The following is a 57671-nucleotide window of genomic DNA, read 5'->3' on the forward strand; positions in this document are numbered from 1 at the left end:
CTGCGCACGGATCTCACGGTGTGGGCCGCCGCCGCGGCCAACGTCACCTTCCTGCCGGGCGATCTGGCCAAGGCGGTCGTCGCCGCAGCGGTCGCCGCCCAAGTGCATCGCGCCTATCCCGCACTGGCGGCACCGCGCATCGCGCACCGCCCCGCTGCGGATCCTGCGCACTGACGCCGTCCGACCGTCGATGAGCGAGATCCGATTCCGGGAGGTGCGGCACGCCTACGGCGACCGCACCGTCCTCGACGGGGTCGACGTGGTCCTCACCGAACGACGCGTCGGCATCGTCGGAGCGAACGGCAGCGGCAAGTCGACGATGGCGCGCATGATCAACGGCCTGCTCGTCCCGTCGTCCGGCTCGGTGACCGTCGACGGCCTCGACACGGCGCGCAAGGGCCGGGAGGTCCGCAAGAAGGTCGGATTCGTCTTCACCGACCCGGACCATCAGATCGTCATGCCGACGGTCGCCGAGGACGTCGCCTTCTCGCTGCGACGCAGCGGACTCGGCAAAGAGGAACGCGAAGCCCGGGTAGGGCAGGTCCTCGCCGACTTCGGGCTCGCGGGGCATCACGACCACCCCAGCCACCTGCTGTCGGGCGGCCAGAAGCAGTTGCTCGCGCTCGCCGCGATCATGGTGACCGACCCGGCGGTGCTCGTCGCGGACGAACCGACGACCCTGCTCGACCTGCGCAATACGAAGCTCATCGCGCGCACCTTCGCGAGCCTTCCGCAGCAGGTGATCGCGGTGACCCACAATCTCAAACTCCTCGTGGACTTCGATCGTGTGCTGGTGGTCGACTCGGGGCGGGTCGTCGCCGACGACGAACCGGCGTCCGCGCTCGCGTTCTACCGGAATCTGATCGGGTGAACACGTTCGGCCTCTACCATCCCGGACGCTCCGTCCTGCACCGGCTTCCGGCGGGAGCGAAGCTGCTCGCGGTCGCAGCACTGATCCTTGCGCTGACCCTGTGGATCCGGCAACCCTGGCAGGTGCTTCCCGCCCTGGCCTTGGCCGTGCTCGCGTATGCGGCCGCGCGCATACCTCCGCGTCTGGCGGTTGTGCAGCTGCGGCCGCTGGTGTGGATGCTGGCGATCATTGCAGCGTTCCAGGTGCTCGTGGCGGGGTGGGAACGGGCGGTGGTGATCTGCGGGTCGCTGCTCGTGGCGGTCGCCCTGGCCGCCCTGGTGACCCTCACGACGCGGACCACCGACATGCTCGACGCGATCGTGCGGGCGGCCCGTCCCCTCGCGCGCGTCGGGGTCGATCCCGACCGGGTGGGACTCGTGCTGGTGATGACCGTCCGCGCGATCCCGCTGATCGGCACCGTGGTCACCCGCGTGACCGAGGCACGCAAGGCGCGCGGTCTCGGATTCTCGTTGCGGGCGCTGGTGGTTCCGGTGGTGGTGGGAGCCCTCCGCACCGCGGAGGCGATGGGCGAGGCCCTCGCCGCTCGCGGTGTCGACGACTGAGAGGTGTCGACGACCGACGTGTTCGGCTCGCGGTATCGATGATGGGGGTGTTCCACCCCTCAGGGGTGGTAACGCTGCTCGATCTGCCCCAACTCGCGCCAGGACTGCGCCCAGCTCTCGAGTTTGTCGGACGTGGCGATCAGTTCGGCGCGTCGCTGGTCGAGCATCGCCAGCGACCGGTTACCCTCGGCGGTCGCGGCGAGGCGTGCTGCGGCGGCGACGAGTTCCTCGAACTGGTCGACACCCGTCCCGAGACGCTCGCCCGCGTCGACGATGGCCGCGGACAGATGGGTCTTGGCGGCCGCACTGCCCTGCGCGGCGGATTCGAGGGCAACGACGTCCTCGACGACGGCATCGAGTGCGGATGCGGCTGCGCGGGCCGCGTCGTCGATCTCGGTGAGGTCGTCGGGGGCCACGGAGTTCGACCGCACGAGCACACCGAGCAGGCGCCGCAGGCTCTCCTCGTTCGCCGCGAGGCGTTCCATCGGGGCGCGGGCGACCGAACCGGCCGGTGGCAGCGACCGGCGGCGCGGCGGCGGTGGGGGCAGCGGCACCGCATCGAGGCGACGGAAGGTACGGACGGCGAGGACGGCAGGCACTGCGAGAGCCGCCGTCGCTCCCCCGGCCGCGACGAGCGTCCATTCAGGAGCCGACGCGACGGCCAGGGTCGCGGTGCCGATCGCCGTGGTGCCCGAGCCGGCACCGAAGAAACTGGCACGCCGACGCGCGCGACGCTTCTTACGCCGCAAGCGGGCGGCGGGATCGCGCCAGCGGCGCGCGGCCTCCATCGCGTTGCCGGTGGCATCGCGGAACGCAGAGACGACCGAACCGGGGATGTTCCCGGTCCGGTCGTCTCCGGAGACGTTCACGGCGGATCAGTTCCGAGGCGTGCGGATCAGCGGCCGGTGGTACCGGCAGCGTTCGGGGGCTCTTTGCGCGTGTCGACGGCAGGGTTGGCGGGGGTGCCCGGAAGCGCCTCGCCCTTCATCGACGCCCGGATCTGCTCGAGTCGGCTGTGACCGGCCATCTGGACGGTGGCCTGCTGAACCTCGAGCATGCGGCCCTGCACCGAGTTCTGGGCGAGCTCGGCCGAACCGAGAGCGTTGGCGTAGCGACGCTCGATCTTCTCGCGGACGGCATCGAGGCTCGGAGTGGTGCCCGGAGCTGCGAGGGTCGAATCCATCGAACGCAGCGACTCGCTCACGCGCTCCTGCATCTTGGCCTGCTCGAGCTGGCTGAGCAGCTTCGTGCGCTCTGCGACCTTCTGCTGCAGCGCCATGGCGTTCTGCTCGACAGCCTTCTTGGCCTGCGCGGCGGCCTGGAGCGACTGGTCGTGCAGCACCTTGAGGTCCTCGACGGACTGCTCGGCGGTGACGAGCTGTGCCGCGAAGGCCTCGGCCGCGTTCGTGTACTGGATCGCCTTCTCGGTGTCGCCCGCCGCCGTGGCCTGGTCGGCCATCATGACGGCCTGGCGGGCACTCGCGTTGAGCTTCTCCACCTCGTCCAGCTGACGGTTGAGCTTCATCTCGAGCTGACGCTGGTTACCGATAACGGAGGCCGCCTGCTGCGAGAGTGCCTGATGCTGACGCTGCGCGTCCTCGATCGCCTGCTGAATCTGGACCTTCGGATCGGCCTTCTCATCGATCTTCGAGTTGAAAAGCGCCATCAGGTACTTCCAGCCCTTGACGAAAGGATTAGCCATGGGTGTGATCCTGCCTCCATCTGGTACGCCGCGCCGAACGCGACCCGGTACGCGGCCCTCGCGCCCCGGTTCGAAGATCGCCGGTCCGCTGCTACCCCCGACGACCCACCTGCCCCGGCCGGGTCCGTGCACGCACCACGCCCCGGCTCGATGTCGCTTACGACCGTATCCGGCGAGACCGGCACGGTTCGTGATCCATGTTAGGCGGCTGCCAGCGCCTGTGCGGCGGGTGCAGGGATCACCATGCGCGGCTCCTGCGCGAGCAACCCGGGCTCGGCGGTGGCGCCGTCGTCGGACCGCTCGGCCGGTGCCGTGTCGGCTGCGGTGGTCTCCATGTCCGTGCGACGGTCGAGGCCGTCCGCCAGCAGACCGCTCACATCGAACAGCACGTCGGACAGCGGGACCTCCAGTGCATCGCAGATGGCCGCGAGCAGTTCGCTCGAGGCCTCCTTCCTGCCGCGCTCGATCTCCGAGAGATAGCCGAGGCTGACCCGGGCGCTGCTGGAGACTTCGCGCAGGGTGCGGCTCTGCGAAACACGGGTGCGCCGAAGGCTGTCACCGAGTGCCTCACGCAACAACAGCGCCATCCCATCCTCCTTCGTCCGTCGTGCCGACACCTCGTCAACGCACGACGACGCTGCGAGGTTCCCGCAGATCGATCGGACCTCGATACCGCGGTGTCCAGACATTACAACGCCGACGGCGGTTGCAGACGCCCGAGTAGTCCCGACACAGCGGTGTCGACCGCACCGAGCCGGATCCCGCACGTCCCGCCCCGTGGTTACCGGGCGTCCTCACCCACCGTGCGGCCGTCGCCCGGCATGTCCTGGGCAGCGGCGCCCTCCCCCGCGGCGCCCTCCCCCGCGACGTCCACCCTCGGGACGTCCTCCGCACGGGCGGTCTCGCTCTCGCTCCGGCGCACCCCGGTACGCAGCCGGATCGCCTGGACCACGTAGTCGAGTCCCGTCACCACCGTCAGGGCGACCGCCAGGATCATCAGGCCGATCGCCACCGGCGCTACCGATTCGGGCAGCGGCAGCAGGTAGACACCGATGGCGAGCGTCTGCACCAGCGTCTTGAGCTTGCCACCGCGACTCGCCGGGATCACGGCGTGCCGGAGCACGGCGAACCGCAGGGCGGTGATCCCCAGCTCCCGAGCAGCGATGATCCCGGTGACCCACCACGACAGGTCACCGAGCATCGACAGCCCGACCAGCGCGGCACCGATGAGGGCCTTGTCGGCGATAGGATCGGCGAGTTTGCCGAAATCGGTGACGAGACCGTGCTTTCGCGCGAGTTGACCGTCGATCCGGTCGGTGATGGCGGCGATCGCGAAGACTCCGGTCGCCGCGAGCCTCCACCCGATGTCGTGCCCGTCGCCGACGAAGAGCAGCACCAGGAAGACCGGTACCAACGCGATCCGACCCACCGTCAAGATGTTGGCGATGTTCCACAACGGCACCGGATCGTGCGGGCTCCCGGCGTGCGGTCCCGGTGCGGCGCCGCTCCCGCCCGACGCGGTGACATGCTGGCGGGGCGTGCTCATGTGCCCCACAATATCGGTAGCCGCACGCGCTACTGTTCACCGCATGACGACACCGCCGACGAACCACGACTCGAACGATCGAATGGTCGTACGGCGCGCCCGAACCTCCGACGTGCCCGAGATCAAGCGGCTCATCGACATCTATGCGGGCAGGATTTTGCTCGAGAAGAATCTGGTGACCCTGTACGAGGCCGTCCAGGAGTTCTGGGTGGCCGAACTCGGGGGTCGGGTCGTCGGGTGCGGGGCCCTGCACGTGCTGTGGTCGGATCTCGGCGAGGTGCGCACCGTGGCCGTCGACCCGTCCGTCAAGGGCCACGGCGCAGGTCACCTGATCGTCGAGCGCCTCATCGAGGTCGCCCGCGAGCTCGAGCTGGAACGACTGTTCGTGCTCACCTTCGAGGTGGAGTTCTTTGCGCGGCACGGTTTCACGGAGATCCAGGGGACTCCGGTGACGGCCGAGGTCTATGCGGAGATGTGCCGGTCGTACGATACGGGCGTCGCGGAGTTCCTGGACCTGAGCTACGTGAAACCGAACACGCTCGGGAACACCCGGATGCTCCTCACCCTCTGATCGAGACCCACGAAAGCGAGGCCCGCATGGCCCTGTTCGCCGTCGAGTACACCTATTCGGATGCGACCGCCTCGGCGCGCGACGAGCACCGCCCGAAGCACCGAGCATGGCTCGGCGATCTCGTCGAACAGGGCATCGTGCGGGCGACCGGCCCGTGGACCGACGGTTCGGGTGCGCTCATCCTCGTCGACGTGGCCGACGAGGCCGCGGCGCGCGAACTGATGGCCCAGGACCCGTTCGCGCAGCGCGACCTCGTCGATGCCGTGCGCATCACCGGGTGGAACCCGGTGATGGGCGTGTTCAACTCCTGACGGATTCCTTCTCACCGCGCGTCTTGAGCAGGCTGGCCACCGTCGTCACGGCCAGCACTCCGACGATCACGATCAGGGACACGCCGGTGGAGATCTCCGGGACGGCGACGTGCTCGCCGCCGTTGATCCAGCCGAGCGTGTTCTCATGCAGGGCGTGGAGCACCAGCTTCACGCCGATGAACGCGAGGATGATCGACAGTCCGTAGGACAGGTAGACCAACCGCTCGAGCAGACCGCCGATGAGGAAGAACAGCTGGCGCAGGCCCATCAGCGCGAAGGCGTTCGCAGTGAACACCAGGTACGGCTCGTTGGTCAGACCGTAGATCGCGGGGATCGAGTCGAGCGCGAAGAGGATGTCGGTGAAGCCGATCGCGACGAGCGCGAGCAGCATCGGCGTGACGAACTTCTTGCCGTCGATGCGGGTGACGAGGCGGTCGCCGTCGTACTCGTCGTGCACCGGCAGGAACTTCCGGGCCAGCTTGACCATCCGGTTCTCCGAGATGGCCTGCGGGTCCTCACCGTGGTCGCGGATGAGCTTGACCGCCGTGTAGATGAGGAAGAAGCCGAACAGGTAGAACACCCAACTGTAGGCGTTGATCGCCGCGGCACCGACCGCGATGAAGGCTCCGCGCATGACCAGCGCCAGCACGATGCCGATGGTGAGGACCTTCTGCTGGTACTCACGGGGCACCGCGAAGGTGGCCATGATGATGACGAACACGAAGAGGTTGTCGACCGACAGCGCCTTCTCGGTGATGTAGCCGGCGAAGTACTCACCGCCGTAGGTCGGTCCCCAGACCGCGAAGACGATCACGCCGAAGAGGATCGCGATGGCGACGAAGACGGCCGACCAGAAACCGGATTCGCGCAGTGTGGGCGCGTGCGGCTTGCGGACGTGGGCGAAGAAGTCGAAGATGAACAACCCGATGATGACGGCGATCGTGATCAACCAGGTAGTCAGGTTTACGTGCATGGGCACATAGGCCTTCCGGTAGGTATGTGTACCTGCCGGAGGTCTCTCCCGCCCGGACTATCGCCGGACCGACGGCCCCGGGACGGCATCGGTGCCGAACGTGTTGACGAGACCGCCGCGGATCTGGGGATACTCCCCTCCACAGCTCCCACGATTGTGCCACACATCGTCACTTCCCGCCGGAAGGCAACAGGGACGGCCGGTCGAACGGGCATGTCTCACTGCTCTGCGGCAGGCACTTCCACCGGATCCCCGCCGCCACGGATCGAGTACAGCAGGCCGTCGAGTTCCTCGGGTTTGACCAGCACCTCGCGGGCCTTGCTGCCCTCGCTCGGCCCGACCACGCCTCGGGTCTCCATCAGGTCCATCAGGCGACCGGCCTTGGCGAAGCCGACGCGGAGCTTGCGCTGCAGCATCGACGTCGAACCGAACTGGCTCGTGACGACGAGTTCGACGGCCTGCAGGAAGACGTCGAGGTCGTCGCCGATGTCGGGGTCGACGTCCTTCTTGTCGCCGGCCTTCGGGGCGGTGACGCCCTCGTTGTACTCGGGTTCGGCCTGGTTCTTGGCGAAGTCGACGACCCCTGCAATCTCCTCGTCGGTGATGAACGCACCCTGCAGGCGGATCGGCTTGCCCGCACCCATCGGCAGGAACAGTCCGTCGCCCATACCGATGAGCTTCTCGGCACCGGGCTGGTCGAGGATGACACGCGAGTCGGTGAGCGAACTCGTCGCGAACGCGAGTCGCGAGGGCACGTTCGTCTTGATGAGACCCGTGACGACGTCCACCGAGGGTCGCTGGGTGGCGAGCACGAGGTGGATGCCGGCGGCGCGGGCCTTCTGAGTGATGCGGACGATCGCGTCCTCGACGTCGCGTGGGGCCGTCATCATCAGGTCGGCGAGCTCGTCGACGATGGCGAGGATGTACGGATACGGCCGGTACACGCGCTCGCTACCGAGCGGTGCGGTGATCTCCCCCGATTTCACCTTCGTGTTGAAGTCGTCGATGTGGCGCACGCGGTTGGCCTGCATGTCCTGGTAGCGCTGCTCCATCTCCTCGACGAGCCAGGCCAGTGCCGCCGCGGCCTTCTTCGGCTGCGTGATGATCGGCGTGATCAGGTGCGGGATGCCCTCGTAGGGCGTCAGCTCGACCATCTTGGGGTCGATGAGGATCATCCGCACCTCGTCGGGCGTCGCGCGGATGAGCAGCGACACGAGCATCGAGTTGACGAAGCTCGACTTACCGGAACCGGTCGAACCGGCGACCAGCAGGTGCGGCATCTTCGCGAGGTTGGCGGAGACGAAGTCGCCCTCGATGTCCTTGCCGAGACCGATGACGAGGGGGTGATGGTCGCGGCGGGTCGACGGTGCTGCGAGCACGTCCGACAGCCGCACGAGTTCGCGGTCGGTGTTGGGGACTTCGATGCCGACGGCGGACTTACCCGGGATCGGTGCGAGCAACCGGACGTTGTCGGTCGCAACCGCATACGCGATGTTGCGGGCGAGCGCGGTGATCTTCTCGACTTTGACGCCGGGGCCGAGTTCGACCTCGTAGCGGGTGACGGTCGGGCCACGGGTGAAGCCGGTGACCGCGGCGTCGATCTTGAACTGTTCGAGGACCTCGGTGATCGCCTCGATCATCTGGTCGTTCGCGGCCGACCGCGTCTTGGGCGGGTCGCCCTTGGTGAGCAGCTCCAGTGAGGGCAGCGTGTAGTCGCCGTCGACCTCGCGGTCGCGCACGAACGTCTCGGCCGGTTCCGGCTCGGAGGTCTGGTCGACGACCTCGGGTACCGGGGCGGCCTTCGGCTTCTTGCGGGCGGGAGCCGGGGCCGGCGCTGCGGCCGGGGTCTCGGCGACCGAGGGCACCTCCAGTGTGGCCGGCGGTGAGGCGGGCGCCTCGGGTTCGGATGCGCGGTCGTCCCACAGCGGGAGCACCTCGGTCTTCGCGTCGCCGTCGAACTCGTCAGGCGGGTAGTTCTCCACCGGGGTACGCCGGCGGCGGGACCGCTTGGGGGCGGGCGGCTCGTCGATCGGGTAGCCGTCGGCGTCGAACATCGGCGGCTCGTCGTAGCCGTAATCGTCGTCGTAGTAGCCGTACTCGTCGTCGGCGCGGTAGCCGAGGCCGAAGTAGTCGCGGAACAGTTCGGGCAGCTCCCGCACCGTGGTGCCGGTGAGCAGCAGGATCCCGAAGCCCGCCGCGAGGAGCATCAGCGGCACGGACAGCCAGACGGTGAGCCCGGAAGTGAGCGGGCCGCCCACGGCGGCACCGACGAAACCGGCCCCTTCCGAGCGGCCCTCCGCGTCGGTGGGTGAACCGGAGGCGACGTGCCACAGGCCCAGTGCGGGGAGACCGACGAGCAGTCCGCCGACGACGAGCCGGGGACGGATCTCGGGATGCGGTTCGGTGCGCATGAGCGTCACCGCGATGCCGACCGCGACGAGCGGAAGGACCGCGCTCGCACCACCGGTTATGGCGCGGACGGCCGTCTCGACCCACTCCCCCACCGGGCCGCCGACGCCGAACCACACCGTGCCGGCGATGATCACACCGATGGAGATCAATCCGAGCGCGATGCCGTCGCGACGGTGTCCGGACTCGATCTCGGTGGCGCGACCCATCGTGCGGGTCGTGGCTCCGACAGCGCGGGCCGTCATCATCCAACCGGCGCCGACGGTGCGGCCCACGGCGGTGAGGATCCCCCCGGAACTGCGCCGGGGACGAGCGGGCGCGGGGCGTCGACTCGCGGCCGGAGCGCGACGTGCGGTGCCGCCGCTGCGACGGTTCGCGGTCGAGGCCGCGGCGCGCGGCTTGCGCGCAGGGGTGGACCGGGTCGATCCGGACGCCTTCGTCTTCGCGGTCGATCTGGTCTTCGAGGTGGAGGCACCCGCGCTGCGAGCACGGGAGGTGCTGCCGCCCGAGCCCCGCGCCCCCGTCCGCGACCGAGAGGTCGTAGACGACGTTCCGCGGCTGCCCGACGACTTTCCTGCCATATCCGCCAGGGTAGCCGCACGGACCTCTCATGAACCATCAGCAACACGGGTACCGGTCGGCGGCACTGGTCACACGCCGTCCGGGCGAGCGCTCACAGGCCGCGTTTCGATCCCGCCAGTTCGGAGACCGCCGACTCGTCGCCCTCGATCTCGAGCCGCACCTGGTCGCGGCCGAAGGCGTGCAGCACGAGTTCGGACGGTTCGCCGCGCAGCACGACGGTGCGCGGACCGCGCTTGCGCAGGGCGACCCGCTCGCCGGAACCGGACCTCTCGAAGATCACCGTGACGTCGCATCCGCCGTAGCTGTTGCGTCCGATCATCCGCGCGATGCGCCAAAGCTGGTCCTGATCGTCCGCCGACAGCGTCCGCGGCTCCCATCCGGGCTGCGCGCGGCGCACGTCCTCATGGTGCACGAACATCTCCGCCGCGTTGGCGACGGCGTCGAACAGGAACATCGGCGACCACTTCGGCGGGCCGGAATCGACGTCGGCGAGCACGTGTGCCCACTGTCGGTCGGTGGCGGAGCGTCGCACCTTCTCCGTGTGATCGGCCAGGGCCGGGACGACGATGCCGGGCATCGCGTCCACGCGGCGCTCGCGGACGAGCAGGTGCGCGGCGAGATCCCGGACCGTCCAGTCGCCGCAGAGCGTCGGCGCGTCGGGTCCGACCTCGGACATGGTGCGGACGAGGGCATGTCGTTCGCTTCGGGCGAGGCTCATTCCGCCACTCTAGCGATCACTCCTGCCCTCGCCCATCGCGCGAGCCCGCGTGTTCGGCGGGCCCGCGCGGACCGAAATCAGGAGACCGGGATCACCGTGGGCACGATCATCGGGCGACGACGATAGGTCTCGGCGACCCAGCGGCCGACGACCCGGCGGATGCCCTGGGCGATGCGATGGGTCTCCGTGACCCCTTCGGCAGCGAGTTCGTTGAGCGCCTTGTCGACGAGCTGCGCCGCCTCGTCGAGTGCGTCCGGGTCGTCGGAGAAACCGCGACCGGAGACCTCCGGGGTGCTCACCGCACGGCCGGTCGCGGCGTCGACCGCGACTGAGATGGAGATGAAACCACCCTCGCCGAGGACGAGACGATCGGACAGCGTGGACTCGCCCACGTCGCCTACCGACAGGCCGTCGACGTAGACGTGACCGACCGGGACGCGCCCGACGATTTCCGCGAGTCCGTCGACCATGTCGACGACCACACCGTCCTCCGCGAGCACGATCCGCTCGCGGGGAACACCCGTGGCCTCGGCCAGTGCGGCGTTCGCCCGCAGGTGGCGCCACTCGCCATGGACGGGCATCGCGTTGGTGGGTCGCACCGCGTTGTAGAGATACAGCAGCTCGCCGGCCGACGCGTGACCGGAGACGTGCACCTTCGCGTTCTGCTGGGTGACGACCTTCGCGCCGCGCTTGGCCAGGCCGTTGACGACCGCGAACACGGAGTTCTCGTTGCCAGGGATCAGCGACGACGCGAGGACGACGAGGTCGTCGGCCCGGATGTTGATCTGCCGGTGCTCGCCGCGCGCCATCCGGGACAGCGCCGAGAGCGGTTCGCCCTGCGAACCGGTGGAGACCAGCACGACCCGGTCGTCGGGCAGGCTCGCGGCGGTATCGATGTCGACCTCGAGGCCGTCGGGCACGTTCAGGTAGCCCAGATCCTGCGCGATCTGCATGTTGCGGACCATCGACCGGCCGACGAACGCCACACGCCGGTTGTAGCGCTCGGCGACGTCGACGATCTGCTGGATGCGGTGCACGTGGCTCGCGAAGGACGCGACGATCACCCGGTTGGCGGCCTTGCCGATGACGGTGTCGAGCACTCCGCCGATCTCGCGCTCCGGTGTGACGAAGCCGGGGACCTCGGCGTTCGTCGAGTCGACGAGGAACAGGTCGACACCCTCGTCGCCGAGGCGGGAGAAGCCCGCGAGGTCGGTGAGACGGTTGTCGAGCGGCAGCTGGTCGAGCTTGATGTCGCCGGTGTGCAGCACGATGCCCGCAGCGGTGCGGATCGCGACGGCGATCGCGTCCGGGATGGAGTGGTTGACCGCGAAGTACTCGCACTCGAACGGACCGTGCGAGGTGGTCTGCCCCTCGACGACCTCGACGAGGTTGGGACGCTGGCGGTGTTCGCGGCACTTCGCCGCGACGAGCGCCAGGGTGAACTTGGACCCGACGACCGGGATGTCGGGGCGCAGGCGCAGCAGGAACGGCACGGCACCGATGTGGTCCTCGTGGCCGTGGGTGAGGACGATCGCCTCGACGTCGTCCATCCGGTCCTCGATGTACCGGAAGTCGGGCAGGATCAGGTCGACGCCCGGCTGCTGGTCCTCGGGAAAGAGCACCCCGCAGTCGACGACGAGCAGCCGGCCCTGGTGCTCGAAGACCGTCATGTTGCGGCCGATCTCGCCGATACCGCCGAGCGCGACGACCCGCAGACCGTCGCGAGGAGCCTTCGGCGGCAGACCCAATCGCTCGGTGGGATCGACGATGCGGGCGTCCGGACGCTGGGGGTTCGCCGAGTTCTGCGCGACACGCCGCGGAACGCGGGCGGGCGGACCGGCGTTGCGGGTGGCGCGGCCCCGGCCGCGTGCGGGGCGGCTCATCACAGCACCCCCGCAGCCTGGAGATCCGCCGCGAGAGCGTCGATCTGTGCGGTCACCGGGGCGACCTGCGGCAGACGAGGCTCTCCCACGTCGATGCCGAGCAGCCGCAGGCCGGCCTTCGAGGCGCTCACGCCGCCCAGCCGAGCGACGGCGCGATAGATGGGCACCATCGACAGATTGATGCGGCGGGCGAGTTCGAGATCGCCGGCTTCGAAAGCGGTGTGCAGTTCGCGCAGGCGACCGGGCACGAGATGGCCGATGACGCTGACGAATCCGACGGCGCCGACGGACAGCCACGGCAGGTTCAGGGGGTCGTCGCCCGAGTAGAACTTCAGGTCGGTGGTACCGATCAGCTCGGCGCCCGCGTTCAGATCGCCCTTGGCGTCCTTCACCGCGACGATCCGGGGGTGCTCGGCGAGCAGACGCAGTGTGTCGGTCTCGATCGGCACGACGGATCGAGGTGGGATGTCGTAGAGCATGACCGGCAGATCGGTCGCGTCGGCCACCGCGACGAAGTGGGCGTAGAGGCCGGCCTGCGGGGGCCGCGAGTAGTACGGGGTCACCACGAGCAGGCCGTGTGCACCGGCTCGCGCGGCGTCGCGGGCGAGCTCGACGCTGTGGGCGGTGTCGTTGCTGCCGGCCCCGGCGATGATCTTGGCGCGGTCGCCGACGGATGCGAGCACGGCCCGCATCAGCTCCATCTTCTCGTTCTCGGTCGTCGTGGGCGATTCGCCGGTCGTACCGGCGAGAACCAGTGCGTCACAGCCACCGTCGACGAGGTAGTTCGCCAGACTCACGCCCGCATCCACGTCGAGCTTGCCATCGGCAGTGAACGGGGTCACCATCGCTGTGGCGACGGTGCCGAACGGAAGCTCGACAGCAGTTGCGGAATCACCGTTGGTCATGGTCAGAAGGCTACCGCGTGGCAGGGCCGGCTCGACACATGCCTGCCCCCCGAAGACGGATCACAGATCGGTGTGGTGGTCGATCAGAGGTCGGTCGCAAGCGTGGGAGCTGCGATCTCGCTGCCGTCGGCCAGCTTCGTGATCGCGAAGTCCGAGAACGCGTTCGGTGCGGCATCCGCGAGCTGACGCACACATTCGACGGCGAGACGCCGGATCTCGACGTCGGCATGTTCGGTCGCGCGCATGGCGACGAAGTGACGCCACGATCGGTAGTTTCCGGTGACGACGATGCGGGTCTCCGTGGCGTTGGGGAGCACCGCCCGGGCGGCCTCCCGGACCTGCTTGGCGCGCAACGGACCGGCGGGAAGATGCGAGAGCTTCTCGTCGAGCGCCGCCAACAGCGCCACATACGCCTCGCGGCTGCGCTCCGCGGCCGCGAAGAACAACTCCTCGAGTTCGGCATCGCCCGCAATCGCGGGCGGAACCACCACGGGCACCTCACCGTCGGCGACGAAACGCTGCGACAGCTGCGAGAACGAGAAGTGCCGGTGCCGGATCAGCTCGTGCGTGCACGAACGGGAGATGCCGGTGATGTAGAAGGTCGCCGTCGCGTGTTCGAGAACGGACAGGTGCCCCACGGTGAGCAGGTGACGGAGATATCCGCCGTTCGTCGCGGTGCGGGGGTTGGGCTTGGACCAGCTCTGGTAGCAGGCGCGACCGGCGAACTCGACGAGCGCTTCGCCGCCCTCGGCGTCGGTGTCCCAGTCGACGTCGTCGGGGACGTGGAACTCCGTCGTGGCGATGAGCCGGACCTTCGGAACGGCGGGTTCGGGCGCCATCGTCTCCTCCTCGCCTCGGTCGTCGCGCATCCTCCGGACGCGCCGTCTCTTCCGTCCGCACACTAACGCGCCTCGACCTGCGACGATCGATGACATCACGATGACACCTTGCGTGACATCATCGGTGACGTCACACTGGCGTCATGGACATCGACAAGTACACGTCCGCCATCACGGACTCCGTGATCTCCGCAGCCGAACTCGGCGACGAGCAGACCCGACGCACCGCCGCAGCCCTCGCGACCGCCATCGCCGCACCCGTCCGCCTCGCGGTCCTGGCAGCACTGTCCGACATGGCCAACGAGATCAGCGACGAACTCGGCGACCGCACCGTCACGGTGCGCCTCGACGGCACCGATGCCGTCCTCGCCGTCCACAGCGAACCCGCTCCCCCGCACGAGGATCCGACGCCGTCCTTCGAGGAGATGACGGGCGACATCAGCCGGGTCACCCTGCGCCTCGTCGAACAGATCAAGACCAAGGCCGAGGAAGCGGCGCAGCAGAGCGGAGTGTCACTCAACTCCTGGATGGCGCAGGCGGTACAGGGCGCCCTACGGGAGCAGATGCGCTATCAGCGCCGCGCCGACGAATGGCGCCGTCAGGGTGGCTGGGCGAAGCCCACCCCGCCCGCACCCACCGAGCCGCAGCCGTCCGACCCGAGCGACACCGCGGGCCCGGACGACGCCGCCGGCCGCAACGACACTGCGGGCCCCGACGACACGAACCCGCGCAGCGACGCGTAAGGCACCTCACCGCACGATAGAGTGCCGACGCACACAATCGGGCGACGCGGAGGGCGCATGGCAGTCAGCAGCACCAGGAGTTTCGACATCGACGCAACCCCGGAGCAGGTGATGGCCGCGCTCGCCGCGGTCGAACGCCTGCCCGAGTGGTCGTCGACCCACAAGTCCGTCACCGTCGAGTCCACCCACCCCGACGGACGACCCCACCGCGTACGGATGACCGTCTCGATCGTCGGCATCACCGACGAGCAGGTCGTCGAGTACTCCTGGAACGGCGACGGGTCGATGTCGTGGACCCTGGTGGAGAGCAGCCAGCAGCGCCAGCAGGACGGCGCCTACACCCTCACCGCCAAGGGATCCGGCACGACGGCCGAGTTCTCACTGACCATCGATCCGAAGGTCCCCATCCCCGGATTCCTCGTGCGGCGCGCCGAGAAGATGGCCCTCGAAACCGCCGGAAAGGGCCTCAAGTCGTTCACGGAGAAGAACTTCCGCTGACGTCAGATGTCACCGGCCGCGGTCGCCGCGACGATGGCGCCGAGCTCGTAGCACTGCTCGCGTACCTTCGCGTCGACCGGTCCGGTGATCTCGAGATCGGCAGCAGCCTGCACGAGACCCAACCCGGTGGTCAAGCGCCGAACCGACGCCACAGCGCCGGCGGTGTCGTTGTTCCCGTGCACCCACAGACCGTAGGGACGGCCGGCCACGGCATCGAGACACGGGTAGTAGACCGTGTCGAAGAAGTGCTTGAGCGCACCCGACATGTAACCGAAATTGGCTGTCGTGCCGAACAGGAAGCCGTCGGCGGCCAGCACATCGGGCACCGTGGCGCCCAGCGCGGGGACCACCCGGACGGTGACACCCGTGATCTCCGGGTCCCGCGCTCCCTCCAGGACGGCTTCGAGGATCTCGCGAGTCGGCGGCGAGGGGGTGTGATGCACCACCAGCACTGTGCGGGATCCGTCCTCGCGCCCTGCCTCGCCCGCCCCTGCCCGGTCTTCCACAGCCTCGTCCGTCACATCAGCAGGCTGCTGCACCATCTCGAGGTTGTCAAAGCCGCTCGCCGGTTCAGGAACCGGCGTGGCCGTCCCGTTCGAGCTTCTCGAGCGCAACGGCTCGGCGCATCGTCTCCCGCGCACGACTGCGGTCGCCCGCATAGTCGTAGGCGCGTGCGAGCCGGTAGGAGTTGCGCCAGTTGTCGGGGTCGGCTTCCCATTCCTGCTTCACGGTCGCGAACAGTTCGTCGGCGGCGTCCCGCTCGACCCGCCCCGACGGCATGCGGGGCAGGTCGTCGACGTCGAGTTCGAGGCCTTCGTCGTGGATCCGCCGCGCGAGGTGCTGATGCTGCAGCCCTGCGCGGAGGGTCGCGTAGACGATCCAGGCTCCCACGATCGGGAGAATGAGGATGCCGATCCCGAGACCGATCGCCGCGACCTCACCGGACCGGACCAGTTCCAGGCCGGTGGAGCCGAGCAGAACGAAGTAGAACCCCAGCGCCACCACGATGAACGCAATGGGGACGAGGACCTTGAGCGAGCCGGTTCTCACAGGTCGAGGAGGGGATCGATTCCGACGGTCAGACCCGGTCGCTTACCGATCTCCCGCACACCGAGCAGCACGCCGGGAGCGAAGGAGGAACGGTCGATCGAGTCGTGCCGAATGGTGAGGGTCTCGCCCTGGGTGCCGAGCAGCACCTCCTGGTGAGCGACGAGGCCGGCGAGACGCACGGAGTGCACGCGGACACCGTCGACGTCACCGCCGCGCGCACCGTCGAGTTCGGTGGTGGTGGCGTCCGGGCTCGGAGCCACACCGGCCTCGGCGCGGGCCTGCGCGATCAGACGGGCGGTGCGGTAGGCGGTGCCGGACGGGGCGTCGGCCTTGTTCGGATGGTGCAGCTCGATCACCTCGACGGAATCGAAGAACCGGGCGGCGGCCTGAGCGAAGCGCATCGACAGCACGGCACCGATCGCGAAGTTCGGCGCGATGAGCACGCCCACCTCGGGACGATCCGCGAGCCAGCTCCGCACCCGGTCGAGGCGCTCGTCGTCGAAGCCGGTGGTTCCGACCACGGCGTGGATGCCGTTCTCGACGAGGAAGTGCAGGTTGTCCATGACGACGTCGGGGTGGGTGAAGTCGACGACCACCTGGGTCTGCGAGTTCACGAAGGCGTCGAGGCTGTCGCCCTTGTCGACGGTGGCGACGAGCTCGAGATCGGACGCGGCGTCGACGGCGGCGCAGATCGCCTGGCCGACCTTGCCGGCAGCACCGAGTACACCCACCCGAACCTTTGTTGCATCCACTTGCGTCGTCACGCCCTTTCGTTGCCGTCTCCCCCGGAAATCCTACGCAACCACCCGTAGACGTCCCGAGCGGGTCGAACGCCACCTACTGCTGCGCGCAGAGCGCGTCGAGCCACAGAGCGACCGCCGAACGGATCTCGTCGACGCACGCCGTGTCCGAATCCGAGGATGTGTGGGCACGAGCGCCGTGGGTGCGGTCGAACAGAACTCCTTCGAGCAGGGTCACCAGATCGCGCCCCGCGGTCTCGGAGTCCGGCGCACCGAGCTCCCGCACGAGATCGGTGGCCGCGGAGATCGAGAACATGCAGGCCGCGAGCGCCTCGGCAGCCTCCGGTTCGAGGCGCGCGTCGGGCGCGAGCGCGTAGCGAGCCAGCACATCGGTGCGACGCACAGTGAGCAGGCGTTCGAGATAGCGCGCGATCAGGTCGGCAGGAGGGCTCGGGTCGCCGGTCGTGTCGTCGAACAGCGCGGCGAAATCCGCGCGCGACCGTTCGGCGAGGCGGGTGATCGCAGCCGAGACGAGCGCGTGGCGGGTTCGGAAGTAGTAGGAGGTCGATCCCTTCGGCAGGCCGAGGTGCACGTCGACGCCCGTGTGCGTCACCGCGTGGTTGCCACCGCGGGCGGCGAGTTCGAGGGCGGCATCGCTGATGGCCGTGCGCCGGGAGGGACGTTCGGGTGAAGTCGTCACTCTACGATGATAGAGTAACGGCCGTGAGGTTGCGCCGACGCAGAAACCGCATGTCGCCGAACACCGCCTCGTCGAACCCCGTCCCCCGCACGGTCTTCGAGGACGCCTCGCGCAGCCGGGGGTTCGTGCTCGATCCCGCGCAACACGACGCTGTCGAACAGCTGTGTCATCCCGAGCGCCCGAACGTCTACCTGTGGGGCCCACCCGGACGCGGCAAGAGCTGGCTCGCCGACGTGTACTTCTCGGCCTATCCCGGACGGAACAAGCTGCGCGTCCACTTCCACGAGTTCTTCCGCGACCTGCACGTCGAGCTGCGACGGCACCGCTTCGATCTCGACGCCGCACTCGATCACCTGATCGGCCGCGCCGAGCTCGTGTGCTTCGACGAGTTCCACGTCCACGACCCGGCGGACGGCACGTTCGTCGCCCGGTTGCTCCCCGCTCTGGTCGCTCGCCGCACGCGTCTCGTCCTGACCTCGAACTATCCTCCCCGCGACCTGCTCCCCAACCCGCTCTTCCACGACGGTTTCGTCCCGACCATCGAGCTCGTCGAGCGGTGCGCGACGGTCGTCGCTCTGGACGGTCCGCGCGATCACCGGCTCGATTCCGACCGTGCGCGGGGCTTCGCGTCGGGGATCTGGGCCGTCTCCCCGTCCGACCTGCAGCTACGACGACTCGGTCTCGAGCGGCCGACACCGGCCGAACATCGGGTCCTGCGCCCGGCGGGACGTCCGCTCCGCGCTCTACGGGCCGAGAAGGACTGTCTCTGGTTCGACTTCGGCGATCTCTGCGGGCACACCACGGCGCCGGCCGACTATCTGGCGCTCGCGGCGGACCACTTGTTCTGGGTCGTCGACAAGATCCCGGATCTGACGACCGTGGGTCGCGAACCCGCGCAGCGGTTCGCCAATCTCGTGGATGTGCTCCACGACCGCGACGTGCGGGTCGTGTTCGTCTCGGAGGTCGCGGCGTCGGAACTCGCCGCCAGAACCGGACCCGTCGCGCACGACATCGGACGCCTCCGGAGCCGACTGGCTCAGCTGAGGACGATTCAGGACACGAGCGCGCGCACCGACGCCGGAAGATCACGCGTGCGCCGGTAGGGGCCGGCGACGGCGACCGCGAACGGCCGGTGCAGCAGGTCGGCTGCCACGCTGCGCACCTCCTCGGTGGACACCGACGAGATGCGTTCGAGGGTCTCAGTGATGCCCCAGTGCTGCCCGTAGCTCAGTTCGCTGCGGCCGATCCGGTGCATGCGCGCCCCGGTGTCCTCGAGTCCGAGCACGAGACCGCCGCGCAGCGACCCCTTTGCGCGAGCGCATTCCGCGTCGGTGATGCCGTGTTCGGCCACGTCGGTGAGCACCTCACGGACCACCGCGGCGACCTCACCGAGATTGTTGGGCTGGCAGCCCGCGTACACGGAGAAGGCGCCGGTGTCGGCGAAGGTGTCGGTGCCGGAGTACACCGAGTAGGCCAGGCCCCGCTTCTCGCGCACCTCCTGGAACAGGCGCGAACTCAGCCCACCGCCGACGGCTGCGTTGAGCACCGACAGCGCCCAGCGACGCCCGTCGTGCCGACCGAAGGACCGCACGCCGAGCGTCAGGTGCGCCTGCTCGTTGTCGCGCTCGACGATGCTCATCGTCGGTGCAGTGCGCAGTTCGAGCCGTCCGTCGCGGCAGGGCGCGGGGGTGGCCGCGTCGTCCAGGTGACCGGCGAAGGCGCGGCGGACCAGTTCGACTGTGTGCGCGTGGTCGACGTTGCCGGCGACCGCGACGACCATCCGCGGCGGGGTGTAGCGGCGCACATGGAACGAGTGCAACTGGGTCCGGGTCATGGACTCGATCGACTCGACGGATCCGATGATCGGCCGGCCGATGGGGTGATCGCCGTACAGCGCGGTGAGCAGCGAGTCGCCGAGCAGATCCTCCGGATCGTCGTCGCGCATCGCGATCTCCTCGAGCACCACCTGACGCTCGACGTCGACGTCCGCGCTCAGGCACCGGCCGCGCAGGACGACGTCTGCGACGACGTCGACGGCGATCGGCAGGTCGTCGTCGAGGACGTGCGCGTAGAAGCAGGTGTGTTCCTTGCTGGTGAACGCGTTGAGCTCTCCCCCGATCCCGTCCATCGTCTCGGCGATGTCGAGAGCGGTACGCGTCGGGGTCGCCTTGAACAGCAGGTGCTCGAGGAAGTGGGCGGCACCTGCGACCGACGGTTGTTCGTCGCGGGATCCGACACCGACCCACACGCCGACGGCCGCCGAGCGCACTCCCGGGACGTGCTCGGTGACGACCCGCACTCCCCCGGGAAGGACCGAGCGGCGGACGCCGGTGGCCGCGACGGGTGCGGGGGTCGAAGCGTCGTTCTTCACGTGGGAACTGGAAGCCATGGGGATCTTCGGTGGTCCTGACAAGGTCGGAGGGCGCGGAACATTTCACAGTACACCGGGACTGTCCCCCACCATCGGTCGCGCTCACCACCCCCGTCGTTGCGGTTGCGAACCCACGAGCCGGCCGGGACGTGCCTCCTCGCGGCTGCGGTAGACGATGTACGGCCGGAACAGGTATCCGACGGGGGCACTGAAGGCGTGGACTAGGCGGGTGAACGGCCATATCGCGAAGAGCACGAGGCCGATCAGCGCGTGCAGCTGGAAGCTGAACGGCGCCTCCACCATCAGGTCGCCGCGGGGTTGCAGGACCCAGATCGACCGGAACCACGGCGAGACGGTCTCCCGGTAGTTGTGTTCCTCGCCCACGACACCCGACCCCATCAGCGTGGTGGCGAGACCCGCCACGATCGCGGCGACGAGCACGACATACATGACCTTGTCGTTGAGAGTGGTGGCGCTGAAGACGGGACCGCTGGTGCGACGGCGATACACGAGCAGGGAGATGCCGACGAGCGTCGAGACACCCGCGATCGTGCCGAGCGTGATGGCCTGCACGTGATAGGCGTGCTGACTCAATCCCACGGCGTCGGTCCACGACTGCGGGATCACCAGGCCGATGACGTGGCCGACGATCACGACCAGGATCCCGAAGTGGAACATGGGGCTCGCGATGCGCAGCAACCGCGCCTCGTACAGCTGGGACGAACGGGTGGTCCATCCGAACTTGTCGTATCGGTACCGCCACCAGGTCCCCACCGCGACGATCGCGAGCGTCACGTACGGCACCACGTCCCAGAAGATCTCTCCTGCACTCATGATTCCGGAACTCCTCGCCGGGGCGGCACCGTCAGGGTGAAGGGCTGCAGACCGATCGACTCGCGGGGCGGTCCCGCCTGCGCGAGGCGCCGGGCCCGTTCCTCGTCCCGGTCGGTGACCGGCGGGAGCGTCGCGCACACGGCTGCGACGACCTGCGCGTACGGCGAGCCGGCCTCGTGCAGGGAGGTGTGCAGCACGTCGAGGGCCACCCGATACCGGGTGAGGAGTTCCTCGCCCGCGGCGGGATCCACGGTGGCCGCGAATTCGAGGACGACCGGCAGATGGTCGGGTGATTCGTGGGCGGGCGGCTCGACGCCCGCGGCGCGGTAGGCACTCGCGAAGGCGTGCATCTCGGCGCCGCGATTCCGGGTGTCGCCCGCGGTCCAGTAGGTCAGGTACATCGTCGAGCGTCGCCGCAGGTCGAAGGTCTCGACGTACCGCTGGGCCAGGACGAGCAGATCCGGTTCGTCCAGTGCGCGGATCGCCGTCCCCAGCATGTCCTGCTCGGGACCGGTGATGTGGTCGACGAGCTGCCCGGCGACGTCCAGCCGTCCGGCGTGTCCGGCGTCGGGATAGGCGAGCAGCAGCGACGCGGCCTGACGGACGAGGCGACGGTGCAGGGCGCGATCGACGCCGGCGCGCCGTGGACGCAGCAGTCTCATTGCTTCTCCCCCCTCGTGTCGTGACCGCCCGGGAACATGCCCGTCGGTACGCCCTTGCCGTCCCAGTTCAGGAGGTTCACCCGCGACGGGTTCGACGCGTTCGCCGCCATCCCATCACTGGTCTGCCGCTGTGCGAGGGCGTGGAAGGTCTCGACCGCCACCGGGACCGGGACGCCGCTGGCCTCCCCGAACGGACCCGACTCGTACATGCCGGGGCCACCTTCGTAGGACAGCGCGCAGTCCGTCGCCGACTCCTCGAGCCGATGCCCTTCGGCCGCGTAGGCGGTCGGGATGACGTACCGCTCGTCGTACTTGGCGAGCGCGAGGAGCCGGTACATCTCGTAGATCCGTTCCTCGGTCATGCCGACGGCCTCGGGGATCTCGGGGCGGGTCTCGCGGCCGAGATTGATGTCGCGCATGTAGGAGCGCATCGCGGCGAGTCGTCGCAACACCGCCTCGACCGTCGCGGTGTCCCCGGCGGTGAACAGTTCCGCGAGGTACGCGATGGGGATGCGCAGGGCGTCGAGGGCGCCGAACAGGTTGCCGATGTCCTCGCCGTCGTGTCCCTCCCGGCTGACGGCGTCGACGACCGGTGACAGCGGTGGCACGTACCAGACCATCGGCATCGTCCGGTATTCCGGATGCAGCGGCAACGCGACCCGGTACGTGCTGATCAGGTCGTAGACCGGGGACCGTTGCGCGGCCTCGATCCACTCGTCGGAGATGCCCTCGGCGCGGGCGCCGGCGATCACCTCGGGGTCACGGGGGTCGAGCAGCAGGCCGCGTTGCGCCTCGTACAGGTCGGTGTCGTTCTCCACCGATGCCGCCTCCAGGACCCGATCGACGTCGTAGAGGACCAGACCGATGTACCGGAGCCTGCCCACGCACGTCTCCGAACACACGGTCGGCAGCCCCACCTCGACCCGCGGGTAGCAGAAGGTGCACTTCTCGGCCTTCCCGGTCTTGTGGTTGAAGTACACCTTCTTGTACGGGCATCCGGACACGCACATCCGCCAGCCGCGGCACCGGTCCTGGTCGACGAGGACGATGCCGTCCTCCGACCGCTTGTACATCGCGCCGGACGGACACGACGCCACACACGACGGGTTGAGGCAGTGCTCACAGATCCGCGGCAGGTAGAACATGAAGGTCTGCTCGAACTCGAGCTTGATCCGGTCGCCGACCTTCTTCAGGATCGGGTCGTCGGGCACGATCGCCGGTGAGCCACCGAGGTTGTCGTCCCAGTTCGCCGACCATTCCACCTTCATCGGTTCACCGGAGATGAGGCTGCGCGGCGAGGCCACCGGGACGTGGTCGCCGAGCGGGGCGTTCGTCAGGTTGTCGTAGTCGTAGGTCCACGGTTCGTAGTAGTCGTGGATCGACGGCATCTTCGGGTTCGAGAAGATGCGGGCGAGTTTCGCGAGGCGTCCACCGTCGCGGAGACGCAGCCGTCCCTTGGTATCCCGGACCCAGCCACCGCGCCAGCGTTCCTGGTCCTCGTAGGTGCGCGGATAGCCCTGGCCCGGGCGGGTTTCGACGTTGTTGAACCACACGTACTCGGTGCCCGACCGGTTGGTCCACGCCTGTTTGCAGGTCACCGAGCAGGTGTGGCATCCAATGCACTTGTCGAGGTTCATCACCATCGCGAGTTGTGCCATGACCTTCACGATCGCCTCGCTTCCTGCTCACGCATCAGTAGACGACCTCCTGGGATCGGCGACGCACGATCGTCACCTCGTCGCGCTGGTTGCCCGTCGGGCCGAGATAGTTGAACGCGTAGGCCGTCTGCGCGTATCCACCGGCCAGGTGGCTCGGCTTGATGAGGATGCGGGTCAGCGAATTGTGGATGCCGCCGCGGCGTCCGGTGGTCTCGCTGCGCGGGACGTCGATGACGCGGTCCTGGGCGTGGTAGACGAACACCACCCCTTCGGGCATTCGGTGCGAGACGATCGCCCGGCACACCACGACACCGTTGCGGTTGACGGCCTCGACCCAGTCGTTGTCGCTCACCGAGATCTTTGCGGCGTCGGCCGGCGACATCCACATCGTCGGCCCGCCCCGGGACAGCGACAGCATGAACAGGTTGTCCTGATATTCCGAGTGGATCGACCACTTCGAGTGCGGGGTCAGGTATCTCACCGTCAGACCGACACCGTCGCCGGAGCCGACCGCCTGTTCGCCGAACAACCGCGACATGTCGAGTGGGGGCCGGTAGACCGGGAGCTGCTCCCCGAGCTCTTCGAGCCAGTCGTGGTCGACGTAGAAGTGCATCCGGCCCGTCAACGTGTGGAACGGTTTCAGCTCCTCGATGTTCATCGTGAACGGCGCGTACCGGCGACCTCCCGTTTCGCTCCCCGACCATTCCGGGCTCGTGATGACCGGTACGGGACGGGCCTGGGTGTCGGCGTAGGTGATCCGCCGTTCCTCGCTGCCCTCCGCGAGGTGCACGAGTCGCCGTCCGGTGCGTTTCTCCAGTTCACGGAAACCCTCGACGGCGAGCCTGCCGTTGGACGTGCCCGACAGCGCGAGGATCGTGTCGGCCATGCGTTCGGCGGTGGTGATCGCCGGACGTCCCTGTCCGGCACCGGAATCCATCACGCCGAATCTCTGTGCCAGTTCGGCGACCTCACGGTCCGGCCGGGTCACGACGCCCTTGGTGTTCAACCCGAGGGACTCGACGAGCGGACCGAGCGTCGCCCACTTCTCCGCGATCGCACCGTAGTCCCGTTCGACGACGGTGAGCGGACCCATCGTCCTCCCCGGAACCGGCACCTCGCCGGTCGAGCGCCAGTCCCGCTCGGTGCCGGACGGATACGCCATCGCTGCGGGCGTGTCGTGCTGCAGTGTCCCCATCACGATGTCGGTGCGGGTTCCCAGGTGGGTCCGGGCGAGGGTGCTGAAGGTCTGCGCGATGGCGCCGAAAGCGTCGTAGTCCGAACGGGTTTCCCAGGGCGGATCGACCGCTGCGGTGAAGGCGTGGATGTAGGGGTGCATGTCGGTGCTCGACAGGTCGCCCTTCTCGTACCAGGTCGCGGCGGGCAGGACGATGTCGGAGAACAACGTTGTCGAGGTCATGCGGAAGTCGATCGACATGAGCAGGTCGAGTTTTCCTTCGGGCAGGTCGTCGGGCCACGCCACCTCACCGGGCCGCAGGCCGGGGGCGGTCGGCTCGGCCTGCACGTTGGAATCGGTGCCGAGCAGGTGCCGCAGGAAATACTCGTTGCCCTTGCTGGACGAGCCGAGCAGGTTCGACCGCCACACGCTGAGCACGCGCGGCCAGTTCCGCGGGTCGTCGGGGTCGGTCACCGACAGTTTCAGTTCACCCGAGGCGAGTTGCTGCGCGACGTGCTGCGGGATCTCCCGTCCCGCCGCCCGTGCCTGTTCGGCAATCTCGTGGGTGTTGCGGTCGAACTGGGGATAGAAGGGTGTCCAGCCCATGGCGACCGCGGACGCCATGACGTCCATCGTGTGCTTGTCGCGGAAACGACCTCGTCCCAGCGGACTGGCCAGCGCGTCGGCACGGTAACCGTCGTAGCGCCACTGGTCGGTGTGCACGTACCAGTAGGAGGTGCCGGCCATCTGGCGAGGTGGGCGAGACCAGTCCGTCCCCATCGCCATGGCCGCCCATCCCGTGACGGGACGGCACTTCTCCTGGCCGACGTAGTGCGCCCACCCGCCTCCGTTGCGTCCCATGCAGCCGGTGAGCATGAGCAGCGCAAGTACGGCGCGATAGGTCGCGTCGCCATGGAACCACTGGCAGATGCCGGCCCCCATGATGATCATCGAACGCCCGCCCGACTCCTCGGCGTTGCGGGCGAACTCCGTCGCGATCCGGATCGCCTGGGCCGCGGGCACCCCGGTGAGGGCCTCCTGCCAGGCCGGGGTGTACGGCGAGCCCGGGTCGTCGTACCCGCTCGGCCACTGCCCGGGCAGGTCGAGCTCCGGACGGTTCACCCCGTACTGCGCGAGCATCAGGTCGAAGACGGTGCACACGAGGTGGTCCCCGATCCGACGGACCGGCACGCCCCGTTCGATGCTTTCACCGTGCCCGTCGATGGTGTCGAAGCTCGGCAGGTACACCGCCGCGGTCTCGCCCGCTCCCCCGCCGCCGGGCGCGACCGTCAATGTCGGGACGAGGTCGCCGAGTTCGAGATTCCACTTTCCGATGCCGTCGTCGCCGTAGCGGAAGCCGAGGGAGCCCGGCGGTACGACGACGGTGTCGGTCGCACCGTCGACGAAGACCGGTTTGAAGGCCGCGTTCTCGACGCTGTGCCCGAGATCGGCGGCGGTGAGGTTCTTGCCCGGCACGAGCCTTCCGTCGCGTTCCTCGACCCGCACGAGGAAGGGCAGGTCGGTGTACCGGCGCACGTAGTCGACGAAGAACGGCACGCGCTGCCGCACATAGAACTCGGTGAGGAGCACGTGGCCCATCGCCATCGCCAGGGCACCGTCGGTACCGGCCGCGCACGCCATCCACTCGTCGGCGAACTTGGTGTTGTCGGCGTAGTCCGGACTCACCGAGACGACCTTGGTGCCGCGGTAGCGGACCTCCGTCATCCAGTGCGCGTCCGGGGTGCGGGTGACGGGCACGTTCGAACCCCACATCATCAGGTAGGAGGCGTCCCACCAGTCCCCGGACTCGGGTACGTCGGTCTGATCGCCGAAGACCTGCGGCGACGCCACCGGTAGGTCGGCGTACCAGTCGTAGAACGACGTCATCACGCCGCCGAGCAGTTCGACGAACCGGGATCCGGCGGCGAAGGAGACCATCGACATGGCGGGGATCGGCGAGAAGCCGGCCACCCGGTCGGGTCCGTACTCCTTGATGGTGTGGACGTGCGCGGCGGCGATCATCTCGGTGGCCTCGGCCCACGTGACGCGCACCAGTCCGCCCTTGCCGCGGGCACGCTGGTAGCGGCGGCGCCGTTCGGGATCGTTCTGGACGTCGGCCCAGGCGAGCACCGGATCGCCGAGTCGCTGCCGCGCCTCCCGGTACATCTCGACGAGCAGCCCGCGCGCGTACGGATAGCGCACGCGCGTCGGCGAGTAGGTGTACCAGGAGAAGGCCGCGCCGCGCGGGCATCCGCGCGGTTCGTACTCGGGACGGTCGGGACCGACTGTCGGATAGTCGGTTTCCTGGGTCTCCCAGGTGATGATGCCGTCCTTGACGTAGATCTTCCACGAGCACGAGCCGGTGCAGTTCACCCCGTGGGTCGAGCGGACGACCTTGTCGTGGCTCCAGCGGTCCCGGTAGAAGATGTCGCCCTCGCGGCCACCGCGCCGCGTGACCGTGCGTGTGTCGTCGGACTGCTCGCCGGAGGTGAAGAACCGTCCGCTGCGCACGAGCAGTTCCTCGATCCGGTTCCCGACTCCGGCGGTGTCCGTCACGGCTTCTCCTCACGTACGTCGCGGGTTCCGGATCGTGCGACAGGGGGCGGTTCGTGGGCGTGCAGCCGAAATGCGGTGTAGAACAGGCACACCAGTGCCGTCGCCGCGAGCAGGAGCAGACCGACGGTGTAGTCGTTGCCTTCGGCGTCGTAGGTCGCGCCCATCACCAGTGGCGGGAAGTAGCCGCCGAGCCCACCGGCAGCGGCGACGATGCCGGTGACACTGCCCACTGTGTGCGCCGGGGCGCGGCGCGCCACCCACGCGAAGACACCGCCGGTGCCGATGCCGAGGAAGATCGCCATTGTGATGAACGTCAGCGCCGACCACAGGTCGGGCGGGGGCTGGAAGGTCGCGATCACCGCCATCACGGCGGTGCCGGTGAACGAGGCCAGGACCACGTATTTCGGCGGCACCCGGTCCGACAGCGCTCCGCCCACGGGCCGGGCGAGGACCGCGGCGAGCGCGAAACCCGCCGTGCGCGTACCGGCGTCGACGGCGGAGAAGCCGTAGATCGTCTTGATGTAGGTGGGCAGATAGTTGCTGAACGCCACGAATCCGCCGAACACGACCGCGTACAGGAACGACATCTCCCAGGTCACACCGAGTTTCGCCGCGGCTGTCAGTTTGGGCAGCACCGGGTCGGTGTTGGGACGGAAATCGGGAGCATTGCGCATCATCAGGATGCACACCACGGCGGTCACGGCGAGGGCGGCCGCCACGACGATGTGGGTGGGCACCAGCCCGAACCAGTTCACGAAACGCGGGGTGAAGAAGGCCGACAGGGCCGTGCCCACCATGCCCGCCCCGAACACGCCGGTCGCGAAGCCGCGGCGGGCGGGTTCGTACCAGTTGTTGGCGAACGGGATCCCGACCGCGAAGATCGTGCCGGCGATGCCGAGGAAGAACCCGCAGACCAGGAGCAACGGATAGGAGCCGGCCTCGGCGGCGAATCCGACCGCGACGACGGGAACGATCGACGACAGCGAGACGGCGATGAACATCGCCCGTCCGCCGTACCGGTCCGTCATCGCCCCGACCGCGATGCGACCGAGGGAGCCCACGAGGATCGGCGTGGCCACCAGCATCGACGCTTCCGTGCTGCTGAGCGACATGTCGGTGGCGTAGGTCGTCGACAGCGGCCCGATCATGTTCCAGGCCCAGAAGTTGATGGCGGACACCCAGGTTGCCAGAGCCAGATTCGCTCCGCGCAACCTCCCGAGATCCGCCTGCGTGTCCGTTCTCACATACTCAGGGAACCATTCCCGGGCGCGGTCCGGACCCGGTTCGGCGGAACCTCACCCGGATGACGTCCGGCCGTTGCACCCCGGTAACCATGGTCTGCCGGAAACGACGCACCCGTGGTGCCCGACCGGATGTCGGGCACCACGGGTGCGGGGTTCACGCGCCCACCGGGAACCGGCAGGCGGGTGGGTGATCAGGACTCGGCGTTCTCGCCGGTCGCAGCGGCCTCGGCCGACTCGTCCTCGACGGGGACGAGGCTGATCTTGCCGCGGTTGTCGATGTCGGCGATCTCGACGCGGATCTTCGAACCGACGTTCACGACGTCCTCGACCTTGGCGATGCGCTTGCCGTTGCCGAGCTTGCTGATGTGCACCAGGCCGTCGCGGCCGGGGAGCAGGGAGACGAACGCTCCGAACGCCGTGGTCTTGACCACGGTGCCGAGGAAGCGCTCGCCGACCTTCGGCAGCTGCGGGTTGGCGATGGCGTTGATCTTGTCGATCGCGGCCTGCGCGGACGGGCCGTCCGCTGCACCGACGTAGACGGTGCCGTCATCTTCGATGGAGATGTTGGCGCCGGTCTCCTCGGTGATCGAGTTGATCATCTTGCCCTTGGGGCCGATGACCTCACCGATCTTGTCCACCGGGACCTTGATGGTGGTGATTCGCGGAGCGAATTCGCTCATCTCGTCGGGCGTGTCGATGGCCTCGGCCATGACCTCGAGGATCGTGGCGCGGGCATCGTGGGCCTGCGAGAGCGCACCGGCGAGGACCTGCGACGGGATACCGTCGAGCTTGGTGTCGAGCTGCAGGGCGGTCACGAAGTCCTTCGTGCCGGCGACCTTGAAGTCCATGTCGCCGAACGCGTCCTCCGCACCGAGGATGTCGGTGAGGGCGACGTAGCGGGTCTCGCGGGTGCCGTCCTCGAGCTCGACCTCGTCGGAGACCAGGCCCATGGCGATACCGGCGACCGGGGCCTTGAGCGGCACACCGGCGTTGAGCATCGATAGCGTCGAGGCGCAGACCGAACCCATGGACGTCGAGCCGTTCGAGCCGAGGGCCTCGGAGACCTGACGGATGGCGTAGGGGAACTCCTCCTGGCTCGGCAGAACCGGGATGAGCGCGCGCTCTGCGAGGGCACCGTGGCCGATCTCGCGACGCTTCGGCGAGCCGACACGACCGGTCTCACCGGTGGAGTACGGCGGGAAGTTGTAGTGGTGCATGTAGCGCTTGCTGGTCTCGGGACCGAGCGAGTCGACCTGCTGCGCCATCTTCACCATGTCGAGCGTGGTGACACCCATGATCTGGGTCTCGCCGCGCTCGAACAGCGCCGAACCGTGGGCGCGGGGAACGACCGCGACCTCGGCGGAGAGGGCACGGATGTCGGTGACACCGCGGCCGTCGATGCGGAACTGGTCGCGCAGGATGCGCTGGCGCACGAGCTTCTTGGTCAATGAGCGGAAGGCAGCGCCGATCTCCTTCTCGCGACCCTCGAAGTTCGGAGCGACCTGCTCGAGCACCTCGACCTTGATCTCGTCGGTGCGGTCGTCGCGCTCCTGCTTGCCGGCGATGGTGAGCGCCTCGGCGAGCTTCTCCGACGCGGCGGACTCGACCGCGGTGTAGACGTCGTCCTGGTAGGGCGGGAACAGCGGGAACTCACCGGTGGGCTTCGCGGAGGCGGCGGCGAGCTGCTGCTGCGCGATGCACAGGCGGGCGATGAACGGCTTCGCCGCCTCGAGGCCCTCGGCCACGACGGACTCGGTGGGCGCCTGGGCGCCACCGTCGACGAGCGCGATGACGTTCTCGGTCGCCTCGGCCTCGACCATCATGATCGCGACGTCCGCGGTGTCGGGGTTGTCCGCCCCACCGACAATGCGACCGGCGACGACCATGTCGAAGACGGCGTTCTCGAGCTGCTCGACGGTCGGGAACGCGACCCACTGGCCCGACTTGTTGTCGTCGGAGACGATGAGCGCGACACGCACGCCACCGACCGGGCCGGAGAACGGCAGGCCGGCGAGCTGGGTGGAGGCCGACGCGGCGTTGATCGCGACGACGTCGTAGAGGTCGTTCGGGTTCAGGCTCAGAACCGTGACGACGACCTGGATCTCGTTGCGCAGACCGTCGACGAAGGACGGGCGCAGCGGCCGGTCGATCAGACGGCAGGTCAGGATCGCGTCGGTGGAGGGGCGTCCCTCACGACGGAAGAACGAGCCGGGGATGCGACCCGCGGCGTACATGCGCTCCTCGACGTCCACCGTCAACGGGAAGAAGTCGAACTGGTCCTTGGGCTGCTTCGAGGCGCTGGTGGCCGAGAGCAGCATGGTCTCGTCGTCGAGATAGGCGACGACCGAACCGGCGGCCTGGCGTGCGAGGCGGCCGGTCTCGAAACGGATGGTGCGGGTGCCGTAGGCACCGTTGTCGAGCGTTGCGGTGGTCTCGTAGACCCCTTCGTCGATCTCGACTGCGGTAGTGCTTGTCATCTGTATGTCTTCTCTTCCCTCTTCGTCTTCGCCGTACCCGCGCGGGCGCCGCGACCCCCGTGGCCACGGCTGCGCACCGACTCACGGAGGCGGTCGTCGATCGAAACCCTCCGGCGGATTCGGGATACGACACCCGACGGGACCGGAAGGTCACTACCGAGGACCGACACCGTCGGTGCATACGGATCATCACCATTGGAGGCGATGGAAGTCGCCGGCCGAACCGGCACAAACACCGACAGCCAACGAGGCCCAGTGTAGTGGGTACCCCGTCGGCTGCCGGAAAAGATCAGCGAATGCAGATCAGGTCGTGTCCTGTCCGCGTCAGCGACGCAGACCCAGACGCTGGATGAGCGAGCGGTAACGCTCGACGTCGACCTTCTCGACGTACTTCAGCAGGCGGCGACGACGACCGACCAGCAGCAGCAGGCCGCGGCGGGAGTGGTGGTCGTGCTTGTGCTGCTTGAGGTGCTCGGTGAGGTCCACGATGCGCTTGGTGAGCAGTGCCACCTGCGCCTCGGGGGAGCCGGTGTCGGTCTCGTGGAGGCCGTACTCGCCGAGGATCTGCTTCTTCTGTTCGGTGGTCAGAGCCACTGGGTCACTCCTGTACAACTGACGTCCGCGTGACGGTAGACGGACCGGAGTCCGCCCGGTACGGCCACCGCGAACCGCAGCGCGCACCGACGGTCCAGCCTATCAGAGCCGACTTCTGCCGCCGAACCACGATCGGGTTCAGCGCCGGCCGGCACCCGCGCGGCCCACCGCGGCCGACACCTCGGCGAAAACCTGGTCGAGCAACTCGACGTACCGGTCGATGTCGCGGTCGGGACGGAGGTCGTCCCGCGCCGGGGCCAGGACGGTGACCGCCGAGCGCCACGGGCACCGCCGCGTACTCCGAGGGCAGATCCTCCCCGCGCTCGCGGTAGTAGCGCTCCATCGCGAGCGACACCGTCGTCGACGGCGAGGTCGGCCTTCACCCAGTAGGGATAGTCCAGTGAGCCCGGCGCGTCGGCGATCCGACGTGCCAGAGCACTGACCAGGTGCATGCGGGAGGCGAAGAACGACAGAATCGACTCGCGGTCCGGGGTGCGCCCCCGGTCCTCGGAGAAGACGGCGGACAAGACGTTTTTTCGTACCGAACTCGCAGTTTCGTTCGTTCGGACGACACCGGACGGTCGACGGACACCCACGTCATTCGAGAGTCGGTGTCACTCGGAGTCGGTGTCACTGGGGAGTCTTCGTGAGAACATCTCGCGCCCGTTCGGCGTCGCGGTGCATCGCGGAGATCAACGCTTCCACGGAATCGAACTTCTCCATGCCCCGCAGCCGCTCGACGAAGTCGACCGCCACGTGCTGGCCGTAGAGATCGGCCTTCTCGTCGAGGACGAACGCCTCCACCGTGCGCTTGCGTCCGGAGAAGGTCGGATTGGTGCCCACCGACACGGCTGCGAGGTAGCGCTTACCAGCTGTGAGTCCCTCGACGGGAGAACCGGAGTCGAGCACCGTGAACCAGGCCGCGTACACGCCGTCGGCGGGGATCGCCGCGTAGATCGGCGGTGCGACGTTGGCGGTCGGGAATCCGAGTCCTCGACCGCGACCGTCGCCGTGCACGACCACGCCTTCGACCCGGTGCGGGCGACCGAGTGCGTCCGCGGCCGCAACGACGTCCCCGGCGTCGACGCACGAACGAATGTAGGTCGACGAGAACGTCACGGCGTGCTCGGCGACCAGCGTGAGCCCCTGCACCGCGAACCCGAAACGCTCACCGATCGAGCGCAGCATGTCGACGGTGCCGGCCGCCTTCTTTCCGAAGGTGAAGTTCTCCCCCACGACCACCTCGGCCACGTGCAGTCGCTCGACGAGGATCTCGTGGGCGTACCGCTCCGGCGAGAGCTTCATGAATTCCGGGGTGAACGGCATGACGCAGAAAACGTCGATACCGAGTTCCTCGGCGAGCTCGGCGCGTCGCGCGAGGGTGGTCAGCTGCGCCGGGTGGCTGCCCGGGCGGACCACTTCCATGGGGTGGGGATCGAAGGTCATGAGCACGGCGGCCACACCGCGTGCCCGCGCGGCCTCGACGGCACGCGCTATGAGCTGCTGATGGCCGCGGTGTACGCCGTCGAACACGCCGATCGTGAGTACACACCGACCCCAGTCCGCAGGAATTTCGTCCAGACCTCGCCATCTCTGCACATCGGCAGCCTACGGCCCGTGAGCGGGTCGGGCACGCCCGGATGGCTCCCGGAGCGCCCCACATGACGGTGACGGCTCGGCGAATGCATAATTTCGGTGTGCCGAACTTTTCGTCGAGAGCCCACAGAACACGGTCCGTATCCTTCCGTGCCGGTCGCATGATCGCCGCCTTCGCGGCCACGGCCTGCGCCGCCGCCCTCGCGGCATGTTCGACCACCGGTTCCGCCGACGATCGGCCCCTGGTCCTGACCACCTTCACCGTCCTCGCCGACATGGCGCGCAACGTCGGCGGCGACCACGTGCGGGTCGAGTCCATCACCAAGCCCGGCGCCGAGGTCCACGGCTACGAGCCCACGCCGGGCGACCTGCGGTTCGCGACCGAGGCCGACCTCGTCCTCGACAACGGACTCGGTCTCGAGCGGTGGTTCGAACAGTTCGTCGCCGATGTCGACGCCGAGCACGTGGTCGTGAGCGAGGGTGTGGACCCACTGCCGATCGGTGGGGGCGCGACGACGGGTCCCTACAACCCCCACGCCTGGATGTCCCCGCTCGCCGCCCGCGTCTACGTCGACAACATCGCCGCGGCACTGGCCGACCTCGCCCCCGAGCACGCGGACGACTTCGCGGCCCGCGCCGAGGCGTACAAGGCCGAACTCGACGGTCTCCACACCGAACTCGTCACCGCCCTCGACAGCGTGCCCGCCGACCGGCGCGCACTCGTCACCTGTGAGGGCGCGTTCAGCTATCTCGCGCGCGACGCCGGGCTGCAGGAGGCCTATCTGTGGCCGGTGAACTCCGACCAGCAGGGCACCCCGCAGCAGATCGCCCGGACCGTCGATTTCGTGCGCACCAACGAGGTTCCGGCGGTGTTCTGCGAATCGACCGTCTCGGACAAGGCGCAACGGCAGGTCGCGGCCGATACCGGAACGGAATTCGGCGGAATCCTCTACGTCGATTCGCTCTCCGAGGCGGACGGTCCCGTCCCCACCTACCTCGATCTGCTCCGACACGACATCGACGTCATCACGACGGGACTGAGGCCATGACTTCGACACTCGACACACCGGCACTGTTCGTCGACGACGTGACGGTGCGCTACGACACCGTCCTGGCCCTGCAGAACGTCACCCTGAAACTCGCACCCGGCCGCGTCTGCGGACTCGTGGGAACCAACGGCTCGGGTAAGTCGACGCTGTTCAAGACGATCATGGGTCTCGTGCGACCCACCTCGGGTCGCGTCACCATCGGCGGGACGACCACCGCCGTGGCGCGTCGCCGCACGCAGGTCGCCTACGTGCCGCAGTCCGAGGCCGTCGACTGGAACTTCCCGATCGGCGTGCGCGACGTCGTCATGACGGCCCGCTACGGCCACCAGGGCTTCCTGCGCCGCCCGCGCCCCGCCGACCACGAGGCCGTCGACGCCGCGCTCGAACGCGTGGGCATGACCGCGTTGTCCGGCCGGCAGATCGGGCAGCTTTCGGGCGGCCAGCGCAAGCGTGTCTTCGTGGCACGGGCGATCGCGCAGGGCTCGCCGCTGCTGCTGCTCGACGAGCCGTTCGCGGGGGTCGACACCACCACCGAGCACGCGCTGACCGGCGTCATCCGCGAACTGGCGGCGAGCGGCCACGCGATCCTCGTCGCCACCCACGATCTTGCAGGTCTGGCGCAACTGTGCGACGAGGCGGTACTGCTGCAGCGGCGCGTGCTCGTGCACGGCTCCCCCGAGGAGGTCCTCCTCCCGGAGAACCTCGCCCGCGCCTTCGGCGCTCCCCCACCTGCGAACGGTGGACGAGCCGAGGACGTCGCACGGGAGACATACGCACAGGAGGCCGGACGATGATCGACGTGCTGATCGAACCCCTGCAGTACGGCTTCATGCAGCGCGCGCTGCTCGTCGCGGTCGCCGCGACGATCGTGTGCGCGCTGCTCAGCTGCTGGCTCGTGCTCATCGGCTGGTCGCTGATGGGCGACGCGGTCTCGCACGCCGTGCTGCCCGGTGTCGTCCTCGCCTATCTGGTGGGGGTGCCGTTCGCGCTCGGAGCCCTCGTCTTCGCCGGCATCGCCGTCGCGTTGATCTGGCTCGTCCGCGGCACGAGCCGCGTCAAGGAGGACGCCACCATCGGCATCGTCTTCACGACACTGTTCGCCCTGGGCGTGGTGCTGATCTCGAAGAACCCGAGCCAGATCGACCTGCACCACGTGCTGTTCGGAAACCTGCTCGGGCTCGCGACGGGCGACGTCTGGCAGGTGTCGATCCTGGCGGCCGTCGTGCTGGCCGTCCTCGTCGCGAAGCGCCGCGATCTGACGCTGTTCGCCTTCGACCGCGTCCAGGCGCACACCCTCGGCCTGTCCCCCGCCGCGCTGTCGGCGTTGCTGTTGTCGCTGCTCGCGGTGACGATCGTCAGCGCGCTCCAGGCGGTCGGCGTGATCCTCGTCGTCGCGATGCTCATCATCCCCGGCGCGACCGCCTATCTGCTCACCGACCGGATGGCCCGGATGCTGGTGATCGCACCGGTACTCGCAGTGATCGCCTCGGTGGTCGGTGTGTACACGAGCTACTACACCGACGCCGCGACCGGCGGCGTGGTGGTGCTCGCCCAGGCCGTGGTCTTCACCCTCGCGTACCTGTTCGCTCCGCGTCAGGGTGTCGTCACCCGGCTCGTGATGCGTCGCCGCGCGCCGGAGGGCGAAAGGACCAGCGAGCCGACGGAGAGCGTGATTCCCGGGTGACGGTTACCTAAGCTGGACGCGTGCCTGAGAGTAACGAGACCACCGCGACCGAGCTGCTGTCCTCGGTCGCACAGGACTATCTCAAGATCATGTGGACGGTCCAGGAGTGGTCCGGGGAGAAGATCTCCACCAAGCTGCTCGCCGAGAAGCTGGGCGTGTCGGCGTCCACGGTGTCCGAAGCGGTACGCCGCCTCGCGGACCAGGGACTCGTCGACCACGAGCGCTACGGCGCGATCTCCCTCACCGACGAGGGCCGGCAGGCCGCCGTGGCGATGGTCCGGCGCCACCGCCTCATCGAGACCTTCCTGGTCCGCGAGCTCGGCTACGGGTGGGACGAAGTGCACGACGAGGCCGAGATCCTCGAGCACGCCGTCTCCGAACGGATGGTCGCAGCGATCGACACCAAACTCGGTCATCCCGAACGCGACCCGCACGGCGACCCGATCCCGGCGCCCGACGGCACGATCCCGTCACCACCCGCCCGCGCCCTGAGCGAGTTCAACGACGGCGACCACGGCCGCGTGGCCCGCATCTCCGACTCCGACCCCGCGATGCTGCGCTACTTCGACGAGGTCGGGATCGCCCTCGACACCGACATCACCGTGCTCGAACGTCGCGACTTCGCCGGAACCATCTCGGTCCGGTTGGGCCGGACCGAGGGCCGCACGATCGATCTCGGTCACCCGGCGGCGGAAGCGATCTGGCTCGTCTGAGCCGGCTGCGATCCGGCCCGTCCGAGCCCGCTCACATGTTGGAGGGGCGCACCACGAACACCGCCGCAGCCCGCTTGCCCTTCTCCTGCAGCAGCGCTGCAGCCCGACCCTGCGCATCCACGGCGCCGTAGACGCCGTGGATCCCGACGGGCTCTAGCCAGCGCCCGTTCGCGAGCAGCCCCACCTCCTCGTCGCTGATGGTGCGGCACTCGAAGGCCGTGCGCACGGCCGCGTCGATGTCGAGGCTCGGCGTCGGGTCGTCGGCGAGCTGTTCGAGCGTGCGGGCATGTTCGAGGCCGAACGGGCCGACCTTCGTGCGACGCAGCGCCGTGAGATGACCGCCCACTCCGAGGGCCGCGCCGAGATCGCGTGCGAGCGCCCGAATGTAGGTGCCGGACGAGCAGTCCACGTCGACGTCGACGTCCACGAAGCCGCTCCCGGGCACATCGCGGCGGGCGAGGACGTCGAACCGCGAGACCGTGACCGGCCGGGCCTTCAACTCGACCGCCTCCCCCTCGCGCATGCGGGCGTAGGCGCGCTTGCCGTCGATCTTGATGGCGCTGACGCTGGCGGGCACCTGCTGGATGTCGCCTGTCAGCGCGGCCACGCCCTCGCCGATCTGCTCGTCGGTCACGTGCGTCGCATCGGTGGTCGCGACGGTCTCGCCTTCCGCGTCGTCCGTGACGGTGCTCTGCCCGAGACGGATCGTCGCGGTGTACGACTTGGTCGTCAGTGCGAGCAGCCCGAGCAGCTTGGTGGCGCGCTCGACGCCGAGGACGAGCACGCCCGTCGCCATGGGGTCGAGAGTGCCCGCGTGCCCGACCTTGCGGGTGCCGAGCAGTCGGCGGCAGCGCGCCACCACGTCGTGGCTTGTCATGCCGGCCGGCTTGTCGACGACGAGCAGGCCTGCGCGGGCGAGTGCCGGATGTTCCTGCGGGGGTGCGGCGTCGTTCATCAGCGCACCGTGATCGCGGTGAGGACGAGACCGTCGGCGATGAGCCACCGTCCGTCGAAGCCCGTCAGCGGCTGCCCGTCGAGGGTGTCGCCGGGGACGAGCAGTCGCGAGTGGAAGGTGCCGGTGACCACGTCCGAGGTGGTGTCGCGCTCGAAGGTGATGTGGGCGTCCTCGAAGCCCAGCCACCTCTTCGTCAGCGGGAACCACGCCTTGTAGGTGGCCTCCTTGGCGCAGAACAGCAGACGGTCCCAGTGCAGGTCGTCGCCGGCCGAGGCGAGCCACTCGCGTTCGGGTTCGAGGCTCACCGCGGGCAGCACCCCGTCGGGGAGCACGTCGTGCGGTTCGGCGTCGATGCCGAGCGATCGGATCTGCAGCGAATAGCCCAGCACGGCACCGCGATAGCCGTCGCAGTGGGTGAGGCTGCCGACGACGCCGCGAGGCCAGACGGGATCGCCCATCTCTCCGCGCAGTACCGGCGCGGGGTCGACGCCGAGGGTGCGCATGGCCTGGCGGGCGCAATGACGGGCACCGGCGAACTCGCGGCGCCGCTTCTCCACGGCCCGCGCCACGAGCGGCTCCTCCTGGGGATGCGGCCGCAGTCCCGGTGGGTCCTCGAACAACTCGGCTGCAGCGACGCCGTCCGGCACGATGCGCCCGATCAGCGCGCCGCGCGTGTCCGTCTTCTGCCCGGTGTCCGGTTCGGTCACCGCAACTCCTTCTCTCGTTGAGCCCGCATCTTCTCGGCCTCGGCTTCCATCTCGGGGGTCACGGTGAAATGACCGCCCCACTTGTTCAGGCTGCCCGGCGGATACTCCGGGACGGGGAGGATCTGCCGCAGGGGCTGCTCCGGCATGCCGCGTCGCTGCCATTCGCGCGGGTAGCCGACCGAGACCTCCTCGAAGCGCACCCCGTCGTAGTAGGTGGTCCGCGGGATATGCAGGTGGCCGTACACGCTGCACAGCGCCCGGTAGCGCAGGTGCCAGTCGGCCGTCTCGGTGGTACCGCACCACAGGGCGAACTCGGGGTAGAACAGCATCCGCGTGGGTTCGCGCACCAGCGGGAAGTGGTTGATCAGCACGGTGGGCAGGGCGGGGTCGAGCGCGTCGAGACGGGCGCGGGTCTGATCCACGCGTACCCGGCACCAGGTGTCGCGCGTGATATACGGATCCGGCTTCAGCAGGAACTCGTCGGTCGCGACGACGTTGCGTTCGCGCGCCAGCGCGAGCCCGTCCGCCTTCGTCGTGGTGCCCTCCGGCAGGAACGAGTAGTCGTAGAGCAGGAACATCGGCACGAGCACCACCGGCCCGTCCTCGCCCTCCCAGATCGGATACGGATCCTCAGGGGTGAGCACGTCGAGTTCGCGGCACATAGTGACGAGATAGTCGTAGCGCGCGACCCCGAACATCTGCACCGGGTCCTTGGCGGTCGTCCACAGTTCGTGGTTGCCGGGCACCCAGATCACCTTCGCGAACCGGCTGCGGAGCAGCGACAGCGCCCACCGGATGTCGTCGGTCTTCTCCGACACGTCGCCCGCGACGATCAACCAGTCGTCGGGCGACTCCGGATACAGGTCCTCGGTGACCGGCCGGTTGCCCCGATGGCCCACATGGATGTCGCTGATCGCCCACAGCTTCGCTGCCACGCACTAACCTCCCGACTCGTCCTGGATGCACACCTGCCGGTCCGCGCCCGTCACCGCCCATCGTCCCGAGAGCGTGCGCCACACGACGGCGATCATCCGGAACACGATGAACACCGTAAGCCCCGTCCAGATACCCGCCAGACCCCAGTCGTACGCGAGCGACAACCAGATCAACGGCAGGAAGCCGAACAGCGCCGAGGCCAGCGTCGCGGTGCGCAGGAAGGCGGCGTCCCCCGCACCGAGGAGAACACCGTCGAGTGCGAAGACGATTCCCGCGAACGGCATGATCGCGACGAAGAACCACCACGCGACGCCGATCTGGTCGAGCACCTCGGTATCGGTGGTGAACAGATCAGGAATCACATCCTTCCCCGCCACGAAGACCGCCGCGAGGACGACGGCGAAGACCACCGACCACGCCGACAACCGCCACGCCAGGCGAGTCGCGCCCCGGCGGTCGGCCGCACCGAGCGCGGCGCCGACGAGGGCCTGCGCGGCGATCGCCAGCGAGTCCAGGGTGAGGGTCACGAAGGTCCACAGTTGCAGCACGACCTGATGACCGGCCACCGCGGCCGCACCGAAGCGCGACGCCACCGCCGCCGCGGACAGGAAGCAGGCCTGGAATGCGAGGCTGCGCGCGATCAGGTCACGTCCGAGCCGCAACTGTGCCCCGATCACGGCGGGTCGCGGTCGCAGCGGAACCCCGGACCGCAGCAGCGCCACGACGAACAGGACGGCCGTCACGGACTGCCCGATCACGTTGGCGATGGCGGAACCGACGAGTTCCCACCGGGGAGCGCCCAGCAGTCCGTGGACCAGTACTGGGCACAGCACCGCCGACAGGGCGAGGCCGGCGATGACGAATCGCAGCGGCCGCATCGTGTCCTGGACGCCGCGCATCCAACCGTTCCCGGCCAGGCCGACGAGGATCGGGGGAGCCCCGAACAGCGCGACGCGCAGCCACGAGACGGCGGCGTCGGCGATCTCGGCATCGCCGGCGAGCAGCCGCGCGACGGGGCCGGCCAGCGCCTGGCCGACGAGCAGGATCGCAAGTCCGACGATCATCGCGAGCCAGGTCGCCTGCACGCCCTCGCCGACAGCGTCGTCGTGCCGGTCCGCACCGTGGAAACGCGCCGCGCGCGCGGTGGTGCCGTACGACAGGAAGGTGAGCTGGGTGCTCACCTGCGCGAGGATCAACCCGCCGATCGCGAGACCGGCCAGGGGCAGCGCCCCCAGCCGGCCGACGACGGCGATGTCGAACAGCAGGTAGAGCGGTTCGGCCGCGAGCACCCCGAGGGCGGGAAGGACGAGCCCGAGGATCCGCCGTCCGGTGACGTCGGAAGCGTGTGAGCCGCCGGGCGTCTCAGAGGCGCGTAAGCCGCCGGGCGTCTCAGAGGCGCGTAAGCCGCCGGGCGTCTCAGAGGCGCGTGAGCCGCCGGGCGTCTCAGAGGCGGGCGACCCGCCGGACGCAGTCAACCGAGCACGCCGCGTAGGGCGGCGACGATCCGATCGGTGTCGCCGTGGGCGGTGTATCCCGCCGCCAGGCGGTGTCCTCCGCCGCCGAGTGCGGTGGCGACGGCGGACACGTCCACCGAGGTCTTCGCGCGCAGCGAGACGGTCCACTCCTCGGGAGCGACCTCCTTGAACACCGCGGCGACCTCGGCCTCGGCGGTGGTGCGCACGATGTCGATGACGCTCTCGACCTCCTCCGGACCGAGATGCGCGGAGTCGGCGCGCCGGACGAAGGCGTAGACCAGTCCCCTGCCCTGAGCAGCGTCGCGTTCGAGTGTGGCGGTGGCCAGCACCGACGACAGCATCGGCAACCACCCGAAGGGATGGGTGTCGAGCAGGGCCCGCGTGATCGACGTGCCGTCGATACCGGTGGCGAGCAGGCGCTCGGCAAGTCCGTGGGCCTGCGGGCGACCCCAGCGGAACGATCCGGTGTCGGTCACCAGTCCCGCGTACAGGCAGTGCGCGAGTGCGGCGTCGATCTCGACACCCCACACGTCGAAGAGGTCGGCGAGCACCATCGCGGTGGCCTCGGACTCCGGGTCGACGAGGTTGTGGGTGCCGAACCGCGTGTTGGACAGGTGGTGGTCGATCACCAGGACGTTCGGGGCGGTCTTCAGACGGTCGCGCAGGACACCGAGACGGCCCGCGGTACCGCAGTCGACGGTCACCACGAGATCGGCCTCACGGCGTACCTCCGCGACCGGCGTGACCAGGTGTGCGCCCGGCAGCGACCGCATCGAGTCCGGCATGTTCGCGGGCGAACCGAACGCGACCTGCACGGTGACACCGCGTCGCTCGAGCGCCAGCCCGAGGGCCAGCCCGCTGCCGAGGGTGTCGGCGTCGGGGTTGATGTGGCACAGCACCGTCACGGTGGCCGCCGCGTCGAGCAGTGCGGCGGCACCGTGCAGGTCGACGGATCCTGCCGGGCCGGACGGGACGCCGGCATCGTCCCGGTGCGACGGGACCACCGGAGGAGTCGGGTCGGGCACCGGTGCGTTATTCGTCGTCGTCACCGGCGTCGCGCTCACGGGATTCCTTGTAGGGATCGGCATCGCCGGCCGGAACGGCGCCCTCACGGGCGCGTGCGACCTCGTCGTCGGCCGCGCGAGCGCGCGCGAGGAGTTCCTCCATGTGCCGTGCCGTGTCGGGCACGGTGTCGGTGACGAACGTCAGCGTCGGGGTGAACCGCACACCGGTGCCGGCGCCGACCTTCGAGCGGAGCACGCCCTTGGCCTTCTCGAGGCCGGCAGCAGCGGCCTCGTGATCGGGTTCGGTGTTCAGATCCGCGCCCCGGACCGTGTAGTAGACGGTGGCGTCGTGCAGATCCGCGGTGACCTTCGCGTCGGTGATCGTCACGAACTCGAGGCGCGGATCCTTGATCTCGAGGTCGATGGCGGTGGCCACGATGGTGGCAATGCGCTTCGCGAGTCGGCGAGCCCGTGCTGGATCGGCCATGTCGTTCGTTCCCTTCTGTAGCCGCCGGCAGGCGGCCTGTCGTGCGGCCGGGATCAGTCCTCGGGCCCGTACAGCCTGCGTCTGACCGACAGCAGGTCGAGTTCGGGCCGCTGGGCGACCAGCCGCTCACACTTGTCCAGTATCTCTCCGACGTGCGCGAGGTCGGGGGCGACGACCGCCACACCCACCTGCGCCCGGCGGTACAGATCGTGTTCCCCGGTTTCGGCGGCGGACACCCCGAGCCGGCGCAGTTCTGCGACCACCGGACGGATCGCCGATCTCTTCTGCTTGAGCGAATGCACGTCGCCGAGCAGCAGGTCGAGTTCGAGCGCTCCCAGATACATTCGCTTCTCTCCTCGAGGACACTCCGGTCGGCCGTCCGGTCGGCTCCGTGCCGGCCGGGTCGGGCGTCCCGACACACCCGTGGCGGCGAACGACGAATCGTTCACCGCCACGGGTGCGGGTGGATCAGTCGCGCGGCTTCTCGCGCAACTCGTACGCCTCGATCACGTCGCCGACCTTGATGTCGGAGTAGGTGATCGTCAAACCGCACTCGAAGCCCTCGCGGACCTCGGTGACGTCGTCCTTCTCGCGGCGCAGCGACGAGATGGTGACCGTCTCGGCCACGACGTTGCTGTCGCGGATGAGGCGGGCCTTCGCGTTGCGCTTGACGATGCCGGACTGCACGAGGCAACCCGCGATGTTGCCGACCTTCGACGACTTGAAGATCGCGCGGATCTCGGCGCGGCCGAGCTCGACCTCCTCGTAGATCGGCTTGAGCATGCCCTTGAGGGCCTTCTCCACCTCGTCGATCGCCTGGTAGATGACCGAGTAGTAGCGGATGTCGACACCCTCGCGGTTCGCGAGCTCGGTGGCCTTGCCCTCGGCGCGGACGTTGAAGCCGATGATCACGGCGTTCGACGCGGCAGCGAGGTTGACGTTGGTCTCGGTGACGCCACCGACACCGCGGTCGATGACCCGCAGGCGCACCTCGTCGTCGATCTCGATACCCATGAGCGCCTCTTCGAGGGCCTCGACGGTACCCGAGTTGTCGCCCTTGAGGATGAGGTTGAGCTCGTTGTGCTCCTTGAGAGCGGCATCGAGATCCTCGAGGCTGATGCGCTTACGGCTACGTGCTGCGAGCGCGTTGCGCTTGCGGGCATTACGCCGGTCGGCGATCTGACGCGCGATGCGGTCCTCTTCGACGACGACGAGGTTGTCCCCGGCGCCGGGCACCGACGTGAAGCCGACGACCTGGACCGGACGCGAAGGCAGTGCCTCGAGCACGTCCTCGCCGTGCTCGTCGACCATGCGGCGCACGCGGCCGTAGGCGTCGCCGGCGACGATCGAGTCGCCGACCCGCAGAGTGCCGCGCTGGATGAGCACCGTGGCCACCGGACCGCGACCGCGGTCGAGGTGCGCCTCGATGGCGACGCCCTGCGCCTCCATGTCCGGGTTGGCCCGCAGATCGAGCGCTGCGTCGGCGGTGAGCAGCACCGCTTCGAGCAGCTGGTCGATGTTGAGGTTCTGCTTCGCGGAGATGTCGACGAACATGGTGTCGCCGCCGTACTCCTCCGCCACCAGCCCGTACTCGGTGAGCTGCTGACGGATCTTCTGAGGGTTCGCACCCTCCTTGTCGATCTTGTTCACCGCGACCACGATCGGGACATCGGCGGCCTGTGCGTGGTTGATCGCCTCCACCGTCTGCGGCATGACGCCGTCGTCGGCTGCGACCACGAGGATCGCGATGTCCGTCGCCTTCGCGCCGCGGGCACGCATCGCGGTGAACGCCTCGTGACCCGGGGTGTCGATGAAGGTGATCAGGCGATCTTCACCGTTGAGGTGGGTCATCACCTGGTAGGCACCGATGTGCTGGGTGATGCCACCGGCCTCACCCTCGCCGACGTTCTCCTTCCGGATCGTGTCGAGCAGGCGGGTCTTGCCGTGGTCGACGTGACCCATGACGGTGACCACCGGCGGACGCTGCTGGAGGTCTTCCTCGCCGCCCTCGTCCTCGCCGTACTGGATGTCGAACGACTCGAGCAGCTCGCGGTCCTCATCCTCGGGCGAGACGACCTGCACGACGTAGTTCATCTCCGAGCCGAGCAGCTCGAGGATGTCGTCGTTCACCGACTGAGTGGCCGTGACCATCTCACCGAGGTTGAACAGCGCCTGCACCAGGGCCGACGGGTTCGCGTCGATCTTCTCGGCGAAGTCGGACAGCGATGCGCCGCGAGCGAGACGGATGGTCTCGCCGTTGCCACGCGGCAACCGCACGCCGCCGACCGACGGCGCCTGCATCGAATCGTATTCCTGCCGCTTCTGCCGCTTCGACTTACGACCACGACGCGGAGCGCCACCGGGACGACCGAACGCGCCGGCTGCACCGCCGCGACCGCGTCCACCGCCACCGCCACCGGGGCGACCGCGGAAACCACCGGGAGCACCTGCACCTGCAGGTGCGCCGCCACCGGCACCGCCACCGCGGTAGCCGCCGCCACCACCACCGGGACGTCCACCGGGAGCTCCGCCCGGACGACCCGGACGACCGGATGCGGCCGGACGCGCAGCACGCTGCGGCATCGCACCCGGGTTGGGACGCGGGGGCATCGAACCCGGGGACGGACGGGGACCGCCCTGTCCGGGCGCGGGGCGGGGACCGCCCTGTCCGGGAGCCGGACGCGGACCGGCCTGGCCGGGTCCGGGACGCGGGCCACCGGGGCCTGCTGCGGGACGTCCCTGTCCGGGCGTGGGGCGGGGGCCGCCCTGTCCGGGGGTAGGACGCGGTCCGCCCGGGCCGGGGCGCGGGGCACCCGGACGCGGAGCGGGACGCTCGGCCGGAGCCGAGGAGTACGGGTTGTTACCGACGCGCGGGGTCTTCGGACCCGGACGCGGACCGGCCGGCTTGGGGCCGGGCTTGGCCGCGGGAGCCTGCGGCGTCGCGCTGGGAGCCTGAGCAGCCGGGGACTGCGGTGCCGCCTGGGCAGCGGGGGCCTGCGGCGCGGGAGCCGCGGGCTCCTCCGGTGCCGGAGCGGGCTTGGGAGCAGCCGGCTTCGGTGCGCCGGGCTTCGGACGCGCGGTCTCGGCCGCGGGGGCCGGGCTCGCAGGGGTGGGCCGGGGACCCGGCCGGGGGGCACCGGGCTTCGGTGCGGGGTTGGGTGCAGCCTTCGCGGCTGCATCGCCTTCGGTCTTACCGAACGATTCGCGCAGTCGACGCGCGACCGGCGGTTCGACGGTCGACGACGCGGACTTGACGAACTCGCCCTGTTCCTTCAGGCGTGCGAGTAGTTCCTTGCTGGTGACACCGAGTTCTTTCGCCAACTCGTGCACGCGGGCCTTGCCTGCCACTGCTCTCCTCACTGATGAGGTCGAGCGGCCGACTGCCCGCACGACCTCGGGTTATCTCCGATGGACGTTCATCGCTGGTGCTTCACGGTGTGCTCATGAGTGTTCGTGCCTGTTCTTCTCAGAGTGCGATGTCACTGTTGGTGTTCCTCGTCGTCGTTCCCACGATCGTCGTACCCGGCCGAGGCCGACTCGATGCGTCCGTGATCACTGTGCCGTGGACCCGACCAGCTGATCCAGCGCTGTGGTGTCCGGATACCCGGTCACGCGCAGTGCCCTGCCGAATGCTCGACGCCGAACCGCCAGGCCCAGACATTCCGGGTTAGGATGCAACCAAGCACCTCGCCCGGGAAGCCTGCGTCGGGGATCGGGAATCACGGCGAAACCTGACGGTTCCTCCTCGCGCGCCACCACCCGGAGCAGTTCGGCAGCCAGCGTTCGCTGCCGACATCCGACACAGGTCCGCACCGTAGTGGCGCGTTCCCCGCCGGTCGAGGACAGGTCATGCTGAACCATCGACCACTGTACCGCTGATTTGCCCGGAATCCCGCATCCCACTCCTACGCGCCTGTCGAGCCGCCGCGCGAATCGTCGTTCCCGGCCGGTGCCGCGTCGCTGCGGATGTCGATCCGCCAGCCGGTCAGCCGGGCCGCGAGCCGGGCGTTCTGCCCTTCCTTGCCGATCGCGAGGGACAACTGGAAGTCGGGAACGACCACCCGGGCGGCGCGCGCGTCGGGGTCGACGACCGTGACCGACACCACCTTCGACGGCGACAGTGCGTTGCCCACGAACTTCGCGGGGTCCTCGTCGTAGTCGATGATGTCGATCTTCTCCTCGCCGAGTTCGCGCATCACGTTGCGCACCCGCTGCCCCATCGGGCCGATGCACGCACCCTTGGCGTTGAGGCCGGGGACGGTCGAGTGCACGGCGATCTTCGAGCGGTGCCCGGCCTCGCGGGCGACGGCGACGATCTCCACCGACTCGTCGGCGATCTCCGGGACCTCGAGGGCGAACAACTTGCGCACCAGATTGGGATGCGTCCGCGACAGGGTGATCTGCGGGCCGCGCTGTCCGCGGGAGACGCCCACGACGTAGCACTTGATGCGGTCGCCGTGCTCGTAGGACTCCCCCGGCACCTGCTCGGCCGGCGGGATCAGTCCCTCGGCGTTGTTCGTCTCGCCGCCGATCTTCACGACGACCATGCCGCGGGCGTTGGCACGCGAGTCGCGCTGCACGACGCCGCTGACGATCTCACCCTCGTGGGTCGCGAACTCACCGAAGCGCTGTTCGTGCTCGGCGTCGCGGATGCGCTGCATGATGACCTGACGCGCGGTGGTCGCCGCGATCCGGCCGAAGTCCTCGGGAGTGTCGTCCCACTCGGCGATCAGGTTGCCGTCGGCGTCGCGCTCCTCGGCGAGGACCTGGATGGCGCCGGTCTTCGTGTCGACCACGACCCGCGCGTGCGGCTGGTGTCCGTCGACGTGCCTGTACGCCGTGAGCAGGGCCGTCTCGAGCGTCGCGATCAGCTCGTCGAACGGGATGTTCTTCTCCGCCTCGAGCATGCGCAGGGCGGCGATCTCGATATTCACTTGTCCACCTTCGTTTCGTTCGTCTCGTCGTGGTCGTCGCTGCCCGTGTCGTCCTCGGGCCCTTCGGCCAGCTCCCCGGCCGCGACCCGGCCGTCCGGAACCCCGCCCGCGAGCTCGAGTTCCCTCGGTGGCGGCGGGGAGAACTCCACCTCCACCACCGCTCTGCGCACCGCCGAGAGCGGGACCGAACGCACGACCGGCCCGGACCGATCGGGCAGGACGAGCCTGATCTCGTCGCCGACGAGCTCGCCGATGCGTGCGACGAGGGTCTCGTCGGCCAGTTCCACCTTCGTCTTGCGACCCTGAGCGCGCCGCCAGTGGCGGGGCTCGGTCAGGGGCCGGCCGATCCCGGGGCTGGTGACCTCCAGGACGTAGGGCGACTCGCCGAAGTCCGAGACTCCGTCGAATGCCTCGGAGACGATCCTGCTCAGGCGGGCCGCCTCGTCGAGACCGAGACCTGCGTCGCTGTCGACGAGGAGGCGCACCGTACTGTGCTTTCCGGCGGCCGTGACCACCACGTCCTCGAGGTCGTATCCCTCTCTGGCGAGCAGATCGGAGACGAGCTCGACGATCCTCTCCGGGGGCGGCACAGGCATGGCGGGCGGGCTCCTCGTTCAGTTGTGGTCGCAGCGGACAGCGGGCCGGAACGGATGCGTACCGGCAGACATCAAGCCTAACCCGCGTCTCCTGCTGCTGTGACCAGGGCGGCGTCCTTCGTCGGACGACGCGACTGGCAGGATGGTCCGGTGCCGATGCCACTCGACCGTCCCACCGTCTCCCGACGAACCCTCCTGCGATGGTCGTCGGTCGCCGTCGGTGGATTCGGAATCACGACGATCACCGCGTGCGGCGCCTCCGACGAGGATGCCGCCGAACCGGATCCGCTGGCGGGTCAGGCGACCCGCGCCCGCACCGACGCCGCGATCGCGACCGCGCTGGTCGCGCGGGCGCCGGAGCTGTCCGCGCCGCTCACCACGATCGCGGCCGAGCGGACCTCCCACGCCGACGCGCTCGAGGCCGAGATCGCCCGGATGGAGGGCGCCACCACGAGTTTCACTCCCCCGTCGACCACCGTGACCACTCCCACCGGTGAGCTGCCGACCGTCGAGGCGCTCCGTGAGCGGTTGAACCGGTCGCAGCGCGAAGCCGCCGACCTCGCACGCACGCTCTCGGGTTACCGCGCGGGTCTGCTCGCCTCGATCAGCGCGTCCTGCGCCGTGCAGACGGCGGTGATGTTGCCGTGAGCTCACCCGAACTCGGTTCCGAACAGCAGGCCCTCGTCGACGCCCTCGAGGCCGAACACGCGGCGGTCTTCGGATACGGTGTGGTCGCGGCCTTCGCGGATCCCGCCCGCGCGAACGCCGTGGCGGAGGACACCGCAGCGCACCGCGCACGCCGTGATGCAACGATCGAGGCGTTGCGCGCCGCGAGCGTCGAGCCGCCGGTCGCGGCACCCGGTTACACCGTGCCGTTCCCGGTGATCGACGCCGCGTCCGCCGCGCAGCTCGCCGAACAGATAGAGAGCGACACCGCGGTCGCGTGGCGGTCCGTCGTCGAACGGGCACGCAGCGAGGCCACCCGGGCCACGGCCGTGGACGCACTCACCGAGGCGGCCCTGCGGGCGGCGCGGTGGCGGCAGAGCCGCGGAGTCGTGCCGTCGGTGGCCTTCCCCGGTCAACCCTGATCCGGTCGGCCTCGATCCGGTCGACTCCGAAGCACGGGTCACCCGGTCACGACCGCCAGCGCGAAGCCGTCCCAGCCCTTCGATCCGACGGTCTGCAACGCCGTCGCGTCGAGGCGTGGTTCGCGGGCGAGCAGTTCGAGCACGTCCCGCGACGCGCGGACCCGTTCGTCGTCGCTGCCCTGATCGACGATGGCCCCTGCCCGCACCACGTTGTCGACGACGATGACGGTGCCGGGTCGCGACAGCCCGAGCGCCGCGCGCACGTAGTTGCTGTTGTTCTCCTTGTCGGCGTCGATGAACACCAGGTCGAAGGGATCCTCGTCGACCAGGCCCGGCAGCGAGTCCAGGGCGGGGCCGACTCGGATGTCCACACGGTCACCGACGCCGGCGCGGTCGAGATTGGCGCGGGCCACCTCGGCGTGCTTGCGCTCGTATTCGAGGGTGACCACCCGGCCGGACTCCCCGACGGCCCGGGCGAGCCAGATGGTCGAGTATCCGCCGAGGGTGCCGATCTCCAGGACCCGGCGGGCACCCCGGATCCGTGCGAGCAGGTGCAGGAACTTGCCCTGCGGCGCGGACACGTCGATGGGCGGCAGTTCCGCTGCGGCGTTCGCCTCGAGCGCTGAGCTCAGCGCAGGATCGTCGCCGATCAGCACGTCGGTGAGGTAGTTGTCGGTCGCACTCCAGTTGTCGGCCATGTACCTCATTGTGGTTCGGCGCGCAGCGCACCACGGCGACTTCTGCCACATACGCCGGTGCCCCCGCGACGGCAGGTCGCAGGGACACCGGGTTCCGCCTGTATCGGCGAATAAGAGCGTCAGCGGTTGACGATGCGCTGGACGACCTCACCGATCGGCAGTTCGTCGGCCTCGCCGGAGAAACGGTCGCGGACCTCGACCTTGCCGTCGGCGAAGCCGCGGCCGACCACGACGACGAGCGGCATGCCGAGCAGCTCCGAGTCCTTGAACTTCACGCCGGGCGACGCCTTGCGGTCGTCGAGGAGCACCTCGAGGCCGGCGTTCGAAAGTTCCTCGGCGAGGTTCTCGGCGCCTTCGCGGGCCTGCTCGTCCTTGTTGGCGATGACCAGGTGCACATCGAACGGTGCGATCTCCGACGGCCAGCGCAGGCCCTTCTCGTCGTGCTGCTGTTCGGCGACCACCGCGACGAGGCGTGACACGCCGACGCCGTAGGAGCCCATCGTGGGGCGGACGGGCTTGCCGTTCTCGCCGAGGACGTCCACCGCGAAAGCATCGGTGTACTTGCGGCCGAGCTGGAAGACGTGGCCGATCTCGATGCCGCGGGCGGAGAGGAGCGGGCCGGCTCCGTCAGGCGACGGATCGCCGTCGCGCACCTCGGCGGCCTCGATCGTGCCGTCCGGGGTGAAGTCGCGACCTGCGACCAGCCCGAAGACGTGCTTGCCCTGCTCGTCGGCGCCGGTGATCCAGCTGGTGCCGTCGACCACGCGGGGGTCGACGAGGTAGCGGACACCGTTGGCGAGCAGCGCCTTCGGGCCGATGTAGCCCTTGACGAGGAAGGGATTGGCCTCGAAGTCGGCGTCGGTGAGCAACTCGACCTCGGCGGGTTCGAGCGAGGCCTCGAGGCGCTTGTCGTCGACCTCGCGGTCGCCGGGGATGCCGATGCCGAGCAGCTCCCACCCGCCACCGGGCTGCCGGACCTTGACCATGACGTTCTTGAGCGTCTCGGCCGCGGTGACCTCCCGGCCGAGGACCTCCGACGCCGCGGCGACGAGCGAGGCGATCGTCGGGGTGTCGGGGGTATCGCGCACGACCGCCTCGGGCTGTCCGTCGATCGGCAGCGGTTCCGGCGCGAGCGTCTTCACCGCTTCGACGTTCGCCGCGTAACCGGATTCGAGGCACCGCACGTAGGTGTCCTCACCCGCAGGCGAGTCGGCCAGGAACTCCTCGGAGGCGCTGCCACCCATCGCACCGGAGGTGGCCGAGACGATCACGTACTTCACGCCGAGACGCGCGAAGATGCGCTCGTAGGCGTCGCGGTGAGCCTTGTACGAGTCGGCCAGGCCCTCGTCGGTGAGGTCGAAGCTGTAGGAGTCCTTCATGACGAACTCGCGACCGCGGAGGATGCCGGCGCGGGGGCGCTCCTCGTCGCGGTACTTCGTCTGGATCTGGTAGAGCGTGACCGGGAAGTCCTTGTAGGAGTTGTACTCGCCCTTGACGGTGAGCGCGAAGAGCTCCTCGTGGGTGGGTCCGAGGAGGTAGTCGCCGCCCTTGCGGTCCTTCAGCCGGAACAGGCTGTCGCCGTACTCCGTCCACCGGTTGGTGGCCTCGTAGGGTTCGCGCGGCAGCAGCGCGGGCAGAGCGATCTCCTGCGCTCCGATGGAGTTCATCTCCTCGCGCACCACCCGCTCGATCTGCCGCAGCACCCGCAGCCCCAGAGGCAGCCACGAGTACACACCTGGCGCGATTCGTCGCACGTATCCGGCTCGGACCAGCAGCTTGTGGCTCGCGACCTCGGCGTCGGCCGGGTCGTCTCGGAGGGTGCGGAGGAACAGGTGCGACATGCGGGTGATCACGACCGTGCAGCCTACCGTGGCCACCTTCCGCGACGTCGGTACGGTTACCGGTTGTGCTGGTGCTTCTCCCCCCTTCCGAAACCAAGTCCGACGGCGGCGACGGCGGACCGCTCGATCTCGCCGACCTGTCGATGCCGCAGTTGACGGAGACGCGGGAGATGCTCGTGCAGGCCCTCGTCGACCTCTCCGCCGACCCCGAGGAGTCGAGCCGCGCACTCGGGCTGGGTACGAAGGGCGCCGACGAGATCGAACGCAACGCGAAGTTGTGGGTCTCCCCCACCCGCCCGGCGCTGGAGCGGTACACCGGCGTGCTGTACGACGCGCTCGACGCGGGAGCCTTCACGAAGGCGCAGCGCGACAAGGCCTATCGACGCCTGGGCATCGGGTCGGCGCTGTTCGGCGCGGTCCGGGCTGCGGATCCGATCCCCGCCTACCGTCTCTCCGGAGGGTCGAAACTGCCCGGCTTCGGCACCGTGAAGTCCGTGTGGCGGAACGAGCTCACCGACGCGCTGGTGGCCGAAGCCGGCGGCGACCTCGTGGTCGATCTCCGCTCCGGGGTCTACCAGCAGCTCGGTCCCGTGCTGGGTGCGGTGACCGCAACCGTGCTCACCGAGCAGCCCGACGGCACCCGCAAGGTCGTCAGCCACTTCAACAAGCACCACAAGGGCCTGCTGGCCCGCGCGCTGGTCCTCACCCGCGCGGAGCCGAGCGATATCGGAGCGCTCGCCCGCGTCGCGACGAAGGCGGGACTGAGGGTCGAGGTGGAGTCGCCGACCGAGCTGGTCGTGCTCACCTGACCTCGAGTCCCATCGCCGCGACGATCCGGCGAGCCGTGTGCAGGACGGCGCCGAGTCGCGCGGTCAGGACCAGGTCGTCCGATTCGGTGGCGAACCGTTCGAGGTCTGTGAGATTGCTGCAGCACGTCCCGTCGGGGTCGACCTCCCGGCCCGCCCCCACGGCATCGACCATCTCGGCGAGGGCGTCGAGCATCGCTGCGATCCCCGTCCGCAGGCGGCGACGGTCGGCTTCGGCGACGTCGTCGCCGAGTACGGGGTCCAGAGCGTGCGCGAGTTCCTCGACAGCGCTGGACACCGACGAGAGGTCGTCGAGGGTCCGGTCCCAGCGACGTGCCCATTCCCCGACCCGTGCAGCGGCGGGGCGTGGGTTCATCCGGGCACTCTCGTGCGCCCACCGTGATTCCTCGAAGGCACGCTGCACGAGGCTGTCGATGCCCCGCGCGCGCTGCACCCAGTCCCGCACCCCCGACGATCCCTCACGGCATCCGGACGCCATGTCCCGCAGCAGGTCGCGCAGCTCACCGGTGAGTTCGCGGGCCTCCTTGCCCGCCGAGTACACCGGCGGGAAGACCAGCGCCGTCACGGCCACGCCGATCGCCGCGCCGATCGCCGTCTCCGCGAGTCGTTCACCGAGCAGGATCGGGCTGTCCGAGGCGCCCGTCGCGATCACCAGCAGCGCGGTGATCGCCACCCAGATGCCACTGGCCCCGAACCGTCGCCAGCGACCCGCGAAGTAGCCGATCGCCACGGCGATGCCGATCGCAGCGGTCGTCGACTCCACGAGCCGCGTCACCACGACCGCGACCAGCAGACCCGCAACCACCGCCCCGACCTGCACCACCGCCTGCTGGAGCGAGCGCACGAGTGTCGCCTCGACGAGGAAGACCGCGACGTAGGGCGCGAGGAAGGCCTGCTGGAAGTGGAAGACCTCGGTCACGACGAGCCACGCGACGACCGCGGCGAGCGTGGACCGGAACGCCTGGAGGGCAACGTACCGCTCGTGTCCGGCCTCGCGCACCGCGCGGACCATCCACGATCCGACGAATCTGCCCCGTTCGAGAACACCGACCTGCATGAGTGTCGGGTACCCGGGGGTCGTGCGTGGCAGGCGTGAGCAAACTCATCCGCCGCAGCGGTCGCTCGTCCGCCACGGTGACGGTCCGACGGTCAGGAGGTCTGCGCGGCCTTCTCGGCCTCCTGCGCCTGCGCGACCTCTTCGGGAGTGAAGCGGATGAACAGCGCGGCGACACCGGCGATCACCGCGCAGACCGCGCAGCCGACGAGCGCGAACATGTATCCCTCGCCCTGGGCGACGAGCTGGGCGTCGGTCATGTCGGCGACGGCTCCGGAGACACCACCGAGCGACATCGTCCGCGAGGTGGCCATCGCACCGATCACCCCGAGGCCGACCGGACCTCCGAGAGTCTGGGCGACCTGCGCGATCGCCGAGAGCGGTCCGATCTCGTGCGGTCCCACCCCGGATATCGCGCACAGCGGCAGCGGGACCACGGCCAGGCCGACCCCGAAGCCGACAACGAGCACCAGCACGAACAGGGTCGGGAAGTAGCGGACGCTGCCGTCCATGGTCGAGCCGTAGAGCAGGCTGACAGTCATGATCGCCGAGCCGGTGACCACGAGCCAGCGCGGTTCGATCCGCGCGACCAGCTTCGACGACACCGCGGCGGCACCGCCGAGACCGAAGGCGAACGGCACGAAGGCCAGACCCGCGGCGAGCGGGCTGTAGCCGAGGACGTCCTGCACGAACAGGGCGACGAAGGCCGCGAGGCTGAACATCACGGCGCCCGCGAAGAAGATCGCCACGAAGGTCGCGACGCGGTCCTTGTTGCGGAACAGCACGAACGGCAGCAGCGGGTTCTCCGCCCGCCGCTCGACGAGCAGGAACACTCCGAGCAGCACGAAGCCGGCGACGATCGCGCCGATGACCGAGGGGCTCGACCAACCGACTTCGGGACCCTCCGTGAGACCGAAGACCAGGCCGGTGCATCCGAGTGTCGCGAGGATCGCGCCCGGCACGTCGAGCGCGAGGCGTTCGGAGGCGGTCTCACGCAGCGCGATCGCGGCGAGCACGACGATGAGGACGCCGATAGGGACGTTGATGAGGAAGATCCAGCGCCACGAAAGCTGGGTGAGCGCACCCCCGAGGATCAGTCCGGCGATGGACCCGACACCGGTCATGGCCGCGAAGACCGCGATGGCGCGGTTGCGTGCCGGACCTGCGGCGAAGGTCGTCGCGACGAGCGCGAGGGCGGTCGGGGACGCGACCGCGGCGCCGACGCCCTGCAGGGCGCGGGCGCCGATGAGCATCGCCTCGCCGGTCGCCAGACCGCACAGCAGGGACGCCAGGGTGAACAGGCCGACTCCGCCCATGAACGTGCGTTTGCGTCCGTAGCTGTCGCCGAGACGGCCGCCGAGGAGCATCAACCCGCCGAAGGCAAGGGCGTAGGAGGTGAGGACCCAGTTGCGACCCGCATCCGACAGTCCCAGATCACTCTGCAGCGGCGCGAGCGCGAGGTTCGCGACCGTTCCGTCGAGCACGACCATCAACTGGAGGCCGCTGAGGACCAGCATGGCCAGAGCCACCGCGCGGGTGGCCGACGGATGCGAAGTGGCTGACACGTGATCCAACGTTACCCACCGTCCGAGTCGGAGCCGGTCCGCGGATCGAGTCCGAATCCGGCCACCGGCCCGATCACGACGATCGCGGGCGGGCGCACGGCCTCGTCCCGGACACGCTGAGCGACGGTCGACAGATCGGCACGCACTACACGTTGGCTGCTCAGCGTGCCCTCCTGCACGACGACCACGGGGGTGTCGGTGGGACGTCCGCCGGCGATCAGGGCGTCGGCGAACTGCTCGATGCGTTCGACGGCCATGAGCAGGACCAGGGTGCCGCGCAGCTTGGCGAGCGCGTCCCAGTCGGTGAGCGAGTCGGGATGTCCGGGCGCGACGTGGCCGCTGGCCACGACGAATTCGTGGGTGACCCCACGGTGGGTGACGGGGATCCCGGCCGCGGACGGCACGGAGATCGCGCTGGTGATGCCGGGGACGACGGTCACCGGGATGCCGGCCGCGGTGCAGGCCTCGAGCTCCTCGTAACCGCGACCGAAGACGTACGGGTCGCCGCCCTTGAGTCGGACGACGAACTTGCCGGCCTTTGCGCGGTCGATGAGGGTCTCGTTGATGACCTGCTGGGCCATGGCCCGTCCGTACGGGAGCTTCGCCGCGTCGATCACCTCGACGTGCGAGTCGAGTTCCGCGAGCAGTTCCTGCGGGGCGAGATGGTCGGCGACGACCACGTCGGCGCGGGTGAGGAGGCGTCGACCGCGCACGGTGATCAGGTCGGGATCGCCCGGTCCTCCGCCCACGAGGGCGACGCCGACCGGCTTCGGCGCGGTCTCGGCGAACTCGGCGACGGCCGCTCCGGCGAGGGCGTCACGGATCGAGGTGCGCACGGCGGCGGACCGGCGGTGGTCGCCACCGGCGAGGACGCCGACGGTCAGACCCTCGTAGCGGGCCGTGGCGGGGGTGACGGCACTGCCGTGACGGGCGTTGTCCGCGCGGACGCAGAAGATCCTGTTGCGTTCGGCTTCGGCGACGACCGCTGCGTTGGTCTCGGGTTCGTCGGTGCAGGCCATCGCGTACCACGCGCCGTCGAGGTCGCCGTCGCGGTAGTCGCGCAGGTCGAGGGAGATGCGGCCCTTCGTCGCCATGCTCTCGACCACGGGGGTCGCGGCCCGGGCGACCACGTGGACGTCGGCACCGGACGCGACGAGCAGACCGAGACGCCGCTGCGCGACGCTGCCTCCTCCGACGATCACGACGCGGCGTCCACGGAGATCGAGTCCGACCAGGTAACTGGTCTCGTCCTCAGCGGCAGCGGACACGGGCATCTCCCCATCTCTCGTGTCGGGGCGAATCCGATCGGACCCACCTTCGGGACACCTGTGGCCCGGGCATCGCCCCGGGCCACAGGTGCAGTGATCGGATCAGACCGCGGCGGCCTCTGCGGGTGCCTCGGCCACGGTGTCGGAGACGACGTCGAGCTGCAGCGACTTCGTGCTGTGGTCCCATACCTGGCGGAACAGGTCGGGGTTGTCGGACAGCTTCAGACCGAGCGACGGGACCATTTCGCGGAGCTTGGACTGCCAGCCCGCCCACTGCTGCGGGAAGCAGCGCTCAAGGACGTCGAGCATGGCCGGAACGGCCGTCGAGGCACCCGGCGACGCACCGAGCAGACCGGCGATCGAACCGTCACCCGCGTTGACCACGGCGGTACCGAACTCGAGGACACCGCCCGCACCCTTGCGGCGGATGACCTGCACACGCTGGCCGGCGACGATGAGCTCCCAGTCCTCGAGGCGCGCCTCGGGCACGAACTCGGCGAGGGTGCCGATGCGGTCGGCGGGCGACTGCATGAGCTCACCGACGAGGTACTTGACCAGGCCGAGCTCGGTGACGCCGACGCCGAGCATCGACATCAGGTTGCCGGGCTTGACGGACTTGGGCAGGTCCATGATGCCGCCCTGTTTGAGGAACTTGGGCGACCAGCCGGCGTAGGGACCGAAGAGTAGACCCTGCTTGCCGCCGATGACGCGGGTGTCGAGGTGCGGCACCGACATCGGAGGGGCACCGACCGCGGCCTTGCCGTAGACCTTGGCGCTGTGCTGCGCGATGACCTCGGGATTGGTGCAGCGCAGGAAGGCACCGGAGACGGGGAAGCCACCGAAGCCCTTGATCTCCTTGATGCCCGACTTCTGCAGCAGGTGCAGCGCGCCGCCGCCGGCGCCGACGAAGACGAACTTCGCCTGGACCTTGCGCGACTCGCCGGTGCGGCGGTTGCGGACCTTCACGATCCAGCTGCCATCGGACTGCTTGGACACGTCGGTGACGTCGTGGCCGAAGAAGACGGTGCCGCCGGAGGCCGCGACGTGGTTGATGAGCTGCTTGGTGAGGGCACCGAAGTCGATGTCGGTGCCGGTCTGCGTCCAATTCAGGGCAACCGGGTCGGAGAAGTCGCGGCCCTTGCCCATGAGCGGCAGACGCTCGGTGAAGACCTCGGGGCTCTCGGTGTACTCCATGCCCTCGAAGAGGGGATGGCCGGCAAGGGCGTCGTAGCGGGCACGCAGGTACTTCACGTTCTCGGCGCCGTGTACGAAGCTGACGTGCGGAACCGGATTGATGAAGTTCTTGGGGTCGGACAGAATGCCGTTGTCGACGGCGTACGCCCAGAACTGGCGCGAGACCTGGAACTGCTCGTTGACGTTGACGGCCTTCGCGATGTCGACCGAACCGTCCGGCTTCTCAGGAGTGTAGTTGAGCTCACACAGCGCGGAGTGGCCCGTACCGGCGTTGTTCCAGGGGTCGCTGCTCTCGGCGGCCGCGGCGTCGAGGCGCTCGAACGCGGTGATCGACCAGTCGGGCTGCACCTGACGCAACAACGCACCGAGGGTTGCGCTCATGATGCCCGCGCCCACGAGCACTACATCGGTTTTCGCTACTACGTTCTCTGACACTGGGAAATCGACTTCCTTGTCTGGTTCGCACGCGCCGCCGAAGTACGGAGGTACCGTCTCGCGTGGGTGTCCCGTCAACGCGGCGCGCGAATGCGACCGACAGGTTACCCGCGCGTGGTCCGACGTTTCATTTCACCTCATTGTGTACCCATGAGCGGTGGTCGGCGAACACACCTAGGGTGTGATAGTGACTACTTGGCGTCCTGACGTCCTCGGAGACGGCTACGAACAGCTCGAACTGCCGCTGGGCACCGACCCCGACGGCGAAGGCGAGATCTCGGCGACCCTGGTGCGCTACCAGCCTCCGTCTACCGATCTCCCCGACCGGGCGGTGCTCTACGTCCACGGCTTC

General features: G+C 69.0%; 56 protein-coding genes (2 of these 56 cut by a window edge). 16 read left to right on the forward strand and 40 right to left on the reverse strand.

Annotated elements, in window-relative coordinates; translation table 11 throughout:
- The 3 genes in view from AC6CID_RS16590 to AC6CID_RS16600 are tightly spaced (at most 16 nt apart) and all read left to right on the forward strand, a layout consistent with a single transcriptional unit that may run on beyond the window.
- Nucleotides 1-174, forward strand: the 3' end of a protein-coding gene (locus tag AC6CID_RS16590) for a biotin transporter BioY (protein ID WP_006551286.1). Its footprint begins 423 nt before the window's first position; 174 of the gene's 597 nt are visible here — the last part of the coding sequence; its start codon lies off the left edge, out of view; it ends in the stop codon at nt 172-174.
- Nucleotides 175-190: 16 nt separating this feature from the next.
- Nucleotides 191-871 carry an energy-coupling factor ABC transporter ATP-binding protein gene (locus AC6CID_RS16595; RefSeq protein ID WP_498354210.1) on the forward strand — a complete coding sequence of 227 codons (681 nt, stop codon included), beginning with the start codon at nt 191-193 and terminating at the stop codon, nt 869-871.
- Nucleotides 868-1473: a CbiQ family ECF transporter T component gene (locus AC6CID_RS16600; protein WP_019289168.1), complete on the forward strand. Its 606-nt coding sequence runs from the start codon at nt 868-870 to the stop codon at nt 1471-1473. Before AC6CID_RS16595 ends, AC6CID_RS16600 begins: the two co-directional genes overlap by 4 nt.
- Before the next feature lie 59 nt (nt 1474-1532).
- Here AC6CID_RS16600 and pspM read toward each other — a convergent pair whose 3' ends face one another.
- The 4 genes from pspM to pgsA form a co-directional block, all read right to left on the reverse strand.
- Nucleotides 1533-2342 (reverse strand): phage shock envelope stress response protein PspM, encoded by an 810-nt coding sequence (gene pspM, locus AC6CID_RS16605; protein WP_006551284.1) that lies wholly within the window; start codon nt 2340-2342, stop codon nt 1533-1535.
- Between the two features lie 26 nt (nt 2343-2368).
- Entirely contained in the window at nt 2369-3175 is an 807-nt protein-coding gene (pspA, locus tag AC6CID_RS16610; RefSeq protein WP_006551283.1) for a phage shock protein PspA, read from the reverse strand.
- 200 nt (nt 3176-3375) lie between these two features.
- Complete coding sequence (locus tag AC6CID_RS16615; RefSeq protein WP_006551282.1) at nt 3376-3762, reverse strand: helix-turn-helix domain-containing protein; 387 nt, start codon at nt 3760-3762, stop codon at nt 3376-3378.
- Nucleotides 3763-3956: 194 nt separating this feature from the next.
- Nucleotides 3957-4721 (reverse strand): CDP-diacylglycerol--glycerol-3-phosphate 3-phosphatidyltransferase, encoded by a 765-nt coding sequence (gene pgsA, locus AC6CID_RS16620; RefSeq protein WP_072740498.1) that lies wholly within the window; start codon nt 4719-4721, stop codon nt 3957-3959.
- Nucleotides 4722-4764: 43 nt separating this feature from the next.
- Between pgsA and AC6CID_RS16625 the strand changes: the two genes are divergently transcribed.
- Nucleotides 4765-5292 carry an amino-acid N-acetyltransferase gene (locus tag AC6CID_RS16625; protein ID WP_228045020.1) on the forward strand — a complete coding sequence of 176 codons (528 nt, stop codon included), beginning with the start codon at nt 4765-4767 and terminating at the stop codon, nt 5290-5292.
- A gap of 26 nt (nt 5293-5318) precedes the next feature.
- Nucleotides 5319-5603, forward strand: a complete 285-nt coding sequence (locus AC6CID_RS16630) for a YciI family protein (RefSeq protein WP_033096530.1) — start codon at nt 5319-5321, stop codon at nt 5601-5603.
- Here AC6CID_RS16630 and AC6CID_RS16635 read toward each other — a convergent pair.
- From AC6CID_RS16635 to thyX, 6 genes are all read right to left on the reverse strand, one after another.
- Complete coding sequence (locus tag AC6CID_RS16635; protein WP_006551278.1) at nt 5593-6576, reverse strand: TerC family protein; 984 nt, start codon at nt 6574-6576, stop codon at nt 5593-5595. The genes AC6CID_RS16630 and AC6CID_RS16635 overlap by 11 nt on opposite strands.
- Before the next feature lie 218 nt (nt 6577-6794).
- A complete protein-coding gene (locus AC6CID_RS16640) occupies nt 6795-9566 on the reverse strand; it encodes a DNA translocase FtsK (protein ID WP_498354211.1) in 2772 nt (923 codons plus the stop codon).
- A gap of 92 nt (nt 9567-9658) precedes the next feature.
- On the reverse strand, nt 9659-10285 hold the full coding sequence (locus tag AC6CID_RS16645) for a TIGR03085 family metal-binding protein (protein WP_033096529.1): 627 nt from the start codon (nt 10283-10285) through the stop codon (nt 9659-9661).
- A 77-nt stretch (nt 10286-10362) separates the two neighbouring features.
- A complete protein-coding gene (locus tag AC6CID_RS16650; protein ID WP_019289160.1) occupies nt 10363-12168 on the reverse strand; it encodes a ribonuclease J in 1806 nt (601 codons plus the stop codon).
- Nucleotides 12168-13073 (reverse strand): 4-hydroxy-tetrahydrodipicolinate synthase, encoded by a 906-nt coding sequence (dapA, locus tag AC6CID_RS16655; protein WP_006551247.1) that lies wholly within the window; start codon nt 13071-13073, stop codon nt 12168-12170. The genes AC6CID_RS16650 and dapA overlap by 1 nt, the downstream gene beginning before the upstream one ends.
- A gap of 83 nt (nt 13074-13156) precedes the next feature.
- Nucleotides 13157-13912, reverse strand: a complete 756-nt coding sequence (gene thyX, locus AC6CID_RS16660; protein WP_024100675.1) for an FAD-dependent thymidylate synthase — start codon at nt 13910-13912, stop codon at nt 13157-13159.
- 143 nt (nt 13913-14055) lie between these two features.
- Here thyX and AC6CID_RS16665 point away from each other — a divergent pair, with 143 nt between their 5' ends.
- Together AC6CID_RS16665 and AC6CID_RS16670 are read left to right on the forward strand one after the other, a co-directional pair.
- Nucleotides 14056-14655 (forward strand): hypothetical protein, encoded by a 600-nt coding sequence (locus AC6CID_RS16665; protein WP_006551249.1) that lies wholly within the window; start codon nt 14056-14058, stop codon nt 14653-14655.
- Nucleotides 14656-14712: 57 nt separating this feature from the next.
- Nucleotides 14713-15153 carry an SRPBCC family protein gene (locus AC6CID_RS16670; RefSeq protein ID WP_006551250.1) on the forward strand — a complete coding sequence of 147 codons (441 nt, stop codon included), beginning with the start codon at nt 14713-14715 and terminating at the stop codon, nt 15151-15153.
- Between the two features lie 2 nt (nt 15154-15155).
- On the opposite strand, the gene AC6CID_RS16675 is transcribed toward AC6CID_RS16670, so the two are convergent.
- The 4 genes from AC6CID_RS16675 to AC6CID_RS16690 all read right to left on the reverse strand — a co-directional run bounded on the left by AC6CID_RS16675 (nt 15156) and on the right by AC6CID_RS16690 (nt 17643).
- Nucleotides 15156-15659 carry a flavodoxin family protein gene (locus AC6CID_RS16675; protein WP_051424906.1) on the reverse strand — a complete coding sequence of 168 codons (504 nt, stop codon included), beginning with the start codon at nt 15657-15659 and terminating at the stop codon, nt 15156-15158.
- A 64-nt stretch (nt 15660-15723) separates the two neighbouring features.
- Nucleotides 15724-16203, reverse strand: a complete 480-nt coding sequence (locus AC6CID_RS16680) for a hypothetical protein (RefSeq protein ID WP_039587008.1) — start codon at nt 16201-16203, stop codon at nt 15724-15726.
- The gene (dapB, locus tag AC6CID_RS16685) at nt 16200-16955 is read right to left on the reverse strand and encodes a 4-hydroxy-tetrahydrodipicolinate reductase (protein ID WP_170318494.1); all 756 of its coding nucleotides are present in this window, start codon (nt 16953-16955) and stop codon (nt 16200-16202) included. The genes AC6CID_RS16680 and dapB overlap by 4 nt, the downstream gene beginning before the upstream one ends.
- An 85-nt stretch (nt 16956-17040) precedes the next feature.
- Nucleotides 17041-17643 carry a TetR/AcrR family transcriptional regulator gene (locus AC6CID_RS16690; protein ID WP_498354212.1) on the reverse strand — a complete coding sequence of 201 codons (603 nt, stop codon included), beginning with the start codon at nt 17641-17643 and terminating at the stop codon, nt 17041-17043.
- A 50-nt stretch (nt 17644-17693) separates the two neighbouring features.
- Between AC6CID_RS16690 and zapE the strand changes: the two genes are divergently transcribed.
- On the forward strand, nt 17694-18746 hold the full coding sequence (gene zapE, locus AC6CID_RS16695) for a cell division protein ZapE (RefSeq protein WP_498354225.1): 1053 nt from the start codon (nt 17694-17696) through the stop codon (nt 18744-18746).
- Here the strand turns inward: zapE and AC6CID_RS16700 are convergent.
- The 9 genes from AC6CID_RS16700 to AC6CID_RS16740 form a co-directional block, all read right to left on the reverse strand.
- Nucleotides 18695-20032: a M16 family metallopeptidase gene (locus AC6CID_RS16700; protein WP_498354213.1), complete on the reverse strand. Its 1338-nt coding sequence runs from the start codon at nt 20030-20032 to the stop codon at nt 18695-18697. The two genes, zapE and AC6CID_RS16700, sit on opposite strands and share 52 nt — an antisense overlap.
- Before the next feature lie 84 nt (nt 20033-20116).
- Nucleotides 20117-20848 carry a respiratory nitrate reductase subunit gamma gene (gene narI, locus AC6CID_RS16705; RefSeq protein ID WP_064060418.1) on the reverse strand — a complete coding sequence of 244 codons (732 nt, stop codon included), beginning with the start codon at nt 20846-20848 and terminating at the stop codon, nt 20117-20119.
- The gene (gene narJ, locus AC6CID_RS16710) at nt 20845-21510 is read right to left on the reverse strand and encodes a nitrate reductase molybdenum cofactor assembly chaperone (RefSeq protein ID WP_006551258.1); all 666 of its coding nucleotides are present in this window, start codon (nt 21508-21510) and stop codon (nt 20845-20847) included. Before narJ ends, narI begins: the two co-directional genes overlap by 4 nt.
- On the reverse strand, nt 21507-23177 hold the full coding sequence (gene narH, locus AC6CID_RS16715; RefSeq protein WP_006551259.1) for a nitrate reductase subunit beta: 1671 nt from the start codon (nt 23175-23177) through the stop codon (nt 21507-21509). Before narH ends, narJ begins: the two co-directional genes overlap by 4 nt.
- Before the next feature lie 25 nt (nt 23178-23202).
- The gene (locus tag AC6CID_RS16720) at nt 23203-26898 is read right to left on the reverse strand and encodes a nitrate reductase subunit alpha (RefSeq protein ID WP_498354214.1); all 3696 of its coding nucleotides are present in this window, start codon (nt 26896-26898) and stop codon (nt 23203-23205) included.
- On the reverse strand, nt 26895-28142 hold the full coding sequence (locus tag AC6CID_RS16725) for a nitrate/nitrite transporter (RefSeq protein WP_160875927.1): 1248 nt from the start codon (nt 28140-28142) through the stop codon (nt 26895-26897). Before AC6CID_RS16725 ends, AC6CID_RS16720 begins: the two co-directional genes overlap by 4 nt.
- A 191-nt stretch (nt 28143-28333) precedes the next feature.
- The gene (locus AC6CID_RS16730; RefSeq protein ID WP_160875925.1) at nt 28334-30619 is read right to left on the reverse strand and encodes a polyribonucleotide nucleotidyltransferase; all 2286 of its coding nucleotides are present in this window, start codon (nt 30617-30619) and stop codon (nt 28334-28336) included.
- A 324-nt stretch (nt 30620-30943) separates the two neighbouring features.
- Nucleotides 30944-31213: a 30S ribosomal protein S15 gene (gene rpsO, locus AC6CID_RS16735; protein ID WP_006551263.1), complete on the reverse strand. Its 270-nt coding sequence runs from the start codon at nt 31211-31213 to the stop codon at nt 30944-30946.
- 630 nt (nt 31214-31843) lie between these two features.
- The gene (locus tag AC6CID_RS16740) at nt 31844-32812 is read right to left on the reverse strand and encodes a bifunctional riboflavin kinase/FAD synthetase (RefSeq protein WP_498354215.1); all 969 of its coding nucleotides are present in this window, start codon (nt 32810-32812) and stop codon (nt 31844-31846) included.
- A 158-nt stretch (nt 32813-32970) separates the two neighbouring features.
- Between AC6CID_RS16740 and AC6CID_RS16745 the strand changes: the two genes are divergently transcribed.
- The 4 genes from AC6CID_RS16745 to AC6CID_RS16760 are packed head-to-tail and all read left to right on the forward strand — an operon-like array spanning nt 32971 to nt 36255.
- Nucleotides 32971-33858 carry a metal ABC transporter substrate-binding protein gene (locus AC6CID_RS16745; protein WP_498354216.1) on the forward strand — a complete coding sequence of 296 codons (888 nt, stop codon included), beginning with the start codon at nt 32971-32973 and terminating at the stop codon, nt 33856-33858.
- Entirely contained in the window at nt 33855-34652 is a 798-nt protein-coding gene (locus tag AC6CID_RS16750) for a metal ABC transporter ATP-binding protein (RefSeq protein WP_220665891.1), read from the forward strand. The genes AC6CID_RS16745 and AC6CID_RS16750 overlap by 4 nt, the downstream gene beginning before the upstream one ends.
- Nucleotides 34649-35542, forward strand: a complete 894-nt coding sequence (locus AC6CID_RS16755; RefSeq protein WP_006551267.1) for a metal ABC transporter permease — start codon at nt 34649-34651, stop codon at nt 35540-35542. Before AC6CID_RS16750 ends, AC6CID_RS16755 begins: the two co-directional genes overlap by 4 nt.
- A gap of 20 nt (nt 35543-35562) precedes the next feature.
- The gene (locus AC6CID_RS16760) at nt 35563-36255 is read left to right on the forward strand and encodes a metal-dependent transcriptional regulator (protein WP_006551268.1); all 693 of its coding nucleotides are present in this window, start codon (nt 35563-35565) and stop codon (nt 36253-36255) included.
- Between the two features lie 31 nt (nt 36256-36286).
- On the opposite strand, the gene truB is transcribed toward AC6CID_RS16760, so the two are convergent.
- The 11 genes from truB to rimP all read right to left on the reverse strand — a co-directional run bounded on the left by truB (nt 36287) and on the right by rimP (nt 47349).
- Nucleotides 36287-37210: a tRNA pseudouridine(55) synthase TruB gene (gene truB / locus AC6CID_RS16765; RefSeq protein WP_019289147.1), complete on the reverse strand. Its 924-nt coding sequence runs from the start codon at nt 37208-37210 to the stop codon at nt 36287-36289.
- Nucleotides 37210-37872 (reverse strand): 4'-phosphopantetheinyl transferase Npt, encoded by a 663-nt coding sequence (npt, locus tag AC6CID_RS16770; protein WP_033096709.1) that lies wholly within the window; start codon nt 37870-37872, stop codon nt 37210-37212. The genes truB and npt overlap by 1 nt, the downstream gene beginning before the upstream one ends.
- A gap of 41 nt (nt 37873-37913) precedes the next feature.
- Complete coding sequence (locus tag AC6CID_RS16775) at nt 37914-38852, reverse strand: metallophosphoesterase family protein (RefSeq protein ID WP_006551271.1); 939 nt, start codon at nt 38850-38852, stop codon at nt 37914-37916.
- A gap of 3 nt (nt 38853-38855) precedes the next feature.
- Nucleotides 38856-40172: an MATE family efflux transporter gene (locus AC6CID_RS16780; RefSeq protein WP_498354226.1), complete on the reverse strand. Its 1317-nt coding sequence runs from the start codon at nt 40170-40172 to the stop codon at nt 38856-38858.
- Nucleotides 40173-40324: 152 nt separating this feature from the next.
- Nucleotides 40325-41332, reverse strand: a complete 1008-nt coding sequence (locus AC6CID_RS16785) for a DHH family phosphoesterase (RefSeq protein ID WP_052227384.1) — start codon at nt 41330-41332, stop codon at nt 40325-40327.
- A gap of 28 nt (nt 41333-41360) precedes the next feature.
- Nucleotides 41361-41819, reverse strand: a complete 459-nt coding sequence (rbfA, locus tag AC6CID_RS16790; RefSeq protein ID WP_006551274.1) for a 30S ribosome-binding factor RbfA — start codon at nt 41817-41819, stop codon at nt 41361-41363.
- 53 nt (nt 41820-41872) lie between these two features.
- Nucleotides 41873-42163: a DUF503 domain-containing protein gene (locus AC6CID_RS16795; RefSeq protein ID WP_006551275.1), complete on the reverse strand. Its 291-nt coding sequence runs from the start codon at nt 42161-42163 to the stop codon at nt 41873-41875.
- Between the two features lie 124 nt (nt 42164-42287).
- Nucleotides 42288-45167: a translation initiation factor IF-2 gene (gene infB / locus AC6CID_RS16800; protein WP_024100657.1), complete on the reverse strand. Its 2880-nt coding sequence runs from the start codon at nt 45165-45167 to the stop codon at nt 42288-42290.
- Between the two features lie 204 nt (nt 45168-45371).
- The gene (locus tag AC6CID_RS16805; RefSeq protein WP_072740508.1) at nt 45372-45680 is read right to left on the reverse strand and encodes a YlxR family protein; all 309 of its coding nucleotides are present in this window, start codon (nt 45678-45680) and stop codon (nt 45372-45374) included.
- Nucleotides 45681-45724: 44 nt separating this feature from the next.
- Nucleotides 45725-46753 (reverse strand): transcription termination factor NusA, encoded by a 1029-nt coding sequence (nusA, locus tag AC6CID_RS16810; RefSeq protein WP_006554228.1) that lies wholly within the window; start codon nt 46751-46753, stop codon nt 45725-45727.
- Nucleotides 46750-47349 carry a ribosome maturation factor RimP gene (gene rimP, locus AC6CID_RS16815; RefSeq protein WP_019289143.1) on the reverse strand — a complete coding sequence of 200 codons (600 nt, stop codon included), beginning with the start codon at nt 47347-47349 and terminating at the stop codon, nt 46750-46752. The genes nusA and rimP overlap by 4 nt, the downstream gene beginning before the upstream one ends.
- Nucleotides 47350-47499: 150 nt before the next feature.
- Here rimP and AC6CID_RS16820 point away from each other — a divergent pair, with 150 nt between their 5' ends.
- Both AC6CID_RS16820 and AC6CID_RS16825 read left to right on the forward strand, forming a co-directional pair.
- On the forward strand, nt 47500-47997 hold the full coding sequence (locus AC6CID_RS16820; protein ID WP_006554230.1) for a hypothetical protein: 498 nt from the start codon (nt 47500-47502) through the stop codon (nt 47995-47997).
- Entirely contained in the window at nt 47994-48437 is a 444-nt protein-coding gene (locus AC6CID_RS16825; RefSeq protein WP_006554231.1) for a ferritin-like domain-containing protein, read from the forward strand. The genes AC6CID_RS16820 and AC6CID_RS16825 overlap by 4 nt, the downstream gene beginning before the upstream one ends.
- Before the next feature lie 38 nt (nt 48438-48475).
- Here AC6CID_RS16825 and AC6CID_RS16830 read toward each other — a convergent pair whose 3' ends face one another.
- Both AC6CID_RS16830 and AC6CID_RS16835 read right to left on the reverse strand, forming a co-directional pair.
- Nucleotides 48476-49135 carry an O-methyltransferase gene (locus AC6CID_RS16830; protein WP_033096518.1) on the reverse strand — a complete coding sequence of 220 codons (660 nt, stop codon included), beginning with the start codon at nt 49133-49135 and terminating at the stop codon, nt 48476-48478.
- Nucleotides 49136-49254: 119 nt separating this feature from the next.
- A complete protein-coding gene (locus AC6CID_RS16835; RefSeq protein WP_498354217.1) occupies nt 49255-50988 on the reverse strand; it encodes a proline--tRNA ligase in 1734 nt (577 codons plus the stop codon).
- Between the two features lie 53 nt (nt 50989-51041).
- Here AC6CID_RS16835 and yaaA point away from each other — a divergent pair, with 53 nt between their 5' ends.
- The gene (gene yaaA / locus AC6CID_RS16840; protein ID WP_019289140.1) at nt 51042-51785 is read left to right on the forward strand and encodes a peroxide stress protein YaaA; all 744 of its coding nucleotides are present in this window, start codon (nt 51042-51044) and stop codon (nt 51783-51785) included.
- Here yaaA and AC6CID_RS16845 read toward each other — a convergent pair.
- The 4 genes from AC6CID_RS16845 to mqo all read right to left on the reverse strand — a co-directional run bounded on the left by AC6CID_RS16845 (nt 51778) and on the right by mqo (nt 57319).
- Nucleotides 51778-52860 carry an FUSC family protein gene (locus AC6CID_RS16845; protein ID WP_498354218.1) on the reverse strand — a complete coding sequence of 361 codons (1083 nt, stop codon included), beginning with the start codon at nt 52858-52860 and terminating at the stop codon, nt 51778-51780. The two genes, yaaA and AC6CID_RS16845, sit on opposite strands and share 8 nt — an antisense overlap.
- Before the next feature lie 92 nt (nt 52861-52952).
- On the reverse strand, nt 52953-54374 hold the full coding sequence (locus tag AC6CID_RS16850) for an MFS transporter (protein ID WP_498354227.1): 1422 nt from the start codon (nt 54372-54374) through the stop codon (nt 52953-52955).
- Nucleotides 54375-54433: 59 nt separating this feature from the next.
- Nucleotides 54434-55696 (reverse strand): uroporphyrinogen-III C-methyltransferase, encoded by a 1263-nt coding sequence (gene cobA / locus AC6CID_RS16855; protein ID WP_006554239.1) that lies wholly within the window; start codon nt 55694-55696, stop codon nt 54434-54436.
- A 96-nt stretch (nt 55697-55792) separates the two neighbouring features.
- Nucleotides 55793-57319, reverse strand: coding sequence for a malate dehydrogenase (quinone) (gene mqo, locus AC6CID_RS16860; protein WP_024100652.1), 1527 nt, complete (start codon nt 57317-57319; stop codon nt 55793-55795).
- Nucleotides 57320-57506: 187 nt separating this feature from the next.
- Between mqo and AC6CID_RS16865 the strand changes: the two genes are divergently transcribed.
- Nucleotides 57507-57671 carry the start of an alpha/beta hydrolase gene (locus tag AC6CID_RS16865; RefSeq protein ID WP_064061050.1) on the forward strand. 906 nt of this gene lie beyond the right edge of the window, so the window shows 165 of its 1071 coding nt (coding positions 1-165); it begins with the start codon at nt 57507-57509; its stop codon lies off the right edge, out of view.

The sequence above is a fragment of the Rhodococcus sp. GQ147 genome (assembly GCF_059759155.1).

Coding starts and splice junctions, on each gene's coding strand:
- rimP (WP_019289143.1), bottom strand. CDS start 47,349: ATGCCTGTGCCGCCCCCGGAGAGGATCGTCGAGCTCGTCTCCGATCTG.
- rbfA (WP_006551274.1), bottom strand. CDS start 41,819: ATGGCCGATCCAGCACGGGCTCGCCGACTCGCGAAGCGCATTGCCACC.
- AC6CID_RS16635 (WP_006551278.1), bottom strand. CDS start 6,576: ATGCACGTAAACCTGACTACCTGGTTGATCACGATCGCCGTCATCATC.
- AC6CID_RS16650 (WP_019289160.1), bottom strand. CDS start 12,168: ATGAGCCGCCCCGCACGCGGCCGGGGCCGCGCCACCCGCAACGCCGGT.
- pspA (WP_006551283.1), bottom strand. CDS start 3,175: ATGGCTAATCCTTTCGTCAAGGGCTGGAAGTACCTGATGGCGCTTTTC.
- zapE (WP_498354225.1), top strand. CDS start 17,694: ATGTCGCCGAACACCGCCTCGTCGAACCCCGTCCCCCGCACGGTCTTC.
- AC6CID_RS16640 (WP_498354211.1), bottom strand. CDS start 9,566: ATGGCAGGAAAGTCGTCGGGCAGCCGCGGAACGTCGTCTACGACCTCT.
- AC6CID_RS16850 (WP_498354227.1), bottom strand. CDS start 54,374: ATGCTGGTCCTCAGCGGCCTCCAGTTGATGGTCGTGCTCGACGGAACG.
- AC6CID_RS16845 (WP_498354218.1), bottom strand. CDS start 52,860: ATGCAGGTCGGTGTTCTCGAACGGGGCAGATTCGTCGGATCGTGGATG.
- AC6CID_RS16755 (WP_006551267.1), top strand. CDS start 34,649: ATGATCGACGTGCTGATCGAACCCCTGCAGTACGGCTTCATGCAGCGC.
- AC6CID_RS16805 (WP_072740508.1), bottom strand. CDS start 45,680: ATGGTTCAGCATGACCTGTCCTCGACCGGCGGGGAACGCGCCACTACG.
- AC6CID_RS16730 (WP_160875925.1), bottom strand. CDS start 30,619: ATGACAAGCACTACCGCAGTCGAGATCGACGAAGGGGTCTACGAGACC.
- pgsA (WP_072740498.1), bottom strand. CDS start 4,721: ATGAGCACGCCCCGCCAGCATGTCACCGCGTCGGGCGGGAGCGGCGCC.
- AC6CID_RS16795 (WP_006551275.1), bottom strand. CDS start 42,163: ATGTATCTGGGAGCGCTCGAACTCGACCTGCTGCTCGGCGACGTGCAT.
- AC6CID_RS16745 (WP_498354216.1), top strand. CDS start 32,971: ATGATCGCCGCCTTCGCGGCCACGGCCTGCGCCGCCGCCCTCGCGGCA.
- narJ (WP_006551258.1), bottom strand. CDS start 21,510: ATGAGACTGCTGCGTCCACGGCGCGCCGGCGTCGATCGCGCCCTGCAC.
- AC6CID_RS16700 (WP_498354213.1), bottom strand. CDS start 20,032: ATGGCTTCCAGTTCCCACGTGAAGAACGACGCTTCGACCCCCGCACCC.
- cobA (WP_006554239.1), bottom strand. CDS start 55,696: ATGCCCGTGTCCGCTGCCGCTGAGGACGAGACCAGTTACCTGGTCGGA.
- AC6CID_RS16630 (WP_033096530.1), top strand. CDS start 5,319: ATGGCCCTGTTCGCCGTCGAGTACACCTATTCGGATGCGACCGCCTCG.
- thyX (WP_024100675.1), bottom strand. CDS start 13,912: ATGGCGCCCGAACCCGCCGTTCCGAAGGTCCGGCTCATCGCCACGACG.
- AC6CID_RS16645 (WP_033096529.1), bottom strand. CDS start 10,285: ATGAGCCTCGCCCGAAGCGAACGACATGCCCTCGTCCGCACCATGTCC.
- AC6CID_RS16830 (WP_033096518.1), bottom strand. CDS start 49,135: ATGGCCGACAACTGGAGTGCGACCGACAACTACCTCACCGACGTGCTG.
- dapA (WP_006551247.1), bottom strand. CDS start 13,073: ATGACCAACGGTGATTCCGCAACTGCTGTCGAGCTTCCGTTCGGCACC.
- AC6CID_RS16595 (WP_498354210.1), top strand. CDS start 191: ATGAGCGAGATCCGATTCCGGGAGGTGCGGCACGCCTACGGCGACCGC.
- AC6CID_RS16670 (WP_006551250.1), top strand. CDS start 14,713: ATGGCAGTCAGCAGCACCAGGAGTTTCGACATCGACGCAACCCCGGAG.
- AC6CID_RS16665 (WP_006551249.1), top strand. CDS start 14,056: ATGGACATCGACAAGTACACGTCCGCCATCACGGACTCCGTGATCTCC.
- AC6CID_RS16750 (WP_220665891.1), top strand. CDS start 33,855: ATGACTTCGACACTCGACACACCGGCACTGTTCGTCGACGACGTGACG.
- narI (WP_064060418.1), bottom strand. CDS start 20,848: ATGAGTGCAGGAGAGATCTTCTGGGACGTGGTGCCGTACGTGACGCTC.
- truB (WP_019289147.1), bottom strand. CDS start 37,210: ATGAACGACGCCGCACCCCCGCAGGAACATCCGGCACTCGCCCGCGCA.
- AC6CID_RS16625 (WP_228045020.1), top strand. CDS start 4,765: ATGACGACACCGCCGACGAACCACGACTCGAACGATCGAATGGTCGTA.
- AC6CID_RS16615 (WP_006551282.1), bottom strand. CDS start 3,762: ATGGCGCTGTTGTTGCGTGAGGCACTCGGTGACAGCCTTCGGCGCACC.